The organism is Longicatena sp. 210702-DFI.1.196 (assembly GCF_020563125.1).
GTDB lineage: Bacteria > Bacillota_I > Bacilli_A > Erysipelotrichales > Erysipelotrichaceae > Longicatena > Longicatena caecimuris.
This window is the reverse complement of the sequence record NZ_JAJCPX010000023.1, coordinates 1-51,368: the sequence shown is the minus strand read 5'-3', so window position 1 is coordinate 51,368 and position 51,368 is coordinate 1. Positions and strand designations below refer to the sequence as shown.

51 protein-coding genes and 2 pseudogenes are annotated in these 51,368 nt (G+C 39.5%); 51 read left to right on the top strand and 2 right to left on the bottom strand.

All coding sequences use genetic code 11. The features are described from left to right. The 10 genes from LI241_RS10460 to LI241_RS10415 all read left to right on the top strand — a co-directional run. Positions 1-902: Ig-like domain-containing protein (locus LI241_RS10460; RefSeq protein WP_226897127.1), on the top strand; the 902-nt coding region annotated here is incomplete at its 5' end. 173 nt (positions 903-1,075) lie between these two features. Beyond that, complete coding sequence (locus LI241_RS10455) at positions 1,076-2,302, top strand: U32 family peptidase (RefSeq protein WP_008689294.1); 1,227 nt, start codon at positions 1,076-1,078, stop codon at positions 2,300-2,302. Between the two features lie 135 nt (positions 2,303-2,437). Beyond that, positions 2,438-7,549: a diguanylate cyclase domain-containing protein gene (locus tag LI241_RS10450; RefSeq protein ID WP_008689292.1), complete on the top strand. Its 5,112-nt coding sequence runs from the start codon at positions 2,438-2,440 to the stop codon at positions 7,547-7,549. Between the two features lie 167 nt (positions 7,550-7,716). Next, positions 7,717-9,408 carry a proline--tRNA ligase gene (locus LI241_RS10445; protein ID WP_008689291.1) on the top strand — a complete coding sequence of 564 codons (1,692 nt, stop codon included), beginning with the start codon at positions 7,717-7,719 and terminating at the stop codon, positions 9,406-9,408. Positions 9,409-9,575: 167 nt separating this feature from the next. After that, the gene (locus tag LI241_RS10440; protein ID WP_008689288.1) at positions 9,576-11,273 is read left to right on the top strand and encodes a hypothetical protein; all 1,698 of its coding nucleotides are present in this window, start codon (positions 9,576-9,578) and stop codon (positions 11,271-11,273) included. 246 nt (positions 11,274-11,519) lie between these two features. After that, complete coding sequence (ilvA, locus tag LI241_RS10435; protein ID WP_008689286.1) at positions 11,520-12,719, top strand: threonine ammonia-lyase; 1,200 nt, start codon at positions 11,520-11,522, stop codon at positions 12,717-12,719. Next, a complete protein-coding gene (locus LI241_RS10430; protein ID WP_017144606.1) occupies positions 12,712-13,155 on the top strand; it encodes a DUF188 domain-containing protein in 444 nt (147 codons plus the stop codon). Before ilvA ends, LI241_RS10430 begins: the two co-directional genes overlap by 8 nt. Before the next feature lie 4 nt (positions 13,156-13,159). Further along, positions 13,160-13,993, top strand: coding sequence for a hypothetical protein (locus tag LI241_RS10425; RefSeq protein WP_017144607.1), 834 nt, complete (start codon positions 13,160-13,162; stop codon positions 13,991-13,993). Further along, entirely contained in the window at positions 13,990-14,775 is a 786-nt protein-coding gene (locus LI241_RS10420) for an N-acetylmuramoyl-L-alanine amidase (protein WP_008689279.1), read from the top strand. The genes LI241_RS10425 and LI241_RS10420 overlap by 4 nt, the downstream gene beginning before the upstream one ends. 63 nt (positions 14,776-14,838) lie before the next feature. Continuing rightward, entirely contained in the window at positions 14,839-15,546 is a 708-nt protein-coding gene (locus LI241_RS10415) for a Bax inhibitor-1/YccA family protein (protein ID WP_008689277.1), read from the top strand. A 92-nt stretch (positions 15,547-15,638) separates the two neighbouring features. On the opposite strand, the gene LI241_RS10410 is transcribed toward LI241_RS10415, so the two are convergent. Beyond that, positions 15,639-15,833, bottom strand: a complete 195-nt coding sequence (locus LI241_RS10410) for a rubredoxin-like domain-containing protein (RefSeq protein WP_008689276.1) — start codon at positions 15,831-15,833, stop codon at positions 15,639-15,641. A 156-nt stretch (positions 15,834-15,989) separates the two neighbouring features. Here LI241_RS10410 and LI241_RS10405 point away from each other — a divergent pair, with 156 nt between their 5' ends. After that, positions 15,990-18,605, top strand: a complete 2,616-nt coding sequence (locus LI241_RS10405; protein WP_008689275.1) for a C1 family peptidase — start codon at positions 15,990-15,992, stop codon at positions 18,603-18,605. A 72-nt stretch (positions 18,606-18,677) separates the two neighbouring features. On the opposite strand, the gene LI241_RS10400 is transcribed toward LI241_RS10405, so the two are convergent. Further along, entirely contained in the window at positions 18,678-19,538 is an 861-nt protein-coding gene (locus tag LI241_RS10400) for a DUF4438 domain-containing protein (protein WP_008689274.1), read from the bottom strand. A 500-nt stretch (positions 19,539-20,038) separates the two neighbouring features. Here LI241_RS10400 and LI241_RS10395 point away from each other — a divergent pair, with 500 nt between their 5' ends. The 40 genes and pseudogenes from LI241_RS10395 to LI241_RS10195 all read left to right on the top strand — a co-directional run bounded on the left by LI241_RS10395 (position 20,039) and on the right by LI241_RS10195 (position 51,343). After that, on the top strand, positions 20,039-20,512 hold the full coding sequence (locus LI241_RS10395; RefSeq protein ID WP_227160438.1) for a hypothetical protein: 474 nt from the start codon (positions 20,039-20,041) through the stop codon (positions 20,510-20,512). A gap of 130 nt (positions 20,513-20,642) precedes the next feature. After that, positions 20,643-20,837, top strand: coding sequence for a hypothetical protein (locus LI241_RS10390; RefSeq protein WP_227160439.1), 195 nt, complete (start codon positions 20,643-20,645; stop codon positions 20,835-20,837). A gap of 116 nt (positions 20,838-20,953) precedes the next feature. Then, positions 20,954-23,998 carry an SrtB-anchored collagen-binding adhesin gene (locus LI241_RS10385; protein ID WP_227160440.1) on the top strand — a complete coding sequence of 1,015 codons (3,045 nt, stop codon included), beginning with the start codon at positions 20,954-20,956 and terminating at the stop codon, positions 23,996-23,998. Between the two features lie 12 nt (positions 23,999-24,010). Continuing rightward, positions 24,011-24,289: a hypothetical protein gene (locus LI241_RS10380; protein WP_227160441.1), complete on the top strand. Its 279-nt coding sequence runs from the start codon at positions 24,011-24,013 to the stop codon at positions 24,287-24,289. After that, positions 24,237-24,563: a YdcP family protein gene (locus LI241_RS10375; RefSeq protein WP_005339720.1), complete on the top strand. Its 327-nt coding sequence runs from the start codon at positions 24,237-24,239 to the stop codon at positions 24,561-24,563. Before LI241_RS10380 ends, LI241_RS10375 begins: the two co-directional genes overlap by 53 nt. 15 nt (positions 24,564-24,578) lie before the next feature. Next, positions 24,579-24,962, top strand: coding sequence for a YdcP family protein (locus tag LI241_RS10370; RefSeq protein ID WP_009290092.1), 384 nt, complete (start codon positions 24,579-24,581; stop codon positions 24,960-24,962). An 86-nt stretch (positions 24,963-25,048) separates the two neighbouring features. Next, positions 25,049-25,534 (top strand): DUF6560 family protein, encoded by a 486-nt coding sequence (locus LI241_RS10365; protein ID WP_004843350.1) that lies wholly within the window; start codon positions 25,049-25,051, stop codon positions 25,532-25,534. Between the two features lie 91 nt (positions 25,535-25,625). After that, complete coding sequence (locus LI241_RS10360; RefSeq protein ID WP_009290090.1) at positions 25,626-27,008, top strand: FtsK/SpoIIIE domain-containing protein; 1,383 nt, start codon at positions 25,626-25,628, stop codon at positions 27,006-27,008. 3 nt (positions 27,009-27,011) lie between these two features. Next, positions 27,012-27,428 carry a hypothetical protein gene (locus LI241_RS10355; RefSeq protein ID WP_009290089.1) on the top strand — a complete coding sequence of 139 codons (417 nt, stop codon included), beginning with the start codon at positions 27,012-27,014 and terminating at the stop codon, positions 27,426-27,428. 244 nt (positions 27,429-27,672) lie between these two features. Continuing rightward, entirely contained in the window at positions 27,673-28,869 is a 1,197-nt protein-coding gene (mobT, locus tag LI241_RS10350) for a MobT family relaxase (RefSeq protein WP_227161072.1), read from the top strand. Between the two features lie 33 nt (positions 28,870-28,902). Further along, positions 28,903-29,016: pseudogene (locus LI241_RS10340) on the top strand (DUF3789 domain-containing protein); the annotation flags it as partial. Beyond that, on the top strand, positions 29,017-29,238 hold the full coding sequence (locus LI241_RS10335) for a hypothetical protein (protein ID WP_002323342.1): 222 nt from the start codon (positions 29,017-29,019) through the stop codon (positions 29,236-29,238). 83 nt (positions 29,239-29,321) lie between these two features. Beyond that, entirely contained in the window at positions 29,322-29,897 is a 576-nt protein-coding gene (locus tag LI241_RS10330; RefSeq protein WP_009269100.1) for a YdeI family protein, read from the top strand. A gap of 122 nt (positions 29,898-30,019) precedes the next feature. Further along, positions 30,020-30,316: a hypothetical protein gene (locus LI241_RS10325; protein ID WP_009290087.1), complete on the top strand. Its 297-nt coding sequence runs from the start codon at positions 30,020-30,022 to the stop codon at positions 30,314-30,316. Beyond that, positions 30,235-30,738 (top strand): antirestriction protein ArdA, encoded by a 504-nt coding sequence (locus tag LI241_RS10320; protein WP_044911833.1) that lies wholly within the window; start codon positions 30,235-30,237, stop codon positions 30,736-30,738. Before LI241_RS10325 ends, LI241_RS10320 begins: the two co-directional genes overlap by 82 nt. 17 nt (positions 30,739-30,755) lie before the next feature. Next, on the top strand, positions 30,756-31,259 hold the full coding sequence (locus LI241_RS10315) for an antirestriction protein ArdA (protein WP_002323345.1): 504 nt from the start codon (positions 30,756-30,758) through the stop codon (positions 31,257-31,259). A 108-nt stretch (positions 31,260-31,367) separates the two neighbouring features. Continuing rightward, positions 31,368-31,766: a conjugal transfer protein gene (locus LI241_RS10310; RefSeq protein WP_227160442.1), complete on the top strand. Its 399-nt coding sequence runs from the start codon at positions 31,368-31,370 to the stop codon at positions 31,764-31,766. Next, positions 31,744-34,194 carry an ATP-binding protein gene (locus LI241_RS10305; RefSeq protein ID WP_227160443.1) on the top strand — a complete coding sequence of 817 codons (2,451 nt, stop codon included), beginning with the start codon at positions 31,744-31,746 and terminating at the stop codon, positions 34,192-34,194. Before LI241_RS10310 ends, LI241_RS10305 begins: the two co-directional genes overlap by 23 nt. Further along, on the top strand, positions 34,194-36,389 hold the full coding sequence (locus tag LI241_RS10300) for a CD3337/EF1877 family mobilome membrane protein (RefSeq protein ID WP_227160444.1): 2,196 nt from the start codon (positions 34,194-34,196) through the stop codon (positions 36,387-36,389). The genes LI241_RS10305 and LI241_RS10300 overlap by 1 nt, the downstream gene beginning before the upstream one ends. Beyond that, positions 36,386-37,393, top strand: a complete 1,008-nt coding sequence (locus LI241_RS10295; RefSeq protein ID WP_227160445.1) for a bifunctional lysozyme/C40 family peptidase — start codon at positions 36,386-36,388, stop codon at positions 37,391-37,393. The genes LI241_RS10300 and LI241_RS10295 overlap by 4 nt, the downstream gene beginning before the upstream one ends. 16 nt (positions 37,394-37,409) lie before the next feature. Then, positions 37,410-38,312, top strand: a complete 903-nt coding sequence (locus LI241_RS10290; protein ID WP_227160446.1) for a conjugal transfer protein — start codon at positions 37,410-37,412, stop codon at positions 38,310-38,312. Between the two features lie 111 nt (positions 38,313-38,423). Continuing rightward, positions 38,424-38,648: a helix-turn-helix transcriptional regulator gene (locus LI241_RS10285; RefSeq protein WP_227160447.1), complete on the top strand. Its 225-nt coding sequence runs from the start codon at positions 38,424-38,426 to the stop codon at positions 38,646-38,648. Further along, positions 38,645-38,962: a hypothetical protein gene (locus LI241_RS10280; protein ID WP_227160448.1), complete on the top strand. Its 318-nt coding sequence runs from the start codon at positions 38,645-38,647 to the stop codon at positions 38,960-38,962. Before LI241_RS10285 ends, LI241_RS10280 begins: the two co-directional genes overlap by 4 nt. A 138-nt stretch (positions 38,963-39,100) precedes the next feature. After that, positions 39,101-39,409 (top strand): hypothetical protein, encoded by a 309-nt coding sequence (locus LI241_RS10275; protein ID WP_227160449.1) that lies wholly within the window; start codon positions 39,101-39,103, stop codon positions 39,407-39,409. Positions 39,410-39,428: 19 nt separating this feature from the next. Further along, positions 39,429-39,653 carry a hypothetical protein gene (locus tag LI241_RS10270; protein WP_227160450.1) on the top strand — a complete coding sequence of 75 codons (225 nt, stop codon included), beginning with the start codon at positions 39,429-39,431 and terminating at the stop codon, positions 39,651-39,653. Between the two features lie 279 nt (positions 39,654-39,932). Further along, positions 39,933-40,361 carry an RNA polymerase sigma factor gene (locus LI241_RS10265; protein ID WP_008787630.1) on the top strand — a complete coding sequence of 143 codons (429 nt, stop codon included), beginning with the start codon at positions 39,933-39,935 and terminating at the stop codon, positions 40,359-40,361. Next, on the top strand, positions 40,351-40,593 hold the full coding sequence (locus LI241_RS10260; RefSeq protein WP_082426297.1) for a helix-turn-helix domain-containing protein: 243 nt from the start codon (positions 40,351-40,353) through the stop codon (positions 40,591-40,593). The genes LI241_RS10265 and LI241_RS10260 overlap by 11 nt, the downstream gene beginning before the upstream one ends. A gap of 374 nt (positions 40,594-40,967) precedes the next feature. Then, positions 40,968-41,171 (top strand): excisionase, encoded by a 204-nt coding sequence (locus tag LI241_RS10255; protein WP_004613735.1) that lies wholly within the window; start codon positions 40,968-40,970, stop codon positions 41,169-41,171. A 77-nt stretch (positions 41,172-41,248) separates the two neighbouring features. Next, a complete protein-coding gene (locus LI241_RS10250) occupies positions 41,249-42,439 on the top strand; it encodes a tyrosine-type recombinase/integrase (RefSeq protein ID WP_227160451.1) in 1,191 nt (396 codons plus the stop codon). A 260-nt stretch (positions 42,440-42,699) separates the two neighbouring features. Then, positions 42,700-43,665 carry an aspartyl protease family protein gene (locus LI241_RS10245; protein WP_008689273.1) on the top strand — a complete coding sequence of 322 codons (966 nt, stop codon included), beginning with the start codon at positions 42,700-42,702 and terminating at the stop codon, positions 43,663-43,665. 69 nt (positions 43,666-43,734) lie between these two features. Further along, positions 43,735-44,175, top strand: coding sequence for a peptidylprolyl isomerase (locus tag LI241_RS10240; RefSeq protein WP_008689272.1), 441 nt, complete (start codon positions 43,735-43,737; stop codon positions 44,173-44,175). Positions 44,176-44,178: 3 nt separating this feature from the next. After that, complete coding sequence (locus LI241_RS10235) at positions 44,179-44,529, top strand: amino acid permease (RefSeq protein WP_008689271.1); 351 nt, start codon at positions 44,179-44,181, stop codon at positions 44,527-44,529. 12 nt (positions 44,530-44,541) lie between these two features. Next, the gene (locus LI241_RS10230; protein ID WP_008689270.1) at positions 44,542-44,856 is read left to right on the top strand and encodes a rhodanese-like domain-containing protein; all 315 of its coding nucleotides are present in this window, start codon (positions 44,542-44,544) and stop codon (positions 44,854-44,856) included. 4 nt (positions 44,857-44,860) lie between these two features. Next, the gene (locus LI241_RS10225) at positions 44,861-45,244 is read left to right on the top strand and encodes a hypothetical protein (RefSeq protein WP_008689269.1); all 384 of its coding nucleotides are present in this window, start codon (positions 44,861-44,863) and stop codon (positions 45,242-45,244) included. Positions 45,245-45,461: 217 nt separating this feature from the next. Beyond that, complete coding sequence (locus LI241_RS10220; protein ID WP_008689267.1) at positions 45,462-45,920, top strand: hypothetical protein; 459 nt, start codon at positions 45,462-45,464, stop codon at positions 45,918-45,920. A gap of 15 nt (positions 45,921-45,935) precedes the next feature. After that, positions 45,936-46,166: pseudogene (locus tag LI241_RS10215) on the top strand (helix-turn-helix domain-containing protein); the annotation flags it as partial. Positions 46,167-46,752: 586 nt separating this feature from the next. After that, the gene (locus LI241_RS10210) at positions 46,753-48,333 is read left to right on the top strand and encodes a SpaH/EbpB family LPXTG-anchored major pilin (protein WP_008689265.1); all 1,581 of its coding nucleotides are present in this window, start codon (positions 46,753-46,755) and stop codon (positions 48,331-48,333) included. Further along, the gene (locus tag LI241_RS10205; protein WP_008689263.1) at positions 48,330-49,181 is read left to right on the top strand and encodes a class C sortase; all 852 of its coding nucleotides are present in this window, start codon (positions 48,330-48,332) and stop codon (positions 49,179-49,181) included. Before LI241_RS10210 ends, LI241_RS10205 begins: the two co-directional genes overlap by 4 nt. 10 nt (positions 49,182-49,191) lie before the next feature. Then, positions 49,192-50,028: a pilin N-terminal domain-containing protein gene (locus LI241_RS10200; RefSeq protein ID WP_008689261.1), complete on the top strand. Its 837-nt coding sequence runs from the start codon at positions 49,192-49,194 to the stop codon at positions 50,026-50,028. Next, positions 50,018-51,343 carry a leucine-rich repeat domain-containing protein gene (locus LI241_RS10195; RefSeq protein ID WP_008689260.1) on the top strand — a complete coding sequence of 442 codons (1,326 nt, stop codon included), beginning with the start codon at positions 50,018-50,020 and terminating at the stop codon, positions 51,341-51,343. The genes LI241_RS10200 and LI241_RS10195 overlap by 11 nt, the downstream gene beginning before the upstream one ends. The last annotated feature ends 25 nt before the right edge of the window (positions 51,344-51,368 follow it).

The window sequence follows — 51,368 nt, the reverse complement described above, 5'->3', positions numbered from 1 at the left end:
GTAATACTGATTTGTTATGGATATCCAATAATACGAAAGTAGCTACGGTGTCGGCGAGTGGAAGAGTAACGGCAAGAGGAAATGGCACGGCAATCATTACCGCAACCGCCAAAGATGGTTCCAAGAAAGCAGCAAAATGTACGATTACCGTAAAAACGCCGGTATCTTCACTGAAACTAAATGTTCGTAGTAAAACCCTTAACCGTGGAAATACGTATACCTTAAAAGCTTCCATCTATCCATCAACCGCCAGCAATAAAAGCATAACGTGGAGTTCTAGTAATACGAAAGTTGCGAAAGTGGATAGCAAAGGGAAAGTCACAGCAGTAAATGGTGGAAGTGCCATCATAACGGCCAAAGCAAGCAATGGCATGGTGTATAAATGTAACGTATATGTTCGATATAAGATTACGTATTATCTCAATGGTGGGAAAAATGATAGTAAAAATCCAAGTGTTTATTATAATCAGAACATAACGCTGAAAAATCCGACAAGAAAAGGTTATAGCTTTGTGGGCTGGTATAGTGATTCGGCTTGTCGTAAGAAATATCCGAAAGTCACTACAAAATCGAAAGGCGATATTAAACGTTATGCGAAATGGGCGAAAATAAGCGTTGGGAAAGCAAGCACACCAAGTTTAACCAATCTAAAAGGGAAAAAGATGCAGGTCAAACTGCGGAAAGTAGCTCAGGCAAGTGGCTATCAAATTACGTATACAACTGATAAACGCTTTAAATCCAATGTAAAAAGTACGTATACGAGTGCTTTAACGAAAACGCTGACAGCTTTAAAAACGAAAAAGACCTATTATGTAAAGGTCAGAGCTTATAAATATGATTCTACGAAAGCTAAAGTGTATGGCAGCTATAGCAGTGTTAAAGCAATCCGTATAAAAAAGTAAGGGCTATCGGCATAAGAAAACAGAATGGAAAGTGATGCATGTGGATTCATCACTTTCTTTTTTTTATGATGGTTATTATTAAACCGTAGAAAAAATGGGGAATCTACTTTCATGTACGTCATCTTTATATTATAATGGTAGAGCTTAAACGTAGTATGTAAGGAGGAATCCCTATGAAGAAAATAGAACTGCTCGCACCAGCTGGTGATTTAGAGCGTTTAAAAATAGCAGTCTTATATGGCGCAGATGCCGTTTACTTAGGTGGGAAGCAGTTTTCTTTGCGTTCGCGTGCCAGCAATTTTGACCTTGCGGATATTGCAGAGGGTGTAAAATTTGCCCAGGCTCATGGTGCCCATGTACATGTGACGGTGAATATGCTGCCCCATGAAGAGGATATGGAAGGTTTAAAGGAATACCTCATGGAATTAGAACGTATTGGTGTCACTGCGATCATCGCCGCATCACCTACCATCATGATGTGTGCCAAGCAATATGCACCAAAACTGGAAGTACATGTATCGACACAACATTCCTCCACCAATGCCAGTGCAGCCAATTACTGGAAACGTAAAGGTATGGATCGTGTGGTATTAGCACGTGAATTGACGTTAAAGGAAATTCAAGAAACAGCTAAACATGCACAAGTGCCATTAGAAGTGTTCATACATGGCGGTATGTGTATTTCTTACTCCGGTCGATGTGTGTTAAGCAACAATATGACAGGCAGGGATGCCAATCGCGGTGGCTGTGCCCAAAGCTGTCGCTGGAAATATCGCTTATATGAAAAAGAGCGCCCACTGCATGATGAACAGGATTTGTTTTCGATGTCCAGCAAGGATTTGATGGCAGCTCGTTTTATTCCGGATCTCATACAGGCAGGAATTGCTAGCTTGAAAATAGAAGGACGTATGAAGAGTGCCTATTATATTGCGACGTTGATTAAAACCTATCGTTTATTAATCGATGAAGTATATGAAAAGGGAAACTTAAGCGAAGAACGTCTGTTGTGGTATTATCAAGAATTAGCAAAAGCAGAAAACCGCCCAACTGCGATAGGGTTTTATGAAGGACAACCTTTACCGCAAGCACAACTCTATGGGGTCAATGGAGCCGGTGTCACACAGGAATTCATTGCGTATGTCTTGGCTTATGATGCCGATACACAAATTGCGACCCTGGAAGTAAGAAATAATTTTAAGCCTTTTATTGAAGCCGAAGTATTCGGTCCCCACATTACCACCACTCGCTTTACATTTGCAGAGCTGTATGATAAAGATGGAAAGGCAATGGAAGTGGCAAAAACACCCATGCAAATTATTACTGCAAAGGTGCCTTGCGTAATGGAAAAAGATGCGATGATACGAAAAGTGATGAAAAAGGATCGCAGTGCCATATATTAAGCAATTTAGATCAGTTTCTTACCTAAAGAAGCTGATTTTTTTAGTTATTTGATAGCTGAATAAAATAAACGCCTATTCCTAACATAAGAGTGGTATAATAAAAGTACTATGGAATCCATACGAGGAGATATGAGCATGAGAAAGGCGAAGCAAGTAGAGCAACCATTAACAGGCGGTGTCATTGACTGTTGCAGTGATGAATATTTTACGATACTTCATGCAGATGATGCCTGGTATCATTTTATTGGCTATACCAAGGAAGAATTTGCGGATAAATTTCATAATCGCTTATTCTCCATTCTACTTGCAGAAGATAAACAGCTCCATCGTGAAATACGCAAGCAACTGTCTTATGGTGATGTCTTTATGTGCGAAAGTCAGTTGACATGCAAAGATAAAACGATAAAATGGGTGAGTATAAGTGCACAACTTACACATTCCAATGATCATACGACATCCTTTCATTGTATCTTTCATGATATCAGTCGTGAGAAGAAAAATGAGCAAGCTTTACAGCTGAGTGATAAACGTTTAGCTTTTTTGTTATCTTTGACACAGGATATCGTATTTGAATACGATGTAACGGCAAAAGAAATTTATTATTCTGAAAACTTTGAACGCAAGTTTGGTTATCAGATACCGGTAACAGGGTTTCCGAATTCTTTATTTGAAGCCAAGATTATTTATCAAGAAGATGTTTCCACTATACGAGATGCTTTCCAATCTATGTTTCATGGTAAAGATGCCATGCGCTGCGAATATCGCCTGAAATATCAAGATAAAGGTTATCGTTGGGTAGTTGCGCAGGCCAGAGCATTGCGTGATCAAAGTGGTAAGGTAATGAAAATCTTAGGGGTGATCAAGGATATCCATGAACAAAAGAATGAAATTTTGAAATCACGCAAAGAGGCGGCTTTAGATCCTTTAACCGGTTTATATAATCGCCGAGAATGTGTACGAAGAATTGAAGAATATATAAGCAAGCATGAACAATTGATGGCCTTTATATTGATTGATGTGGACGATTTTAAACTTGTGAATGACAGGTATGGACATACGATTGGCGATGAAACCTTATTCTTTTTAGGAGAAGCTTTACAAAAGCTGATTCGTAAAAAAGATACGGCAGCTCGCATCGGCGGAGATGAATTCGTTGTATGTCTCAATGCTATTCCTCATGAAGATGTGGTAATTACGAAAATCAAAGCTATCCAGCAGATGTTTAGCCATCATATGATGCAAAAATTGCACCATGAGGTCAATTGCAGCATTGGTGTAAGCTATTATCCAAAACATGGGAAAAGCTTTCATCAGCTGTTAGAGGCAGCGGATAGGGCAATGTATCAAGCGAAAAAAGAGGGAAAGAATCGTTATAGTGTGTATCAGTCCAAAAAAGAGCAGCATTCTTATGCCATCTTAAACCAACCATCTATTACAAAAACGTTTTTAGATGATGCCATGGTGCAGTTTATGGCAGATTTTGTTTTGGACGGTATGATTGGATGGTATGTAAAAGAAGGGTTCCCTTTTTACTATATTAATGACAACATGCTGAAACTTTTGGGTTATGAGGATGAAAAAACATATCGTGAGGCAGTTAATGGCCATTTTTTAGAAACGATTTTCGCCAAAGATCGATTTAAAACTGAACAAAGCATTCGTGAACAGCTGCAGACAAAGCAGGAGTTTTTGGTATCTTTTCGTATTTGCGATCGCTTCAATCAGGTTATTTGGATCAGTGGTAAGGGCAAACGAATCCATCACAGTGAAGAACAAGATGCGGTTTTTATGCTTTGTGTGAACATACAGAAACAAAAAGCATGTGAGAATCAGCTGAACCTATATCAGAGTTTTCGAGGCAGTGCTGTTTTTATTATCACTTTGGATGCAGCCTTCACATTGTGTTATGCCAATGCATCATTTTATGAGTTGTTAGAAATAACGCCTCAGCAAATGCAGGACACGTATCATATGCAATGGATTCGCATATTGCAGCAAGATGATAGGAAGCGGATAAAAAAGTTGTTACAAACAGCAAAAAAACAGGAAGAATCAACTATAAAATGTGAGTTTTCGGTTACGACTGGAAAAGGCAATCAAAAATGGCTGTTTTTAAGTGGTGCTTTGGAACAAGATGAACATCAGCAATGGCAGATGAAGGGCGTCATGTTGGATCATACAAGAGAGCATACGCTAATGGAGGCGTTGACACACAAGGAACTGGTTTATCGTACGGCTTTAGAGGAAGCGCAAATCTGTGTATGGGAATATGATATTGATAAGAAAATTATGTATATGAGCGAGAATGGTAAGGATCGTCATGCAATGCAGCCGATCACATGCAATATGCCGGAAGAATTGCGAAAGCAAAACCTAATTCATCCGGAAAGCTGGCCGACGCTTAAAGATATGTATGTACAGCTTGAAAATGGGGTTCCTTATATCCAAAGAGATATCCTTACCGCTAATAAAAACCATGATGGCTGGTGGTGGGAAAGGGTGACTTACACAACCATTTACGATCAGCATAAAAAAGCACGATATGCGGTAGCCGTTGGCGAAGATGTAACGAAACAAAAAACGGCGCAGGCATATTATCAGCATCAAATGCAGCGCCATATCGTTATTTCCGATGCCATGCTGTTACGTTTTCGTATGAATCTGACACAAGAGTGCATGATGGAAATAGAAGGCAAAATGGTAGACTCCTATGATACAGTAGAAAGTTTTGAAGATTTATTACAGCTGCACACACAGCATGTGGCTTTTGAGGAAGACCGTCTACGCTTTTTACATTTACTGAATATGGAAGCATTACAAAATGCATATGCCCAAGGGAAATCACTTATCAATTGTGAATACCGCTGCAAAGATGAAGATGGTCATTTGTTCTGGGTCAACAGTGTAGGTCGATTATTCATGGATGCCAAAAGTGGTGATTTATATTTACATGGTATTCTTGTGAACATTGATGATCGCAAAAAAATTGAATTGGCATTGAAGAAGAAACCGGAAATGGATGTATTTCCCAATGTATATAAAGAAAACACCTTCAAAGAAGTGTTAAAGGAAGCCTTAAAACTACCAAATCAAGCTCATGAAAAAGAAGCTTTCTTACTATTTGAAATCGATCATGAATCAGAATTTTCACGTATCGATATGGCCGGAGTTGAGCGTATTCAGGAAGAATTGGCAGCCTTGTTACTAACTGGTTTCGCATGCCGAAAAATCGTAGGACGCATGGAAGATGGAACATTTGCGTTATGGTTATGCAGTGAGGCTACCAAACAGGATATCTGTGCTATCGTTGAATATATTCGTAAGACGATTGGCATTCCTTATATGTTTTCTGATATGAACTTTAAGGTTACCTTATCTTGTGGCATTATCCTGCTGCATCAGCCAAAAACAAGTGATGAACTCTTTCATATTGCTTTTGATACCATTCATCAAGCCAAAGAAAAAGGTGGAAATTGTTATGTGCTAAAAGAAGTCGAACAACCTTTACCACAGCCTTTGACTATGCAGGAGCTATTCACAGGAGATAAGGCAAGTGAGGATATGCTCTTAAAAACACTGTATTCAATGAATCTGGAAAAGTCTTTTACTAGAGCGTTGTATCGTGCCGTTGAGCAACTCATGCGTTATTATGGCGGAGATCGCGCATATTTGATTGATTATAGCGATACTATGCAATTATATGAAGTACGCAAAGATGGTATGGATTCTATCAAAGAATTGAATGAATATATGCTACAGCCGAATTCTATTAATAATGCGAATTTAAAAGAATTGCTGTTTGGTGTACAGGTATTAGAGGATGTAGAAAGCTTAAAAGACCAAGATCCTAAGATATATGCATATTTAAAAGAATTACGCATTCATAGCAGCATGTTGGCATGTATGCAGGATAATGGAGTGATTATTGGTTATCTTGGCATCGACAATTATACGTGCCATAAGGAACATCCCGGTTTCTTACGGATGTTAAGTTATTATTTAAGCAATGAATTGGCGAAGATGAAACTGCAAAAGAAACAATTGTATATGCATTATCATGATTATCTAAGTGGTGCTTTAAATCGCGCAAGCTATCAGCAATACCGTCAGGAACTCATGGAAGAACGATTAATTTCATTGGGTGTAGTTTCATTGGATATCAATGGATTGCGGGATATTAATCATCTATACGGAAACGCTTATGGTGATGATATCATCCGTCGCATTGCACATGTAATGGAAAAGATATTTGTGAATGGCAATGTCTATCGTTTTACCGGGGATGAGTTTTTGGTGATCGTAGAAGATATGAGCAATGAGATGTTTACCAATCATGTTGTGAAATTGCAAAAACGTATGCAAAAGATTTGTGATGTATCCATCGGCTTTGTATGGAGTGATACGAATAAGCAGTTGGATGAGCTGATTGCCCATGCGGATGAGCAAAGACTGATCAATAAGCAATTTAATTACAGTTGTTTGCAAGGCGAACACACCAAACATAATACACATGTCTTAAAAGGCATTTTAAAAGAAATTAAGGAAGGCCGTTTCCAGGTGTATTTGCAGAAGAAAGTAAATTCACAAACCAATGCCATCATTGGTGGCGAGGCTTTGATTCGCTATCAGGATGCGGATGGAACGATCGTAGCGCCAAATCGCTTTATTCCGATGCTGGAAAAGTTAGGCATCATTCATTATATTGACTTCTTTGTGTTCCGGCAGGTTCATGAAATCTTATGTAAATGGGAAAAGGAAGGCAAAGCATGTGTGCCGATTTCTTTGAATTTTTCACGTGTGACATTATTGGAAGACAATTTGGCACAGCGGATGAGCAACATCAGTAAAAGCTATGCCTGCAAACGTGCATGGATCGAAATTGAAATTACAGAGAGCGTCGGTGATATTGAAAGAACGACCATGGAGAAGAAATGTAAAGAAATAAAAGAAGCAGGCTATCGTCTGTCTTTAGATGATTTTGGATCTAAATATAGTAATATTGCTTTTTTATCCAGTGTTAAGTTTAATGTATTGAAACTGGATAAGGGTTTAATGGATGATATCATCAGTAACCATAAAGCCAGAGCCATCATTTCCAGTATGGTGGAACTGTGTGCGGCTTTACAGATTGAGGTTGTGGCTGAAGGAGTTGAATATGCAGAACAGGTGGAAATATTAAAAACATTGGGTTGCTATCTGATTCAGGGATATTATTATGGTAAGCCGATACCTTCACAGGAATGGTAAGTCACATGCGGCATTGTTTCAAAGCTGTTCTGATTGAAATAATGCCTTTTCTAGCCGATTTTAAAAATATCAACAAGAAAAAAAGCAGAAATTTACATTTATTCTAAAACATGCTAAAATACAGAAGATTATTGATGAATCATAAAGTTAGATGAGGAGAGTACAGTATGAAATTGAGTAACAGTTTCTTTTATACCATCCGTGAAAATGCGAAGGATGAAGACAGTGTCAGTGGAAACTTACTGGTAAGAGCAGGAATGATCAAGAAAAGCTCTTCCGGTATTTATATGATCATGCCTATGGGAAAGCGCGTATTACAGAAGATTGAAACGATTGTACGTGAGGAAATGGACGCAACCGGTGCACAGGAGTTGTTGATGCCAGTACTGATTCCTGAAGAAGTATACGAAAAAAGCGGACGTAGAGAAGCCTTTGGGGCAAATATGTTTGCTTTGAAAGACCGTTACCAGAAACGTTATGTCATGGGGCCAACGCATGAAGAACTTTTCACCATAGCGGCAACCATGAAAGGAAGCTCTTATAAGGATTTCCCTTATAATCTATATCAGATTCAGACCAAATTTCGTGATGAAACAAGACCTCGTTATGGCTTAATTCGAGTGCGTGAATTTATCATGAAGGATGCATATTCCTTTGATGTGGATGAGGAAAGTATGCATATATCCTATATGAAGATGTTTCATGCGTATAAAAAGATCATGGAGCGTTTAGGCTTAACATATAAGATCGTTAAGGCAGATACCGGGGCAATGGGGGGAAGTTTGTCGGAGGAATTCCAGGCCATTACTCCAATCGGAGAAGATGTGGTTGTTGGCTGTGAGCATTGCGATTTCTCCAGTAATTTGGAAATTACGGAAGTTGTGGATCAAGCATCGGATGACACGGCAGAACTTCGTCAAATGGAAGTTGTCAAAACACCGGATGCCAAGACGATCGAAGAGGTAGCAGCCTTCTTTCAGAAAGCAGCTGATGACTTTGTAAAGACATTGATTTATAAGGTTGATGGTAAGACCTATGCCTTTTTGTTAAAGGGCACAAGAGAATTAAATGAAACCAAAGTCTTGAAGTTGTTACAGGCAAATGAAATGGAATTGGCCGATTTTGATGAAGTAGAACGTGTTACACATGCGAAGGTTGGTTTTGCCGGTCCGATTGGAATTGCATGTCCGATCATCATGGATCGTGAAGTTACGCATATGAAAAATTTTATTGTCGGCGCAAATCAGACAGACCACCATATCGTAAATGTGAACGTTCAAGATTTTGAAGTCTCTATGATTGCGGATATTGCACAGGTAAAAGAAGGTGACATCTGTCCGGTATGTGGACATCGTTTAACCTTTGCGAAAGGAATTGAGGTAGGAAATACCTTTAAACTCGGTACGAAATATGCGGAAAGTCTTGGCTTAGAATATCAGGATGAAACAAATAAGCTGCATCCGGTACAGATGGGCTGCTATGGCTTTGGCTTAGGAAGAGCAATGGCGGCAATTGTAGAACAGCACAATGACGCATCCGGTATCATCTGGCCTGCCAGTGTAGCGCCTTATCAAGTGGCGATCGTCGTTGTAGCCATCAAGGATGAAGAACAGATGCGTGTAGCAACCGCCTTGTATGAAGAGCTAAGTGCTGCTGGTATTGATGTCGTATTGGATGATCGAAAAGAGCGTCCAGGCGTAAAATTTAAGGACATGGAGCTGATCGGCATCCCTTATCGGATAACGGTAGGAAGAGGAGCTGTGGATGGCAAGGTGGAATTCCGCGCGCGTACAGCATCAGAAAACGAAGAATGGCTGATCAGTGAAACGAAAGCAAAGCTGATGGAAATAGTAAAGTAAGAAGAAGGTAAGAAAGTGGTATTGTTATTTTCATGAAAGAATTTACATTTTATGAAAATATTACAAAAAAACACTTTCTTATTTTTTCGCTTTATTGTATAATAGAGAACGATAGGGTTGATAAAACTTTATTTTCACAAAAGATAAAAGGTTGAAAGGAGCAGATTATGAAAGAAACATTATATTTAAATAACGATTTGGCGATTGTCAATTTCAGCGCCGGATATGCTACCACTGGAGATCAGCTTTTAAATTCCAGTACCTTCAGTAACTATGTACACAATTTTATTGATTATCTGAAAGAGAACAATGAAGACTTATATTATTATGCCGTAGGCGGAAAGACAGCACGCGAGGCAACCGTTGATCTTTTGCGTCTGTTCCGTATGATGCGTATCTTTAAAATTGATGAAATTGAATCTTCCTATCTGAATGATAAAGGACGATTATTAGAATTTTTAGAAGAAATGTATAATTTCTGGAAGAAGCATCAGCGTTTTTCCGTTGTTACGGCGGGAACAGCAAGTGCTTTGCAGGATATCAGCTTTGTGACGGCGGACTCAAATTTCAATAATATGGTATTGACATTATATCGTAATTTAGAAGAATCTTTAATGGGGAGAAAAAACCGCGTATATCGGCAAATGCAGGCCGGAACCAATGCAGCGATTGCGGTAAGTGTAAAACAGCCGAAGTTATCAAATACGTATGATGCCTTAAAAGATATTCCATTCATTACTTCCATCATGCTGCGCACACCGATGATCTTACATCCAAAATCAAACAAGCGTACCGGTATGTTTACGGAAACAGACGTAAATCCAATTACGTATTTTACTGGCAGTGATGAAGAATGGTTCTGCTTCCCATGCAAGATCGGAACTTTATTAGCCTTTGTATACTTTCATCGTGATTTTATCTCCAGTGCTGTTTCATTAGGAAATTTATTTGAGTTGGCTACGGAAGATGAATGCCGTAAAAAACCAGATCTGATCTGTCTGTTTGGTAATCAAGATGATAAAAATGAAACAGTCTTCCATTATGATGCAACTGATGATATCTGGGTCGGAAGCTTAACTTATGATGAAAAGATTGAATATTTCGGCTATATGAAAAAAATGTGTCTGACGCTGCACAATTTAAGAAAGATGCAGCATGGCTGGCTGCCAATCCATGGTGCCTTCGTTAATATTACCTTACACAATGGCAAACGCAAGGGAATTATGCTGATGGGGGATTCTGGCGCAGGTAAGTCAGAATCAATTGAAGCCTTAAAGATTGCAGGTAAAGATGTTATCAAAGATATTGAAGTTGTCTTTGATGATATGGGAACCATTCATATCGAGGATGGCGTTCCATATGGACAAGGTACGGAAATCGGTGCCTTCATTCGCTTGGATGATCTAGATCCGGGTACACCATATCGTGATATGGATCGCTCAATCTTTATGAATCCGGAGTCTAGCAATAATGCGCGTGTCATTACACCGGCAGCACCATATGAAGTTGTCGCAATGAATCATAAGATTGATTTATTCGCCTATGCCAATAATTATGATAATGAATCCGGATTGCATCGCTTTGAGAATCTGGAAGATGCCAAAGCAACCTGTAAGGAAGGAAAGCGTATGGCGAAGGGAACGACACAGGAAGTCGGTATTTCTACCACATACTTTGCAAATCCATTTGGACCAATGCAACAACAGGATGTTTGTGATCCATTGATTGATGAGGTTTTTACGGCACTGCGTGATAATGGGGTGTTTGTTGGTGAAATTTATACTCATTTAGGTCTTGATAAAGAAAACCGTGATGGTATTAATTTGGCTGCAAAAGAGTTGTTAGATTTTATTGAAAAGGACTAATGCATAAAACAGGAAGAGGACATGATCTGAATTGATTGTGTCTTTTTTTGGGTCGGTATCTTCTGCTTTTGGTGGCTGTTGATTATCCTTGCATACGTGAATTGCTGTGTTCATTTAATTGATGAATGTGTTCGCGATATAAGTACAATTTTTAATAAATGTATCTATTTTGTAGAAAAGCATCTTTTCATGAAGAGAAAAACATAGTACAATAAAATTATCGATAACGGAGGTAAAGCGGGCGATATGAAAATTGCGAAAATTGAAGATGCGAAACGTGTCTTAGAACCAATCATCAGTAAAACACCATTGGTGCATGCGACAAAGATTCATGATAATTTATGGATCAAGGCCGAAAATTTACAGGGCACAGGAGCGTTTAAGCTGCGGGGTGCCTATTATAAGCTTTCGAATTTGAATGAGGAAGAAAAGGCGAAAGGGGTCATCGCGGCAAGTGCTGGTAATCATGCACAAGGGGTTGCGTATTCTTGTAAGAAAATGGGCATTCAGGGAACGATCGTAATGCCGAAAACAGCACCTCTTTCCAAGATAGAAGCTACAAAGGCATATGGCGTCAAGGTAGAATTGCAAGGAGATACCTTTAACGATGCCTATGCATATGCGAAGAATCTGCAGGAAATTACCGGAGCTGTTTTTATTGAACCATTTAATGATGAAGATGTGATTACCGGCCAGGGAACCATCGGTATGGAAATCATAGAAAAAATGCCGGATGTGGATACAGTCATCGTACCGATTGGCGGCGGCGGCTTGATTAGTGGCATTGCGTATGCTATCAAAACCTTGCGTCCACATTGCCGTATTGTCGGTGTACAATCAGAAAAAGCAGCGAGCATGAAAACATCCTTAAAGGAACAGAAGATCATGACCTTAAAAGAGGTCAGTACGATTGCGGATGGAATTGCCGTAAAAACACCGGGAACATTGACCTATGCATTGTGTAAAGAGTATGTAGATGAAGTAGTAACGGTAAGTGAAGAAGAAATTGCGGCAGCCATCCTTGTTTTATTGGAAAAAATGAAGATGGTAGCAGAAGGAGCTGGTGCCGTCAGTGTGGCAGCAGCCATGTTTGGAAAAGTTGATCTTATTCATCGTAAATGCGTTGCTGTGTTAAGCGGAGGAAATATTGATGTAAACTTGCTGTCCAAGATCATTGACCTTGGATTGATCAAAACAGGACGCAAGGCGGTGATCAATATGAATGTTACCGATAAACCGGGAAATTTATCACGCATGATCGAATTGATTTCACGTACCGGAGCCAATATTATTTCTGTAAACCATAATCGTATTCAGAATGGTATCTTATTTAATCAGTGTCGTGTTGGGGTGGTAATTGAGACAAACAATCAGGCACATATTGAAGAAGTGCTGGATATTTTGGAAGAAAATGGCTATCATCCACATATGGTGGAACATGTTTAAGATCCTAATTGATGGAGATGGATGCCCTGTGATTGAAGAAACGCTTATGATCGCAGAGCATTTTTCTATACCGGTCATATTGGTGTGTGACAGCTCACATAGCTTTATGCATGATGCTTGTGAAGTGGTGATTACCGATAAAGGAAAGGATCGCGCGGATTTCGTTATCTTGCAAAAAGTAAAAAAAGATGATATTGTAATAACTCAAGACTATGGCTTAGCCGCACTGGTCCTCAGCAGACAGGCACATGCCTTATCACAAAACGGTTTGCGCTTTCGTGATAACAACATGCTGTCTTTGCTGAATCAGCGAAGTGACGCAGCGAATATACGCCGTCAAAGAAAACGCTATGGTCATATGAAAAAGCGTACACCGCAAGATGATAAAGCCTTTTTAAAAGCTTTATATGCTGTTGTATGTGAGTTATTGGAGTGATAAATTGAATACACATAAAAAAATCCCCTATGACATTATGATGGTGCAATTGAAACAAATGTCAAAGGAAGAACTGCAACGTCATTTACAGTTATTAGGCTGCGACTGGAGTTATGAAGCAATTTATGAAAGCCTGAAAAAAACGTTCAATGATCTGCAAGTGGCGGATGCCATATTTGATAGCTGTATCATACAAGACGACAATAGCCCATATCCCAAAGATTTCATAGATGAGGCTGTGTTAGAAATTGCTCGACGCGAAACGTTTTCGTTCATTCATTATGGGATAGTATCCCGTGATTTTGTACAGGCTATGCAACTATCAGATGATCAGCAAAGAGTGGATGCACTGGAAATGAACTTTCGCAAGGTGCTGAAACTGGCCAAAACCTTTTCCTTGGATAGTCTTGAAGGTATCGTTTATCAGGTAAATGATGGTGTTGATATCATAAGCATGCTGGCGGAAATGCTAGATACCATGCAGCAATTGGCAAGACAAGAAAAACCATATGCCAAACGCATCGTCGCTTTTGTGGATAAATATTTACAAATTTTCACGAAAACGAATACCTTCACCAAAGTCATGCTACAATATGAACAGGCGCAAGCCTATCTTACATTTAACTCCGTGAAGGGAGAACAGCTGTTTTTAAAGTTATTAAAGACGCACAGTGATCCTACGGATGTCATCTTGCATTATGGCTTGGCTTATTTAGATGATGATGAAGAAAAAACGCGCAAGATCTTTTTACGCTATCAAAATAAGTTGGATAAAAAGAGTGAATCTTACGATATCATCATGGACATTTTGCAGGATTTAGAAAGGAGGTCTTCATGAAGCGCAATATCGTACAGCGTCATGCCATCTTTTTTACGCTGTTAGTGCTATGCTTTTTGATTGTTCCTGCGATACGTGAATCTTATGCACAGGATAGAATGAATAAAAAAGAAGCCCAGCGTCAGCAAAAATTGATGGAAGAGTATCAAAAACAGCAAAAACAAAAGCTTGCGAAAGAAAAACAGCAAAAACAAAAGGCGGCAAAGTTTAAAGTGATGCTAGATGCCGGTCATGGCGGATATGATGCGGGGAGCGAAAGTAAACAAGGGAAAAAAGAGAAAGATATCACCTTATCCATTACCTTAAAGACAGGAGAATTGTTAAAGCAGGAAGGGGTACAGGTGTTGTATACAAGAGAAAGTGATACAATCTCATGGAAAAGTAATAATGTAGATGATTTAAATACCCGCAGTCACATGGCGAATGCCAGTCAAGCGGATATATTTGTTTCCATACATACCAATTATAGTGATGAAGCAAAGGATAAGACAGCGGGCAGTGAGGTATGGTACAGTACCCGTCAATCAGGCAGTAAGAAAATCGCTGAGCATATGGAACTTGCTTTACGTACGGATGGCTATACCAAAAGCCGTGGATTGCGGGATGATAGGGAATCTTTTTTATCACTGTTGTATTATAATCAAATTCCTAGTATTCTGGTGGAAACCGGGTTTATCTCCAATCCCAAGGATGTTTCCATATTAAGTGATGCGAAAGGACAAGAGCGAATTGCACAGGCCATCAGTACAGGTGTTTTAAAAGCACTCGGATTAAAAAATTAAAGGATTTCAGTTTTCAAGTTTCATAAAAAAGTGTATACTATAACTTAAACAGGAGGTATATGTATGTTTCATAACAATGATGAATTAAATTTTGAAACCGAATATCATGTCACAACCATACAACAACATGCGATAAAAACATTTGCGTGGATGGGACTTGGCTTATTGATTACGGCTTTGGTAGCATTTGGCATGGTAACAACGAACATGACTTTGCGCTTATATGTATCTTATCCAATAGCGCCTATGTTGTTGTTATTTGCGCAGCTTGGTGTAGCCGTTGCTTTCGCGGCACGTTTGGCGAAAATGAAAGCAGCGACGGCACGCATTCTTTTTGTGGCATATTCCATCTTAATGGGAGTCACTTTTTCCACACTGGCTTTTGTCTATGACTTAGGTTCTATCGGTATTGCCTTTGGGATTACGGCTGTATATTTTGGCTGTTTGGTCATTATCGGCTATACGACAAAGATGAACCTATTGCGCTTTGGGCCAATCTTGATGGGTGGTTTATTAACGTTGATTATCGTAGAAGTTGTGATGACATTGTTGGGTATGGATATTACGACACGCGGCTTTACAGCAATTGGCTTATTATTATTCACCGGTATAACAGCATATGATACACAGAAAATGAAGGCGTTGTATCATAGCTATGAAGGTGATGAAAGTATGCTGAGCAAGTTGTCAATTTATTCAGCTTTTGATTTATATCTGGACTTCATTAACATCTTCTTATATATCTTACGCTTTGTAGGAAATAGAGATTAAGCACTTTAAGACATAGCTGTTTCAGGCTATGCCTTTTTTTTATCTTTTTTCATGATAAGAAAAAAAGGATGTACCAAAGCGGACATCCAACATTATTTCGTTTCTTCTTTTTTCACGCGGTGATATTCATCACTTGCTAAATTTACTTCATGGTCAAAGCTTCTTTCGTTGAAGGCATCTTTTCCATGATCACATAATGGACAACGATAATCATCAGCTTCTTTTAAGAAGTCGTCACCATCATATACATAGCCACAAATTCCACAAATATATGTTGTTACAGCCATCTGCCAACCTCCTTTTCTTTCCTTGGCTTTAAGTATAACATATTTGCTTAAATGTGTCATTTAACTTGCTTTTTAATAACGAAAATCACATAAATGTCACATTTAATTTCATATTTTATCATTCTTGTGTTATGATGAGTAAAAGAAGGTGAGGTTATGAAGAAGTTATGGTCTTTTGTTTTATTACTTTGTTTGTTTCTGGGAAATATACAGCTTTTAACAGCAAAGCAAATCGATAGTCCAAAACAGGGGGGGAATAATTATCATGCGATTGATTATGTAGTACAAAAGCCGAATAACAGCAGACAATTATATCGCTCTGCGCTGCCTACATCCTACGATAATCGAAAACAACACCATGTTACACCGATTAAGGATCAAAATCCATACGGAGATTGTTGGGCATTTACAACCATGGCAGCCGCTGAAACAAATCTGTTAAAAAGTGGAATTGTAAATAATCCAAATGCCGTTGATTTATCAGAACTGCAATTTGCGTATCGTTTTTATAACCGCTTAAATGATCCATTGGGCAATACCGCAGGGGATACCAATGATCCGACATCAACCGGTAAACTAGGTTTTTTAGATAATGGAGGTAATAACTGGACAAGTGCTTTTGCCTTATCACAGTGGATCAGTCCCACAGATGAAGATAATGCACCTTATACACATAATGAGACAACGATGTTAGCAGGTATTAAAAAAGCAAATGCCTATCAACCTTCCTATATCATGAAAGATGCTGTTTTCTTGCCCGATGATGATATTACCTCTATCAAACAGGCCATTCTTGATTATGGCAGTGTATCGGCTGGTATAGCCGTTCAAAAGATGTCGGTATATGCCAAATATTTCTATGATGGCAGCAAACGCTTTGATCATGCGGTGACTATTGTTGGCTATGATGATACAATTTCGAAAAACAAGTTTTCCATAAAACCGCAACATGATGGAGCATGGATCGTTAAGAACAGCTGGGGTACACATGCCAATGATGCAGGCTATTTCTATCTGTCATATGATCAGCCAGTCAATGCTGTAGTAGCTTATCAGTATATGGCGAAAGATACCTATGAAAATAATTATTTCTATGATGGTTCCGCAGCTCTTTCAGAATATACCGCCGGCGGTGAAGTGACAGTTGCCAATGTGTTTAAGGCACAGAAAGGTACGAGTACTTCACCTGAATATGTTGAGGCTGTTTCCATTGCTTTTTCAGGAGCAGATACAGATTATGAGGTAGAAGTATATACCAACCTGAAAGACAAACAAGATCCTTACAGTGGCAGCAAAGCTTTATCGATGCCGGTGAAAGGTTATCGCAAATATGCTGGTATTTACACGATACCGCTTACGCATCATGTCTGTGTAAAACCACATACTTATTATGCCGTTGTTGTGACATGTAAGAATCATTACGGGGATACGACTGGTTTGTATGTGGCTGAAAACAAAAATTATGGATGGATCAATTTCAAAGAACAGATTCAATCAGATCAAAGCTTTCTCTATGTCCATCATGACTGGTATGATATGGCAAATATCAACGCATGTTTTCGTGTGAAAGCATTTACGATGCAGCATCATGATGATATAGCAAAGGCAAAAGTCAAATTATCTGCAACCTCTTATATTTACGATGGGAAACCACATTCTCCATCACTTACTCTAACGTATGGAACAACCACCTTGCGAAATGGTAAAGATTATAAATTGACCTATCACAATAATGTGAAATCCGGTACGGCTTCTGTTCACATTGAGGGTTTAAATGCTTATGCTGGCAGTAAGGATGTCACTTATAAGATCTTACGGCGGGCAATCTATGCAAAAAGCATCCATGTGGATGCCATACCGTCTAAAACTTATACAGGCTGTGCGCAAAAACCATTACCACTTTTAAAATATGGAACGACGACATTAAAAAACGGTATTGATTTTACCTTATCGTATAAGAATAACAGCAATGCCGGTACGGCACAGTTGATTATCAAAGGGAAAGGGAATTATGGCGGCTGTCTTACAAAAAGTTTTATTATTCATAAACGCAATCTGACATCCGTAAGTAATAAGCCATTAGCAACACGGACTTATACAGGCTCTGCCCAAAAACCATTGCCTTTATTGAATTATGGCTCTGTGACTTTAAAAAACGGAAGAGATTATACCCTTTCTTATGCTCATAATGTTAATTCTGGAATAGCTAAAGTCATCGTAAAGGGAAAAGGCAATTATACAGGAAGTATGACAAAGACTTTTAAAATTAAAAAACGTGATATTGCGACAGTGAGCATGAACAAGCTAAGCAATCAAAGCTATAGTGGAAAAGCAATTCAGCCAAACGTGACATTAACGTATGGCAAAACAGTATTAAAGAAGAATAGGGATTATACGATTCAATATGGAACAAATAAAAAATGTGGAAAAGCTACCTTAAAGATTATTGGAAAAGGCGGTTATGGTGGCAGTATGTGTAAAACCTTTACCATTGTTCCCAAACAGCCGCTTAAACTGCATCTCACCACGAGCAAACACAAAGCTATCAATGTATCTTATAAAAAGGCTGTTGGAGCCAGTGGTGTTCAGATTGCTTATTGTGCAAAAGGCAGTAATCATTGGAACTATAACCAAACAAGCAGGAATTGTTATCAACTGCATACACTTAGCAGTGGTAAACAATATCAGATTAAGGTGCGCAGTTATGTAACAATAGCAAACGTGCGTCATTATGGCAGCTGGGGCAAAGTACAGCTAGTCAAGATCAAATAATCAAATACGAGAAAAAAGAAATCCATGAGGTATAGGAGTCTATCTGAATACCTGTCAGGATTTCTTTTTCTTTTATTCAATGCCAAGATAATTTGCGATATTGGCATCTTTATCAATAAATGGTTTGATTGTTTTTGTCTTGCTGGAAAGAATCACCGTTAAGCCCGGGCCATGTCCACTGGTAAAGGAATCGGAATGAACAACAACACCAATGGTGATGGCACCTTCCAGATAATGAGGTCCGTGATGATTATCATGATCTAAAACAGCAACGATATCGCCAAAACGCAAGTCATTGATGTGATAGGTTTCGTTGGCTTTTTTATCCTGTGTCATGATGTCATAATCCCCTAACATGGTTGTCGCACTGCCTAAGCCACTTCCCATCAAATGCGCAGGAACAATGGTTGTAACACCGATTTCTATGCTATCTTCATGTTCTTTGATGTTTAACTTTTCCAATAAAGAAGGATCAATATTCATCACATGAATTTCCTCATGATCTAACAGCTTTAACCCCTGTCCGCATGCTTTGATATGCACCTTATCCTCACAGGTCATTAAATCTAATGTTTCTTCATCAAAATAGACCATGACATGATCGATACCGCCATGCTTACCTGTAACATAGCCGATTCTACCTTTGGCATCTCCGCTGATGATACGAGCTTGATTACCGATACAGGCAAATGCCTGCAAAGCATTATTTTCTCTTTCCACCGGATTTTTTAAGCTTACACCTGGTTCTACATGATCGCCGGCAATACCCATACAGGAATCTTTGATTTTATAATTGTAAACGATGCCGCCGGTCGCCATCGGTATACGTCCAAAACCATCATAGCCGACACGGTAAGCATTTCCCGCCATGCTTGGATGGTCAACACTGCCTTGTACGCTCATAACGACAAGACGATCTTTATTCATTTTCATACTTCATACCTCCGCTGTACATCATTATAGCATTTTTAAACAAAATTTGAAAGTAAAATCTTTACAATTTGGTATAGCGTGTTTTATAAACAAAAACACAATAAAAATCTGATTATCCGCTAAAACGCAGTATCTATCAGCATTTTCAAGGAAACAAACACATCAATTTACTACTTATTTACTACTAACGAATGAGCCTTGATACGCAAGTTTTCCTAGATATGCAAAGATATGGTATAGTACATCAGTATTGAAACAAGAAAAAATTGAATATTTCATAGACTATGGAACGCCTAACATGACGTTCCTTTTCTATTTTCAGCCGTTCTTATTGGACGACTATTTTATTACTTCAAAAGAAAGGAGCATTAGATTTAATATTAAAACAAATTTTCGTTGAATAATCAAAAAAGAATGACTACTTATTTTTCTAGTGATATAATTGCTATATAGAAAAATGAAAGAATATCAACAGATTAAAAGAGTATGGAGGCAAAAATATGTATAAATTTGAAAATGCTAATGCTACAATAGAGTATTATATGCCGTCGTCAAATATTTGCTCTATTTATGAACTCGATGAAAATTTTGAAAAAAATTGCGTTATGGTATTAGGACAACTAAAATATTTATTCGGACAGCCTAGATATATTACTAATAATTTAGAAAATCAGTTTAGTTATATCATAAAGGCAATCGACGAAAATGGAGATTGTTTACTTTTAGAGGTGTATTGTGGTTCAAGTGGACCAGCAATCGGTGGATTACACGATAGTATCTCTCATTTAGCGGCTCAAGAATTAGCTATGTATATACGTCAATCTCCAACTGAAGATTATGATTACGAAGGATATTATTTAGATACTATGTCAAAAGTACATTATAGTGTGCAAAAGGGTGTACCTTCTTGGGAAGAAACTGAAATATCAACAAAGGAATTTGAAGATTTTACTGAAGAAATTATTTCTCTCTAAAAAAAGTTTATTTCTATTATTTATTATCTACCTCAAAAAATATTCAATCTGATAGCAGAAATAGAATGACGTAAGATAATGTAACTGATATAATTAGGAGGAAATAAAAATTACAAGAGGAGAATAATTTATGAATATTGCAATGATTTTAATAGGTAGTTTTCTTTTCCTTTCGTTTCCGTTTATAGTTTCTTCTAAAAGTAAAAAGTTAAAGCAAGAAAATACGGAAGAAGCAAAGAAAAAATTTAATCTATTCCTCATTTGTACAATACCAGTACCAATAATCGCTATTGTACTTATTTTACTTGGATTCAAGACTTTATAATCAAAATTGAATATTTCATAGACTATGGAACGCCTAACATGACGTTCCTTTTCTATTTCCAGCCGTTCTTATTGGACGGCTATTTTATTACCCAAAATGAAAGGAGCATTAGATTTATGAAAAAGATGTTAAAACGATTGTGTACGGGCTTCTTAGCTCTTGCAACTGTCGTTACTGCTTTACCGACTACACCCGTCCATGCAGAAAGCAAGCAATACTGGACGGAAAGTGCGGAGCGTGTCGGTATCATTGAAAAAGTAATGAATGACGGTTCTATTGGTTCGACATTCAATGAGGGCTATATGAAAGTCGAGGGCGAAACTGCCTATTGTATTGACATCAATACAGATTTTAAGAATGGATACAAGACCAGAGCTGACGCAAGCTCACGTATGAGTGCCGACCAGATTTCAGATGTGGCGTTATCCTTAGAGTATGTCAAACAGTATGGCGAAGCTCACAAGGAACTAAACTACAAGCAAGTCTATCTGTTGGAACAATGTGTAGTCTGGCAGAGATTGAGCGTACATCTTGGCTGGCAATGTGATAACGTGCGAGCTTCTTATGATGAAATTCCAAAGGCAACACAGGACGAAGTTTTCTCTGGTGCGAAAGCCTTTGTCAAAGAAAATAAAGGACGCTATGAATGTGGCGGTTATATCTACTCTGGCGAGGGGCAGGAATTGGGACAATTCTGGGCGAAGCTGAATGTCGGAAATGCGAAACTGCAAAAGGTTTCCAGTAATACCAGCATTACAGACGGTAACGGGAATTACTCAATCGCTGGTGCAACTTACGGTGTCTTTGCTGATAAAGACTGCACAAAACAGCTTGCCACCCTTACGACTGATGAAAACGGAAATACAGATATTGTAGAGGTAAAGGCTGGCACAGTTTATATCAAGGAATTATCCGCACCAGCAGGATATAAAGTAGATAAAACTGTATATTCCTTAAAGGTTGAAGCTGGAAAAACAGCGACTTTGAACGTATCAGATACGCCGAAAGTAACGGACACTTTGATTGAGCTTTTCAAGATTGATATGGAAACACAGAAAGACAATCCGCAAGGGAACGCTTCTCTAGCAGGTGCAGAATTTACATGGAAGTATTATGCTGGCTTCTATAATAAAGACAATCTCCCTGCCGAAGCTACTCGTACATGGGTTACAAAGACAATCGCTGAAACAGACAGCAATGGGACAACCCACTACATCACAAAATTAGCGGACGCATACAAGGTATCTGGCGACAGCTTCTATATGCAGGACGGCAAGGCGGTTCTTCCACTTGGAACGCTAACCGTAGAAGAAACAAAAGCTCCAAACGGCTACTTGTTAAAGGGTGCATATATGCAGGCTGGCGATAAGTCCGAACAGATAAAAGGCTTATACCTTACACAGATTACCGAGGACGGCGACCTTGCCGTATTATCTGGAAGTAACCAGTTTTCCGTATCTGACAAGGTTATCCGTGGCGGTGTCAAAATTCAGAAACGAGATTTAGAAACGAGCGATACAAAGCCACAAGGAAGTGCCACTTTGAAAGATACAGCCTTTGACATCATCTCCTTAAATGATAATTCTGTTTTGGTTGAGGGCAAGTTATACAAGAAAAATGAAGTGGTAAAGACAATTCGTACAGATATTGAGGGTGTCGCTTCTACTTCTTCTGACCTCTTACCTTATGGAAAATTCCGTATCGTTGAGAGTGAAGCTCCCGACGGTTACTTAACTGACGGTGCAAAGCCGATTGATTTTGCAATCACAGAAAACGGAAAAATCGTGGACTTAACCGACGAAGCACATTCTATCTACAATCAGATTAAGCGTGGAGATATTGAGGGCGTAAAAATCGGAGCAGGCACACACAAGCGTCTTGCTGATGTTCCCTTTAGGATCACAAGCAAGACGACGGGCGAAAATCATGTAGTGGTAACTGATGATAACGGGCAATTCTCCACTTCTTCTGACTGGGCGTCACATAAGCACAATACCAACGCAGGCAAGACCAGCGAGGACGGTGTATGGTTTGGAACTTCTGAACCAGACGACAGCAAGGGTGCGTTGCCTTATGATACCTACATCATTGAAGAAATGCGTTGTGATAGTAACAAAGGCTTTGAACTTATCCCACCTTTTGAAATTGTGGTATCAAGAAATAACCTTGTGATTGATTTAGGAACGCTGACTGATGAATACGAAAAAGAAATTTCTATCCATACCACAGCGACCAGCAAAGACGGCGAAAAGACAATCCTTGCAGGAAAAGAGGTTACAATCGTTGATACTGTCAAATTGGACGGACTTACAAAAGGCACAAAGTATCAGCTCAAAGGCTGGCAGATGTTAAAAGAAGAAAATGCCGAGCTTATCATTGACGGAAAACGTGTAGAAAACGATTATACCTTTTTCGCTGATGAGGAAGAAATGAAAGTGGAAATTTCCTATACGTTCAATGCGTCTGCTTTAGGTGGCAAGAACCTTGTTACCTTTGAAGAATTGTATGATTTCAGCAATCCAGACGAACCCGTGAAAGTTGCGGAGCATAAAGACATTGAGGACGACGGGCAAACGGTACTTATTACAGAACGTATCATCAAAATTCATACGACTGCTACGGATAAGGACGGCAACAAAGAGCTTGAAGCTGGAAAAGAGGTAACAATCATTGATACCGTAACCTTAGAGGGCTTAGAAGTCGGTACACAGTACAAACTTGTGGGCTGGCAGATGTTGAAAGAAGAAAATGCAGAACTTCTTATCAATGGAAAGCGTGTGGAAAGTGATTATACCTTTACCGCTGACAGCGAAACTATGAAAGCGGAAGTTGCCTTTACCTTTGACGCTACTTCTCTTGACGGCAAACAGCTTGTAACTTTTGAAGAATTGTACGATTTGAGCAATCCAGACGAACCGAAGAAAGTTACCGAGCATAAAGACATTGAGGATAAGGGACAGACGATTACCTTTAAGGAAAAGCCAGAAGAACCAGAAAAACCCGAAACACCACCGACACCGGAAAAGCCTAGCAGACCTAGCGACAGTCCCAAAACGGGCGACAGTACAAATGTAATGGCATTTGTCGTGATGTTGCTTGCGTCTGCTGGTGGACTGGCTGGAACATATCTTTACAAACGCCGTAAAATGAAGAAATCATAAGGCGGTAACGGTATGATGAAAGAAAAATCACGTTCTCCGCCGAAGCTGTCAAACGGCAGACTTCCGCTTATTCTGGCTTGTCTGCCTACAACCTGCAAGAACACGGATAGTCAAGGGTGCGTAAGCATTGATTTTACCCTTTACTATCTGGGGGATTGCTGGTACTTCCAAAACCGCCAGAATAAGAAATCACAATCAAAAAACTTATCAAATATAGAAAGAAACGAGGTAAAACAATATGGAAATGAAATATGTCGTGCCAGATATGGCACAGTCTTTTGGAACTCTTGAATTTGCAGGCGAAAGCGAGCCAGTCTTTGAAAGAGATAAAAATAACCGCAGGGTCTTAGCCAGACGAAGCTATAACCTTTATTCTGACGTACAGAAAGGCGAAAATGTTGTGGTGGAAATTCCCGTGCAGGCTGGCGAAAAGAAGTTCAAGTATGAGCAGAAAGTAAAACTTGTCAATCCGAAGTTATACGGCAGAGGTTACGCAATCGGAGATATGGGACATACCGATTATGTGTTAGTTGCTGATGATATTGTAGCAGTTGAAGAAAAGTAAAGGAGTGAAGAATTTATGAGATTATCAAACGGGTTTGTTATTGACAGAGAGAAAACATTTGGAGAATTAAAATTTACAGCGGTGCGTGATGTGTTCTTACAGAATGAGGACGGGACACCGAGTACCCAGCTTAAAAAACGTATCTATGATTTGAAGTGCAGTCTGCATGGTGGAATTATCCCCGTGTCTGTACCGCCAGAAGTACCGTTAAGGGAATTTCCGTACAATGCAGTCGTGGAACTTGTCAATCCCGTAGCCGATACTGTATCAAGAAAGACCTATACGGGTGCAGATGTGGACTGGTATGTAAAGGCAGAGGATATTGTGTTGAAGAATAAAGGTAATCAGAACGCAGGCAATCCACAGAACCCTACACCACAGGGACAGCCGAAGAAATAGGATTGTTGGATAGATTTTCGTTGTAGCGGATATATAAAACTGTTATAATATGGGTATGAAAAATTTAATTATAAGGAGTGCTGTTTATGATAAGAGCTATTATATTTGCTGTATTCGTTGTCCCTATTATATCTCTCGTATTAGATAAGACACAAAAAGCAACTAAAAAAGAAAAATTCACAAATACTGTTTTTGTATCACACGCCTATCAAACAGTATGTCATATTTGTTCATTGATAATGGTAGGAATTGCAATAGCTTTAGGATTGTTCATGGGATTTGATAATACGGTGGGACACTCTGTTGTTTTTGCTATTTTTGTTCTATTGATTGAATTTTGTGCGTGGGCATTAAAAAGACATAAGGTAGTAATTGACGGAAATAATTTGCGTATTACTCCTGCTGTTGGAAGAACAAGAGAAATTTCATTTAATGATATTTCCCGTTGCACAGAAAAAGAGCAAATAGGATTGAAAATATTTGTAGGAAACAAAAAAATTTGTACAGTTTCTTGCGACTGTGTTGGATATAAAGAATTTCTTGAAATGTTAAAAGAGAAAAATTTACTCTAATACGTTTCGCTCAAATAAACAGTTATATTATTTTAGCAGTTAGTCTTAGGATTGACTGCTTTTTTCATACCCAGAAAGGAGTGAACGATTTATGCGTAAGATTTGGAACAAAGGACACCGTATCAGAGCCAGCGACAAGCACCTTGTTTACCACTTTTCCATAGGGACGCTTCTGTTTGTATTTGTGGCGGTTCTTTTGCTACTGAATATCAAACAGCTCATGCGTACCGATTGGGAGCATTTCAGCTTGTTAGAAAACGGCTTGATACTCTCCCCTTACAACTTCATAACCATACTGATAGCGACTGGTGTTTGTGCATTGGTCGCTTTTCTGTATTACCGCTTCTGTTACGACAGTTTCAAGAAGCTCCTGCACCGTCAAAAGCTGGCAAGAATGATACTGGAAAATAAGTGGTATGAAGCCGATACCGTACAAGACAGCGGTTTTTTTACTGACCTGCAAAGCAGATCAAGGGAAAAAATTGTCTGGTTTCCAAAGATTTATTATCAAATGGAAAAGGGATTGCTTCATATCCGCTGTGAAATCACATTAGGAAAATATCAAGACCAGCTTTTACGGTTAGAGGATAAATTAGAAAGTGGCTTATATTGTGAGCTGACCGACAAGACCTTACATGACGGTTATATCGAATATACCCTGCTTTATGATATGATAGCGAACCGCATTACCATTGATGAAGTACGGGCAGAAAACGGCAGTCTGAAACTGATGAACAATCTTGTCTGGGAATATGACGCACTCCCTCACGCTCTGATTGCTGGTGGAACTGGTGGCGGTAAAACGTATTTTCTTCTGACGCTCATTGAAGCCTTACTGCATACCAACGCTGTCCTTTATATCTTAGACCCGAAGAACGCTGACCTTGCAGACTTAGGGACTGTTATGGGAAATGTGTATCACACCAAAGAAGAAATGATAGATTGCGTCAATGCCTTTTATGAGGGCATGGTACAGCGAAGTGAGGAAATGAAGCGACACCCAAACTATAAGACGGGCGAAAACTACGCCTATCTGGGACTGCCACCCTGCTTTCTTATCTTTGATGAATATGTAGCATTTTTTGAAATGCTTGGGACGAAAGAAAGCGTGGGCTTACTTAGCCAGTTAAAGAAAATCGTTATGTTGGGACGACAAGCAGGATATTTCCTTATCGTTGCCTGCCAGCGTCCAGACGCAAAGTATTTCTCGGACGGTATCAGAGATAATTTCAATTTCCGTGTGGGATTGGGGCGTATCAGCGAATTAGGTTATGGTATGCTGTTCGGTTCAGATGTGAAAAAGCAGTTTTTCCAGAAGCGTATCAAGGGGCGTGGCTATTGTGATGTGGGAACAAGCGTTATCAGTGAGTTTTACACGCCTTTAGTCCCGAAAGGACATGACTTTTTACAAACAATCGGCAGGCTTGCACAAGAAAGACAAGTCATGCCAGAACAACAAGGAAAGGAGAACTAACTCATGGAAATAAAAGAAATCAATAAAATAATACAATCAGATGATAAAGACGAGAAAGCTAAGAGCGTAAAATGTATCTGTATCAATTATGGAGATTTTCTAGCCGATTGCGAGGGATTTGTGCAGAAACGTTATCACGATTTTAAATGTAATCCAAAACATCAGTTTGAGAAAAAAGCTGATACTATTCTTGAAAATGCAATTCACGAAAAAAACTTCATGCCCGATTTGTTCTTGATACGCTTAAATAGAAAACAGTCGGCTTGCAACAGCCAGATTGATTTTGTTTTTGAATTGCTTGATAAGTCTTTTCTGGAAACAGACCCTATCCGTAAAAGTGAAATATCAGAAGAAACATTAAATTTATGTTTATCCGCTGATGTTTCATTCATCATGGTTTACATTGGTATGAACAGGTAGGATAAGTTCTGCCTGCACAACGGCAGGAACGGTCGGCGGAGCAAATACGACCGTGGAAGCCGTTTTGCAGAGCAGGGCTTGTCCCTGCTCTGCTGATGAACCCCTCGGTATCTAACAGAGGGGTACGTTTGCAAATAGACAATAGACAAAAAACATAGGAAACATAAGGCTTCTGGCATGATTTCCTAGTAAAATTCAGTTGTGAAGTCGCCTTAAAAAACTTCACACTTTACAGATTGGGGGTATGGTTCTGAATGAAGAACAATGGATAAAAGAATTACGGGAGAAACGGATTGCTTACGGTATCTCACAAAGCAGGCTGGCGGTGGCTTCTGGTATTACAAGAGAATATCTCAACAAGATAGAAAGCGGAAAAATGAAGCCGTCAAAGGAACTTCTGGAAACTCTGCATAAGGAACTGGCAAGGTTCAATCCAGAAGCACCGCTTACCATGCTGTTTGATTATGTGAAAATTCGTTTTCCCACGCTGGATATACAGCACATCATCAAAGATATATTAAAACTGAATATCCATTATATGCTCCATGAAGATTACGGACATTACAGTTATACGGAGCATTATTCTTTAGGGGACATCTTTATCTATACGTCGGCTGACGAAGAAAAAGGTGTCCTTTTAGAGTTAAAGGGGCGTGGTTGCAGGCAGTTTGAAAGTTACCTGCTGGCACAGCAAAGAAGCTGGTATGACTTTCTTATGGACGCACTTATAGACGGTGGCGTGATGAAGCGTATCGACCTTGCTATCAACGACCATACGGGCATTTTGGATACTCCAGAGCTTGCGGAAAAATGCAGGAAACGGGAATATATCGGAAAGTCCAGAAGTTATAAGTTTTACCAGTCGGGCGAGCTTATCAAGCATAGAGAGGACGACAGAGAATATATGGGACGCACCCTTTATCTTGGTTCGCTGAAATCAGATGTGTATTTTTGTATCTATGAAAAGGACTATGAGCAGTACGTCAAGTTAGGGACACCGCTTGAAGAAGCCGACATTATCAACCGTTTTGAGATACGGCTTAGAAATGAACGTGCCTATTATGCAGTACGAGATTTGCTGACCTATTATGACGCAGAGCAGACCGCCTTTTCTATCATCAACCAGTATGTACGGTTTGTTGATGAAGAACCCGACAAGCGAAAAAATGAATGGAAACTCAATGACCGCTGGGCTTGGTTTATTGGCGATAACAGACAGAGCTTGAAGCTGACGACAAAGCCAGAGCCTTACACCTTAGACCGCACATTGCGTTGGGTACAAAGGCAGGTAGCACCAACCTTGAAAATGCTGAAAAAGATTGATAAAGGAAACGGTACAGACTACATGGAAACAATCGAACAGCAGGCAAAGCTCACAGAAAAGCATGAAATGATAATCAAACAGCAGACGACCCCTGCAAAAGATTTAGTAGAAAGTTAGGAGTGATAAAAAATGTGGGTATTATTAAAAGACTTCCTGCTGGTATCTATGGGAATGGGTATCGGCATAGTCTTGATGTGTATTTTGAATGTCGGCAAAGAAGCTGACTATAAAATGAAACAATTAGAAGAAAGCGAGGACAATTAAATGAATTTCGGACAAAATTTATATCAATGGTTTTTATCAAACGCACAGAGCTTAGTGCTTATGGCGATTGTGGTTATCGGTATCTACTTAGGGTTCAAGCGTGAGTTTTCCAAACTTATCGGCTTTTTGGTAGTTGCCTTGATTGCTGTCGGCTTGGTATTCAACGCTGGCGGTGTGAAAGATGTACTGTTAGAGCTGTTCAATAAGATTATCGGAGCATAAAATTTTATTGTGGTGCTGATATGAGAATGGTATAATATGGATATGAAGAAACGGACAAATAAGAAGTTGTGGAGATAAAGCGAATGGAATTTAGAAATTTATTGAATGTACAAAATCGTGATGAGTTACGGCAATGGCTTTTGGAAAATTATAATAAAGAACCTGAATGTTGGGTAGTTGTAAAGCGTGGGCGTCCTGTTGATGATGAAACATTTTGGTATATAGACGCAGTTGAAGAAGCAATGTGCTTTGGTTGGATTGACAGCACAACAAAGAAAATGGATAACGGAGTTACAGCACAAAGATTAGCTCCTCGAAGAAAGGGAAGTTTATGGTCTGAATTGAACAAAGAACGCTGTCGCAGAATGGAACGATTAGGACGAATGACAGACGCCGGTCGTGCTGTATTGCCGGATATGAGTGAGAAGGGATTTGTGATTGATAAAGATATTTTGAATGCACTTCAAGCGGACGCAGAGGTTTGGGCGAATTTTCAAAGTTTTCCGCCACTTTATCAGCGTGTGAGAATTGATACAATTCAAATTAAGAAAAAGCAGCCGGAATTGTTCCAGAGTCGCTTACAGAAGCTTTTAGATAACACAAAAGCGGGAGTTATGTATGGCGAATGGAATGATAATGGGCGACTGCTTACAGAATGACAGCTCTCAGTTTGTGTAACAGGAAAATTACAGTTTGACAATTTCATATCCATACACACAAAGCAGTTAGTCTTAGGATTGACTGCTTTTTTCTTACCAAAATTTCAGATTGGAGTGATGACATGAACGATATTTTTAAGGATATGCAGGCAAAAGTCGGCTGTGAATACATTTCCGACCTGCCCTCTTACAAGCGTAAGGTATGGCAGGAAATGAAACGACTGAACCCTGCCGACTATGAAGAAAGACAGTTAGAAGATTTTTCAAAGTATGTGTTTGGTATGTCGTACCAGACCATAAAAGATGTGATGAAACAACAGAAAGGACGTGAGGAACAATGCAGGAAACAAGGGTGCTGGTGGAAACGAGAGGAACAACTGGCGAAGAAACAATATCATACTGGTTTGACCTGCCGATAGATGTTGCAGAGTTTGAAGAAAAGTTAGGTGTCGGTGCAGAAAGTGGGGATTACCGCATTATCGAAAAGGTGTTGCCTTTTGCTGATGAAGTCCACGAACATACAAGCGTGTATCAGCTCAACGAATTAGATTTTATGTACCGCCAGCTTTCAAGTGATATGCAGGAAGAATATGTATCACTACTTACGGTGTATGAAAATTTAGAAGCACTTTATATTTGCAGAAATGTGATTACGGTTTATCCCGACTGCAAAAGCATGATAGATGTTGCAAGGCAAAAGCTGATGAACGACCCGACGTTCAAACATCTGTCCGAGGACTGTCAAGAATATTACTTTGATTTTGAAGCCTACGCTTCTCACTTGCAGGAACACGGGAAATTTTTAGTAACAGAACACGGTATCTTTGAACTGCCAGAGTAGGAAATGAGGTGGTGCTTATGATTGATGATATGGCGGTTTATATTGCTAATCTTGGTAAATACAATGAGGGTTATTTAGTCGGTGCTTGGTTCACGTTCCCCATTGACGAAGAAGATGTGAAAGAAAAAATCGGCTTGAATGAACAGTATGAGGAATACGCAATCCATGATACCGACAACTTCCCGATTGCGATTGGCGAGTATGTTTCCATTGAAGAACTCAATGAGATGTATGAAATGATAGAGGAACTTCCCGACTATATCGTAGAGTGTCTGGACGAATTTATCAGCCACTACGGGACGCTGGAAGAAGTCGTGGAACACAAGGACGATATTTATTATTATCCCGACTGTGAAACCATGACAGACGTTGCCTACTACTACATAGACGAATTGCAGGCACTTGGGGATATTCCACCCAGCTTACAGAACTACATTGACTATGAAGCCTACGGGCGAGATTTGGATATGGGCGGTTGCTTTATTGAAACAAGCCGAGGTATGTGCGAGATACCATACTAACGCTGGAAGATCAGCAACAAGCATTGTTGCTACTGACAGCGTATTTCTCTTTTAAGGGACAGTCTGAAAATGGCTGTCCTTTTCTATTTTGAAAGGAGCTGAAAGAACTTGAAAAAGATTAAATCTTATACAGGTATCTGGAACGTGGAAAAAGTCTTGTATGCAATCAATGACTTTAACTTACCCTTTCCCGTTACTTTTACACAGATTACATGGTTTGTGATTACGGAATTTATCATCATTCTGTTTGGGGATATTCCTCCACTTTCCATGATTGAGGGAGCATTTCTCAAATACTTCGGTATTCCTGTTGCTCTCACTTGGTTTATGTTGCAGAAAACCTTTGACGGAAAGAAGCCGTACAGCTTTTTGAAATCACAGATAACCTATGCCCTGCGACCTAAAATCACTTATGCAGGAAAAGCCGTAAAACTGCATAAGCAGACCTTGAATGAAACAATCACGGCAGTAAGGAGTGTGAACTATGTTCCCGATAAAATATATTGACAATAACCTTGTCTGGAACAAGGACAATGAGGTATTCGCCTACTATGAGCTGATACCGTATAACTATTCTTTCTTATCCGCAGAGCAGAAATTTATCGTGCATGACAGCTTTCGACAGCTAATCGCACAGTCCCGTGAGGGTAAAATTCATGCGTTGCAGATTGCCACAGAAAGCTCAATCCGCAGTATGCAGGAGCAGTCAAAGAAGCTGGTAACTGGAAAATTAAAGGAAGTTGCCTATCAGAAGATAGACGAACAGACCGAAGCGTTAGTATCTATGATTGGGGACAATCAAGTGGACTACCGCTTTTTTCTTGGCTTTAAGCTCATGGTTACGGAAGAACAGCTCAATCTGAAGAACATCAAAAAATCGGCGTGGCTGACGTTCACGGAATTTCTCCATGAAGTGAACCACACGCTGATGAATGACTTTGTTTCCATGCCGAATGATGAAATCAACCGTTACATGAAAATGGAAAAGTTACTGGAAAATAAAATCTCCCGTCGTTTTAAGGTGCGTCGCTTGGAAATCAACGATTTTGGGTATCTCATGGAACATCTTTACGGCAGGGACGGTATCGCCTATGAAGATTATGAATACCAGCTACCGAAGAAGAAATTACAGAAAGAAACGCTGATAAAATACTACGACCTTATCCGTCCGACAAGGTGTGTGATTGAGGAAAGTCAGCGGTATTTAAGATTGGAACATGAGGACAAGGAAAGTTATGTGTCCTATTTTACTGTCAATGCGATTGTCGGGGAGCTTGATTTTCCGTCAAGTGAAATCTTCTATTTCCAGCAACAGCAATTCACATTCCCCGTTGATACTTCTATGAATGTAGAAATCGTGGAGAACCGAAAAGCATTAACAACCGTCCGCAATAAGAAAAAGGAATTGAAAGACCTTGACAATCACGCTTATCAAGCAGGAAGTGAAACCAGCTCAAATGTGGTGGACGCATTAGACAGCGTGGACGAGCTGGAAACCGATTTAGACCAGAGCAAAGAAAGTATGTATAAGTTAAGCTACGTGATACGGGTGTCTGCACCCGATCTTGACGAGCTGAAACGCCGTTGTGATGAAGTCAAGGACTTTTACGATGACCTCAATGTAAAGCTGGTGCGTCCTGCTGGGGATATGCTGGGGCTTCATTCTGAATTTCTTCCTGCCAGCAAGCGATATATCAATGATTATGTGCAGTATGTAAAATCAGACTTCTTGGCAGGGCTTGGTTTTGGTGCGACACAGCAGTTAGGGGAAACTACGGGTATCTATATGGGCTATTCCGTTGATACGGGAAGAAATGTGTACCTGCAACCGTCCCTTGCCAGTCAAGGTGTGAAAGGTACAGTTACCAACGCCCTTGCTTCTGCTTTTGTCGGTTCGCTTGGCGGTGGAAAGTCGTTCTGCAACAATCTTCTTGTGTACTACTCTGTTCTCTTTGGCGGTCAAGCGGTTATCTTAGACCCAAAATCAGAGCGTGGCAACTGGAAAGAAACGCTCTCAGAGATAGCCCATGAAATCAATATCGTAAATCTTACCAGCGACAAAGACAATGCAGGACTTCTTGACCCATTCGTGATTATGAAGAATGTAAAAGACGCTGAAAGTCTGGCAATCGACATCTTGACATTTTTAACGGGTATTTCCTCTAGGGACGGCGAAAAATTCCCCGTGTTACGAAAAGCGGTTCGCTCCGTTACCCAGAGTGACAGTCGGGGCTTGCTCCATGTGATAGACGAGCTACGCCGTGAAGATACGCCCATATCAAGAAATATCGCAGACCATATCGACAGCTTCACGGACTACGACTTTGCACACCTGCTGTTTTCAGACGGTACGGTAGAAAATGCTATCAGTCTGGATAACCAGCTCAATATCATTCAAGTAGCTGACCTTGTACTGCCAGATAAGGACACGACCTTTGAGGAATACACGACCATTGAATTATTGTCGGTGTCTATGCTGATTGTGATTAGTACCTTTGCCCTTGATTTTATCCATTCGGACAGAAGTATTTTTAAGATTGTAGACCTTGACGAAGCGTGGGCGTTCTTAAACGTGGCACAAGGAGAAACCTTATCAAATAAGCTGGTGCGTGCTGGACGGGCTATGCAGGCAGGCGTTTATTTCGTTACGCAATCCTCTGGGGACGTGTCAAAAGAAAGTCTGAAAAACAATATCGGCTTGAAATTCGCATTTAGAAGTACGGACATCAACGAGATAAAACAGACCTTAGAATTTTTCGGTATCGACAAGGACGACGAAAACAACCAGAAACGGCTTCGTGATTTGGAGAACGGACAATGCTTATTGCAGGACTTATACGGGCGTGTCGGTGTGGTACAGATACACCCAGTCTTTGAAGAACTGCTACACGCCTTTGATACCAGACCGCCCGTACAAAGAAATGAGGTGGAGTGATGAAAGAAAGGATAAAAGGTGCGTTCACAAAAAAGAAGATTTTCCACGTTCTCAAAATGGCTCTGTTCGTGGTGGCACTCTCCCTTATCCTGCTTTCACTTCTGGGAACGGTGGCTCATGCGACGGGGCTTGTGGACGATACTATAAACGCAGAAAATCTTTATTCCAAATATCCCCTTTCCAACTACCAGCTTGATTTTTATGTGGATAATAGCTGGTCGTGGTTGCCGTGGAACTGGCTGGACGGGATTGGAAAATCGGTACAGTACGGGCTTTACTGCATTACCAATTTTGTCTGGACGATAAGCCTTTATTTAAGCAATGCAACGGGTTATGTGGTGCAGGAAGCCTATAAACTGGACTTCATCAACGATATGGCAGACAGTATCGGAAAGAGCATACAGACCCTTGCAGGTGTAACCGAGAACGGCTTTTCTTCCACGGGCTTTTATGTCGGTTTCCTGCTTCTCATTATCTTAGTGGTGGGAATGTATGTTGCTTATACGGGACTGATAAAACGGGAAACCAGCAAGTCACTTCACGCTGTTATCAATTTTCTTGTGGTGTTCGTGCTGTCAGCTTCTTTTATTGCCTATGCTCCCGACTACATCAAGAAGATAAATGAGTTTTCATCAGACATCAGTACCGCTTCACTTGACTTGGGAACAAAAATCATGCTCCCTAACTCTGACAGCGAGGGCAAGGACAGCGTAGACTTGATACGGGACAGCTTATTTTCTATTCAAGTGGAACAGCCGTGGCTACTTCTGCAATTCGGTAACAGCAACGCAGAAGAAATCGGGGCAGACCGTGTGGAAGCTCTTGTATCGGCAAGCCCAGAGGACGAGGACGGGAAAACCAGAGAGGAAGTCGTGAAAACAGAAATCGAGGACAATGACAACAACAATCTAACGATACCGCAAGTCGTGAACCGTTTAGGTATGGTGTTCTTCCTACTGTTCTTCAACTTAGGGATAACGATATTTGTATTTTTGCTTACGGGCATGATGTTATTTAGCCAGATACTTTTTATTATCTTTGCAATGTTTTTACCTATCAGCTTTCTACTTTCCATGATACCGAGTTATGAAAGCATGGCAAAGCAGGCAATCGTGAGGGTGTTTAATACCATAATGACACGGGCAGGAATAACGCTCATTGTAACGGTGGCGTTCAGCATTTCCAGTATGTTTTATAACATCTCCACGGACTATCCGTTTTTTATGGTAGCATTCTTGCAGATAGTATGTTTCGCTGGTATTTATATGAAGCTGGGCGATTTAATGAGTATGTTCTCTTTGAACGCTAACGACAGTCAAAGCATGGGACGCAGGATATTCCGCAGACCATATCTATACTTGGCACATAGGGCTAGGCGTATGGAAAGACGGCTTGCTGGTGCGGTTACTGCTGGCGGTGTCGCTGGTGCGGTGGCAGGTAGCACGATTTCAAACAGAAAACCGACAAGGAACACAGCTACAAAAGACAGTCGGGGTAATACATCTTCCAGCATGGGACAACGTGCAGGCTCAAAGGTGGGTGCTGTCTTAGATACAAAAAATAAAGTGAAAGACAAGGCAAATGCTGTCAAAGAAAATATCAAGGATATGCCGACACAGACCGCTTATGCGGTGTATTCCGCAAAGGAAAAGGCAAAGTCCAGCGTGTCCGACTTTAAGCGTGGCATGGTGCAGGAACAGCAGTCCAGACAGTCGGGACGCTTAGAAAAGCAGGAACAGCATAGACAGAATATCGCTGACAAGCGTATGGAGCTTCAAAAGGCACAAGAAGCAAGGCAGGCACAGCGAAAGACGGACGGATCAGCGACAATGGGAGCTACCCGTCCCCATGAGCGACCAGCCACAGCTTCAACCATTCCAAAGCCGAGCATGGAAAAAATGCAGGAAGTCAAACGTCCTGCCACAGCGACCACTTCAAAGATAAGTGAGCCAGTCAAGACAACTGTTATCAAAGAGCGTCCGTTATCTTCTGGTGCTTCTGATAAGAAAGCGACCCAGCCTACACAGCAAGTACATAGGCAGAATGTAGAAAAAGTGGTATCACAGGAAACACGACAGAATTACACGAAAGACCGCAGGACAAAGGTTCAACAGACGCAGAGTGTCCAGAAGAACCAGCAGACCACAGAGAAAACCCGTAACCTTGTAACGAAGAAAGGACAGAAGAAAAAATGAAACTGAAACATATCGCTATCATTGGCAGTCTGTTTCCTATCCTCTTTTCTCTGGTGCTTTTCTTTGGTGTCCTCATTAGTGCGGACAGCGACGACGAAAACAGCAACTTTTCTTCTGGCATTACGGGTATGAATTTATCCGCAGAGGTTTTGAAACATCAACCTATGGTAGAAAAATACGCCAGAGAAAACGGTATCTCCGAGTATGTCCATGTGCTACTGGCTATCATTCAAGTAGAAAGTGGCGGTACGGCAGAAGATGTTATGCAGAGTTCAGAAAGTCTTGGTTTACCGCCTAATTCCTTAGATACAGAAAGCTCAATCAAGCAGGGGTGTAAGTATTTTGCGTCCCTGCTTTCTTCCTGCAAAAATCAAGGTATCGACGATTTGAATGTAGCGATACAGTCCTATAACTATGGCGGTGGCTATGTAGGATATGTGGCAGGAAAAGGAAAGAAACATACCTACAATCTTGCAGAGAGCTTCGCCCGTGAGAAATCGGGTGGAAAGAAAGTAACCTACACCAACCCGATAGCCGTTGCGAAGAACGGGGGTTGGCGGTATCAGTATGGCAATCAATTTTACGTCGAATTAGTCAATCAGTATTTAACTGTTCCGCAGGTATCGGGAGAACTGGCACAAAAGGTAATGAATGAAGCATTGAAGTATCAAGGCTGGAAATATGTGTATGGCGGTTCTTCTCCTACGACTTCCTTTGACTGTTCGGGACTGACGCAATGGTGCTATGAAAAAGCTGGTATCTCCTTGCCGAGAACGGCACAAGCACAGTATGACGCTACCCAACATCTGCCACTCTCGCAGGCAAAGGCTGGGGACTTGGTGTTTTTCCATTCCACCTATAACGCTGGTACTTATGTAACGCACGTTGCAATTTATGTAGGAAATAACCAGATGTACCATGCAGGCGACCCGATAGGATATGCAGACCTAAGCAGTAGTTACTGGCAACAGCACTTAATCGGTGCAGGACGAGTAAAACAATAGAAAGGACTTGAAAAATATGTTTAAGAAGAATGAGAAACAGACAGAAAATGTCAAAGAAAAAAAGGTGCGTACTGTCAAGGTAGGCACACATAAGAAAACCGTGATTGCGTTGTGGGTGGTGCTTGTCGCAAGCGTGAGCTTTGGGGTGTATAAGAATTTTACGGCTATCGACCAGCACACCACCCATGAAAAAGAAATCATTGAGTTTCGCTTGCAGGACACCAACGGGATAGAAAATTTCGTGAAGAACTTTGCGAAGTCCTACTACACATGGAATAATAGCAAAGAAGCGATTGAAGCAAGGACGCAGGCAATCAACGGTTATCTGACAAAGGAATTGCAGGACTTGAATGTAGATACCATTAGAACCGATATACCGACCAGCTCCACAGTTACAAATGTGATTGTGTGGCATATCGAGCAATCGGGAACGGACACTTTTTCTGCTACCTACGAAGTAGATCAGCAGATAAAAGAGGGCGAACAGACAAGAAATGTCAAGGCAACCTATACCGTAAAAGTCCATGTAGACGCTGACGGGGATATGGTAATCGTTCAGAACCCTACCCTTGCACCAGCAATCGAAAAATCAGACTATGAGCCTAAGACACCAGAAGCAGACGCAAGCGTAGACGCTGATACCGTTAATGACGCTACCACATTTCTGGAAACATTCTTTAAGCTCTATCCAACAGCCACAGAAAAAGAACTTGCTTATTATGTAACTGGAAATGTGATTGAACCTATCGGCAGGGACTACCTTTATTCTGAATTGGTAAACCCTATCTTTACAAAGGACGGGGACAATGTGAAAGTCAAAGTAGCCGTGAAATTCCTTGATAATCAGACAAAGGCAACGCAAGTATCGCAGTATGAGCTTGTGCTACATAAAGATAGCAACTGGAAGATTGTAGGCTAAATTATGGTAAGATGTATATTTCGGTACTGATTTACACGTTTTTCAGAAATTCCGCACAAAAAGTAAGAAATATGTTATAATAAGCTGAATTTGAAATAAGGCGGTGACTAAATGGCGAAACAAAAATATTCTTTTGATAGCAAGATACACGTTTATAGGGCTACAAAGCGAATGAGCCAGCAAGAACTTGCTGACCTTGTAGGAGTGTCACGACAGACCATTATACAGCTCGAAAGAAATAGGTACAATCCGTCCATGTTGCTGGCATATAGCATTGCAAAAGTATTTGATGTAGCGATTGAAGATTTATTTGATTTTGAGGAGGCAGAAAAATGATTGAACTATTAAAATCGATTTTAAGTAATATGACAGTATTTAAGATAGGTATGTGGTATTGCCTACCTCTTACAATTGCTGTAATTGTTTTGTTCTTTGTGAAAAGTTCACGAGATGAAAGAGGACGAGCAATCGTTGGAAAAGCAAGTGTTATCTCAACAATTTTATTTATCATTTTAATCAATGTCTATGCACAGCTATCAATGTATATAATAGTTGATTTCATAACAATGGCTTGTGCTATTCAATGGATATACGACATTGTGTTGACAGTACAGGTTGTCGCAATCTTAATCTATAAGAAAATTGAATAGTAAAAAAATTTCATGCTTGTTACAATGTAAGCATGATTTTTTGATAACAAATAGTAAAAAATACTTTACATTCTGATTGAAAAAAATTATAATGAAAGAGGAAGATAACTTCCAACAATTTTGAAAGGAGTTGCGATTATGGCAGACAAACATTTAGCAAAAAATTATTTTTCAAGCGAAAGAAAAGACATGAAGTTTCTAAAAGGCTTTACTTTAGTTGCGTTACTTCCTTTTTGGGCTGGATATGCTTTTGCCCTTTATAATGGTAATAGTAACAATTTATCAAATTACTCTTTATTGATTTTAGCATTTTCATTGATGAATTTTAATGCTATATGCGGAGTAGAAAAAATAGAAAACAAAGTCTTGAATTTGGTTGCTAAGCTGGACGGTGTTCTGTTTTTCATTTGGGTATTTGTAACCATTATTCAATTACTTATAAAATAAAAGGGAACGGTGTTGTATTATGGCTATCTTAAAAAAGCGAGATATAAAAAAAGCATTGAAAGCTGGTGCAAAAGCTGGCGGTGTATCATTGGCTGATGTTTGGGCTGATATAGAAGCGACGATTGATGAAGCTATGAACAGCACCGACTCAGAAGTGCAGGCGAATTTCAGAAAGTATTTTGGAAATAAACGCCCTACACCAGAAGAATATATTTACAAGATTACCAAAAAGACAAAAGTGTAATACAAAACAAGTGCTGTAAGGGGGATTGTATTATGGAACATTTTAAGCGAAATTCTATACAATCATACACTACCTAACAGCATTTTATCAACAACTGAATATCTCACAGCTTTAATAGCTCGTACAGACTATATGTTTTGTGCGGGCTTTTTTTGTACCCGAAAAAATTTTTTCACTTTTTTTCAAAATCATGCAACAAATCACACCTTGCTGTACAGATATGGTGCGGAAAGAGGGATAAACACTTTTCACGTCATAACGGAAAGGGGGTGTGATGATATGAAACCGTCGGACTTCCAAAAGACAATACAATGTCAATTTGACTGCAAGCTCAAACGTGTAGTAAAAGGCATTGTCCGTAATTATCGCAAAGAATTAAAGCGACGAAGAAATAAGGAAATTTCCTATTGTGAACTTCCAGAAATCGTCGTGGAAAAGCTGGCAGTCTGGGACGAATACGAAAGCGATTATACCGCCTTTGATGTATGTGGTATTGAGGTTCGTGTCCTTGATGATGATTTAGCAGAAGCGATTAAGTATCTGTCTGAAAAAGATAGAGAAATCTTGTTGATGTATTTCTTCTTAGGCATGAGCGATACAGAAATCGGCGACAGATTAAAGATTAACCGTTCAACGTCGTTCCGCAGTAGGAAGAACTCACTTGAAGAAATCAAGAAAAAGTTAAAGGAGAACATGAATGATGAATAACACACGCCCGTCATTTTACCTTATCTCGTCGGCTGTGGACGGCAACGTAAATTCGATTGAAAAGATACTGGCATTTTATGACCCGTACATATCAAAATGTTGTTTGCGTCCATTCTATGACAGATATGGTAATGTCTGCATAGTCGTAGACATGGAATTAAAGGGACGTATCAGAGAAGCACTTATCAAAATGATTTTGGACTTTGATATTTCTTTAGAAACCGAAGAATAACAAGCAGTAACCGCAGAGCATGATTTGTTCAATCCCCTCTTTCCTGCTCTGCCCCTGCTTTTACATGAAAGCAACACGCTTTCGCCACAGCTCTTTGACAACTGAATAAAGCAGACAGATACGTTTGTGAGATAGCGAGCCACGGGGACTGTACGCCACGACCTTTTCAAAAGAAAGCGAGCGACCCACGCAGTGATCCGAGAGCGACTGTTGGAAAAGTCGTTTTGCCACGACCTATCCTCACAGGATAATGATACGTCCGCATGGTGCGGTTCTGCCCACAAGAATGGGAATAGTTGAGATACTAATGGAGCTTTCCAAAGCCGTCTGTCTGCTTGTAAAAAATGACACACAGTAAAGGGGGTGCATAGATTATGAACAATACTGATGTGCCTATCTGGGAAAAATATACGTTGACGATTGAAGAAGCGTCTAAATACTTCCGCATTGGCGAAAAGAAATTGCGTAAATTAGCCGAAGAAAATATTGACGCTGGCTGGGTTATCGTGAACGGTAATCGTATTCAGATTAAGCGAAAACAATTTGAAAAAATCATAGATACATTGGACGAAATCTAATGTCATTGAGCCGTAGATATGGTATAATAAATGTAGCGTATCACGGCTCATTCCATGACGGAAAGGAGCTTTACACTATGTCTAATGTAAAACGAAAAGACAGTAAAAATCGCAATTTGCGTAATGGAGAGAGCCAGCGAAAAGACGGAAGATACGTTTATAAATATACCGATATATACGGAAAGCCACAATTTATCTATTCTTGGAAACTTGTACCTACAGACAAGACACCTGCTGGAAAGCGTGATGATATATCGTTGAGGGAAAAAGAAGCACAGATTAAAAAAGACCTTAACGACGGTATCGACACAGCAGGCGGTAAAATGACAGTCTGCCAGCTCTACGACAAGAAGAACAGCCAAAGAAAGAACATCAAAAGGGCTACTGAAAAGGGACGACAGTATCTTATGAACGCTCTAAAAAATGACCCGTTGGGTATGAGGGCGATTGATACCGTCAAACAGTCGGACGCTAAAGAATGGGCTATCAGAATGAGTGAAAAAGGATATGCCTATAAAACGATTGATAACTATAAGCGTTCCTTGAAAGCGTCATTTTACATGGCAATACAAGACGACTGTATCAGAAAGAACCCGTTTGAATTTAAGCTAAGTGATGTTCTGGAAGATGATACGGAGCAGAAAGTTATCCTTACACCAGAGCAGGAAGAACGCCTGCTTGCCTTTATGGAAACAGATAAAATTTACAGTAAGTATTATGATGAGGTTGTGCTTCTGCTGGAAACGGGACTTCGTATTTCTGAATTTTGCGGACTGACGACACATATTGATATGCAGAACAGAATACTCAATATAGACCACCAGCTATTGAAAGACAGCGAAATAGGCTACTATATTGAAACACCAAAGACCAAAAACGGAAAACGGGAACTTCCATTGACAGAACGGGCTTATCAAGCAATCCAAAGAATACTAAAGAACAGAGGAAAAGCACAACCGTTGATTGTAGGTGGTTACAGCAATTTCCTATTCTTAAACCGTGAGGGCTTGCCTAAAGTTGCAGGAAACTATGAGGGCATGGTGCGAGGACTGATTAAGAAGTATAACAAGTATCACACAGATAAGTTACCGAACATCACACCACATTCATTCAGACATACTTATTGTACGAATATGGCAAACAGAGGAATGAACCCAAACACTCTGCAATATCTCATGGGACACGCTAACATAACCATGACACTCGGCTATTATGCACACGGTACATTTCAATCTGCAAAAGCAGAACTGGAAAGGCTGGCTTGTTAATATCGGAGCTTATATTTACTACTCATTTACTACTTTTGGTTGCATTTTCATGCTGGTAAATGCCAGCTTATGCAAGGTATCTTCCAAAAAGAAAATACCGATAAAGCCTTAAAATACGGGATATATCGGCATTTACCAACTTATGAAAAGATAATCAGAAATTTAGTAAGTTTTTAAATGTAAAAAGTAAGGGAAAAGCCTTCATAAAACAAAGTGTTTTACGTAAGATATGTTATAATCATACATACAGGAGTGATGACATGCATAGATGCAAAACAAGAACCTGCCCACCGGTTTTCATAGACAAAGCAACCTATGACAACCTACAAAATAAAATTTTAACACCCACATTTTTAAATGGTTGTAGACAAGCGCAGGAAGCCATTTTACAAAAGTCGTATATGGTCGATCGGCGACTGTTTCAAGAATCTTTTTCAATACCGATGAAACGTAATTTATTTGGCCTTTTGGCAATACCGGTTGAGGTGAATCAGATTTCATGTACCTTTTTAATAGATACGGGGGCACAAATCAGTGGGCTGAGATCGACTTGCGTAAAAAAAGTTGAAGCCATACCTGCCACCGGACGAATCGGAATCGGCAGTATTGGCGGAAAAGAGAAAGCTTTAAGTGGCTGCATCGTGAAACAACTGCGTATGGGCGCTTTGCAATATCATCATATGCCGATGGTCATACTGGATGAGAAAGACTTTGCCATGCGTTTTGGAAACATCGATCTGATGGGATTTGATGGTATTATCGGCTGGGATGTTTTATCACAGCTTGATTTTGAAATGGATGATATTGCGAAACAGTTTAAAGTCGTTAAAAATAAGTTCCGTTTTCCTTGTCGTAATATGATCATGGGGAGTTTTCCGGTTTTTTTATGTCAGAAGAAGAATCAAGAAATTGCCCTTTTCGGCTTTGATAGTGGTTCTAAAGTGAGCTGGCTTTCTGATCAGTTCATCGAAAAGGAACAGCTGCAAATCATCTGTGAAGGCCATGCTATGGGCTTTGGGGTGCATGGATTTGAAAAACTCCCAATGAAAATTGTGGAACAGCTACAGGTGACCTTAGATCGTGGTGCTATCACTTTAAAGGATACGATGAGTGGGCGCTGTGATTTATTTAACGGCTTTACTTTTGATGGGGTATTTGGCAATGAAATCTTTAAAGGCAGAAGGATTCGCCTAATCAATAGTAAACAGGTTGTTCTGCTTGTATAGGCAGTTGTAATTTATCATTATTTATTGTATAGTAGGTAAGAAAAATGAGTAAGAAAGGACGAATTGATTATGTTATTACATGGTAAAATTGTGATGGAAAATGGTGCGGAGATTCCTTTTGAATTATATCCGGATGATGCACCTATCACTGTCGAAAACTTTGTGAAATTGATGAAAGAAGGTTATTATGATGGGAAGACATTCCATCGTGTCATTAAAAACTTCGTATCACAGGGAGGCTGCCCTTATGGAAATGGTACAGGGGATTTAGGATATACGATTCCTTGTGAAACAGCAAATAATCCTCACCGTCATGAAGAAGGAAGCTTGTCCATGGCACATCGTGGTAAAGATACCGGTTGTTGTCAGTTCTTCATCTGTCATTGCCCACAGCCACATTTAGATGGTGTGCATACCGTATTTGGTAAAGTGACAGATAATATGGGCGCAGTACGTCAAATGCGCAATGGCGATGTCATGAAGCAGGTTGTTTTATTGGAGGAAAACTAAACGATGGAAGATGTGAAACGTCTTGGGTTTCCACTGTTGATCATCGTTTTATCCGCATTTCTTTCCCGCTTGTTGGAAACCTATCTGCATGGAAGCTTTGTGCATACCTTAATGGTTATCCTCATTGTCAGTGCCTTATTCCTCTTTGGTGTTTCCTTAAATAAGAGCCGTAAGAAACGCAGCAATGCCGTGTTTAAAAAAGTTGTGGCAATCCTTGTGGTGATTTTGATGCTTTTTATGCAATTGGGGTATTTTACTTTGCCAATTATGCAAAATGTATTCACTTTGATTGGAATTGATGCCTTTTATATGAACATGCTATATATTTTCTGCGGCTATCTATTCGTGGATTAAAGGAGGAGCAAGATGTTTTTCTTAAAATTCGATAAAACGATGGAAGAGGTTAAACAGGCATTGGATGAGCATCAGGATATAGTCTTAGTCGACGTCAGAGAAGCGGATGAATATGCATCGGGTCATCTTCCTCAGGCAATCAACATGCCATTGAGCCGATTTCATGAAAGCTATACAATGCTGCCTAAAGAGAAGCCATTGTATGTATATTGCCGCAGCGGACAGCGCTCACGTACGGCAGTGAAAAGACTAAAGGATGCAGGCTATGCCAATGCTTATAATATCGGCGGAATCATCCACTGGCCTTATGATACAGAAAGCAGGTAATGATATGTTTCATACAAACGTAAGATGTCCGCATTGCGGGCATGAATTCACCTATTCTATCTTTCGCTTTAATTCCACCGTATGTTGTGAAAAGTGTCAGAAGAAAATTTATATTGAAACCAAAACAAGCATGTACATGATTTTGTTTGTCGTGTTTCTTTTAGCAAGTGATTATATAAAAGCTTTTTTACATACGATATTACCAAATCAGGCAGCATTTCTCTATTTTGGTTTGATGTTTTTCATCATACTGATCAGCTTGTTGTTGGTCATGTTTGTACTGATTAAACTATTCGGCTTTACAAGCGTTTATCGCATCCGTGATGATGTGTACTATCGTGAGGCTGTTCAGCGTGCAAATGATCGAAAAAAAGGGAAAAAGAAATAAGCAAAAAAAGTGTTAAGCCTTGATGATGCAAGGCTTTTCTTATGGCTGTTAGAATATATAAGTCCTTTTTTATGAGAAATCTCATGGTATACTTAATATGTATAATGATATAAGAAAATACAGCACGATAAACAAAAAAATCCATATGATTCTTTTTATATGAAATATTTACCTGTTATCTTAATATTTTATATATTTTTTATTGCATACTATAGCTATGAGATGGGAGCAAGATGATGTCCAGCATGCCTTGACAGATAAGCAAGAAGATACCACCTTAAATGATATGGCAGATGCTCTTTTGCACGCAATACGTTATAATCAGGCAAAAGTGTTTCCGGATGTTGTGTGTCGTATTCAAAAAGAGGCGGAAACAAATGAAATTCTGGCGATACGTAAAATATTGGTGAAGCTTTTTCATATTCTGCAGAATAAAATGAACCAGTGTGAGGATATGAAGGATTATGTGACATTGCTAAGTGAGAAAATCGATGGTATCTCTTATGATAATCCCACGCAGGATGAGGCAACCTACATTCGTTATGAAGTTAAGCATGTAATCCATGCCATTATCAAATCACACAGTAAATCAATGAACAAGATTGTTTTGGATGCGTATACTTATATCGGTAAGAATTACCACCGTTCTATCGGGTTAAATGATTTAGCGAACTAATTAGATTTAACTCCTCAATATATCAGCTCTCTTTTATCGCAACATACAAAAAATAGTTTTACCAATATCTTAGCAGAGTATCGCGTTGAAAAGGCAAAGCAATTATTATTAAACAATCGCAAGATCAAAGAGGTTTCCAGTTTGGTAGGTTTTCAGAATCAAAATTATTTTGCGAAAACCTTTAAAAAAGTAACAGGCTATACACCTAAAGAATACAAACAGATGCATGTGATGAAAGATATATAAATGGCTGTTTTCATTTTGTATTTATGTTGTAAGAAGTATGGGGGTTAGCATATGCATGAAGGATTGTATGGATAAATAAGAAAATTTAAAAAGCGTTTAGAAGCAAGGAAAGAAGCCATCTGTATACGGGTCGGCTTTTTTTAATTGCAAAAAAAGATAACCAAAGAATTGTTATATTTTATCGGTGATTTACCGGAATTTTATTTACGTTTTCTTTTTTATGGTTAGTGAAAAAGTGCTTTTTTATTTATATTGCTCTGTTTTTTAGAATTTATTGTCAATTTATTGACACTGGTTATCTTTTTCTATATTCTGTAAGTAGGAATTAAATAAGGTGTTTTATTCATAATAAAAATAACCTATATATCTACATAAATATTTGTATCCGGATAATGAAAGGTATTTATGAATAAAATGCGAGGTTATAAAATGTGATTATCGCTGTTTAATTAGCAATATTTACAAGGTTGTATTTGTACTTCATAATAAAACCCATACATGGGCTTTATCATATAGGTGTTTATGACATAAGGGCACATCACATCAAATAGTTTTAATAACAGAGAATAATGATTAGGAGGAAAACATGAAAAGGAAAAGTAGGAAGGTATTGGTCGCAACAGTTGCGACTGTTTCTATGCTGGGAGGAGAAATCGCATCCGGCATCTCTTTAAGAGCGTTTGAAAATGTAGCGGTTTTCGATATGAATACGATTGAAAACAGAACCGGAAGTATCACGGTCAACAAGCAGACAAAGGATAAGCAACCTTTAGCAGGGGCAACCTTTGCCATCTATAAGGTTATGAGCTTCACTCCTTCAACGGCAGATGCTTCTGCTAAATATGAACCAACCACGGATTTTGCGCAAGCATTACAGGGGATTAAGGCGGATGAACTAGGGACATATTCCGCTACAGAAATGGAAAAGCTTATTACGACCTTGACGGCAACAGCCAATACCGCAGATGTAAAAGCTACTGCAAGCATGACAACCCCTGCATCCGGTACGGTCACCTTTGAAAATCTTGACCTGGGATATTATCTGGTAGTAGAGACTTCTGCACCGGATGGATATGTGGCAGGAAAGCCATTTTTGATTGCCGTGCCTTCCAGTGATAACTATACGGATGAGAATGCAGCAGGTACAAAATGGGTCTATGATGTAACTGCGACACCTAAAAATGAGAAAGTGACGATACATAAGGAACTCACAGCAGAAAGTGATGGTTCGGTAGCAATTGGAGATTTTGTACAATATCAGATAACGACGCTGATGCCAAGCTATACCGATGACTATTTTGAAGGTGAGAATAAAGTAGTTTTCGAAATTCAGGATACGATGGATGATGGCTTAGCAATACAAAATGATAGCGAACATGCAATTACGGTAAAGGTGAATGATGCTGTCATAGAAGCATCCGATACGACCTATGCCATAACAGCAGCAAATGTAAGCAAAGAGACAGCAGATTTTAAGATCGTGTTCACAAAGGCCTTCCTAAAGGCGCATAAAGGAGAAAAGGTAGCAGTAACCTATTATGCGAAAGTAACGGAGAAAGCCATACAGGGAAATGCCGGAAATGAAAATGCGGCAGTGATCGTATATAATCATAAGCCAAATGCCACCACAACAAGTGAAAAAGAAACAGCTTATGTATATAGCTTTGGGATCAATGTGAAGAAATTTACGAAAGAAGGTACACCACAAGTTTTGCAAGGTGCTAAATTCGTCTTATTAGAGAAAGATGGCAAAACACAGATCGGGGAAGAAAAGAGCACAAATGCAGATGGTGAGATAGCTTTCGGCAAATTGGATGAAGGGACCTATTATCTAAAGGAAACGGCATCACCTACAGGATATACCTTGTTGGCAGAAGCAATCAAGGTAGAGATCATAGCAGAAAAAGATGAAACGACGAAGAAAGCAAATGGAAGATTTACAGTGAAGGTAAACGATCAGGAAGTAAATGCGACAACAGGAGAATATAGCAGCTATATCGATGAGGAAGCAGGAACAGCCAATATAGCAGTAGAGAACCATAAAGGATTTACGTTGCCATCCACAGGAGGAATGGGAATCACGGTATTCTTAGCAATTGGTGGCATAGGAATCTTAGGCATAAGTATTGTAATGTTGAAGAAGAGCAGGAAACAGGCAGAATTATGAAGATGACGAAGCGGATGGTATCAGTCTGTTTCGTTTTCGTATTTTTGTTCTTTTTAGGTATCATGGATTATCCCTTTGTGTCACGATTAATTAATCAACGAAACTACGATGGAGTCATTATTGAATATGATGATACAAGCGCAAAGCTGGATGCAAACAGAAAAGAACAATTTTTTAAAGAAGCGAAACAATATAATGAAGAACTAAGTAATGGTAGTGGTATCTCAATCATAGATGCTTTTGCTCAAGATCATAGCATGGAGAAAAAGTATACACAGCTTTTAAATGTTGCCAATAATGGAGTGATGGGAGTTGTTGATATTCCTAAACTACATGTCTCTTTACCTATTTATCATGGAACATCAGAAGAAGTTTTGCAAAAAGGGGCAGGACATTTGGAAGGCACTTCCTTACCGATTGGTGGGATCTCGACACATGCATGTCTTTCAGCACATCGTGGATTGCCAAACAAAAAGATGTTTACAAGCTTAGATGAATTAAAAAAAGGAGATATTTTTCTGATTACGGTCCTGGGAAGAAAAATGGCCTATAAAGTGAATAATATACAGATAGTCTTACCAAGTGACATTAAAGCCTTACACATTCAAAAAGGAAAAGACTTGGTAACATTAATTACATGTACACCATATGGAGTGAATTCACATCGTTTGTATGTAACAGGAGAAAGAACAGAATATAAAGAAGAAATGAAAACAGACAATAGCATTGGGCTGCCCTGGTATTATGATTGGTGGTGGGTACCAGTGAATATCGTCTTGTTAAGTGTATTGGGAATCTTATTATATCAATATAATAGAAAACCGAAAGTGAAAGAGAAAGTAGAATGAGGAAGGGCATATGAAAAAGAAATTGCAGTTGTTGATGAGTGTGGTAATGGTCTTAGCAATCATGCTTACACCGATACAGGCAAACAGCGGAAGGATAAACATCCAATTGAAAGATCTGCCCGGCGATTGGGATGAGAAAGCAGGAGTGGTCTTTACGCTATATCAGGTAGGAAAGATGAGCAATGATGGAAAGGCAGAACTGGATGCCAAGTATGACATGAGCCTGCCAAGCGATGCACAAGGATTGCAGAAGATCGCCAAAAAGCTTACCGCAAAAGAAGGGAAAGAGCTCATTGAAAAGAAGACGACCGATAAGAATGGCTGTCTGTCTTTTGAGAATGTCAAAAATGGCATCTATCTACTTGTACCCTCTCATATGGAAGCCTATGGAAGTATCGATCCTTTTATCGTGACGCTGCCAATGTATGAGGAAGTAAACAATGCTATTCAAGGACCTACTTATATGCTGCAGATAGAACCCAAAGCATCACCTAATGAAGAACCTATAAAACCAGTTCCTCCAGTGGATCCGGATGATCCTGAGACTCCGGATGTCAAAGAACCAGAGAAACCTGTTGAACCAGATAAACCGGTAGGTCCGGATCAATCCGATAAAGAACCTAATGTACCGGAAACCAATGAACCGCAGAAAGAACCCAATAAACCAGAGACACCACAAAAGGAACCATCAAAATCAGAAGAACCAGAGAAAGAAACAGAGGAAACAAAAACAGGAGATACGACAAGAAGAGGTCTGTATGTCTTGTTGATCATGTTATCCGGTTTTGGTATGTATATCATCTATAATAAGCATAGGAGAGGGAGAGAATTAGGTGATGAAAAATAAAAAAAGATTCACTGCTTTTCTATTAGCAGCTTCCATGCTGTTCATAAATACGAATTCCTCGTTGTTTGCCAAAGAAGAAGCAAAAGGGGAAGAAATTAGTGAGCAGTCAGATAAAACAAGACAACCATCCAGCATAAGCTATGCCCCAACGCAGCAGGCACTCTCAGGAAGCATACCGCCTGAAGAAACGAAAGAGGAGCCAAAAGAAGAAGCAGAAACACCAAAAACAAAGGAAGCTGTTCAGACGGTAGAAGTCAAAACAACGATCTATTTGGATGCCAATAAGAATGAAAAGAAAGATAAGGAAGAAAAAGGTGTATCCCATATCGAAGTACGCTTGTATAAGATGCTGGAAGGAACAGTGGAAAAAGAGGCAAGCTATCAGGCAATCATCAACATCAAGGGAGAAGTGTATCCTAAGGATGTAGAAGCAGGAAGCTATCGCATCGAATATGAGAGCATGGATAGCGAGAAGGATTTGAAGGATTATACGGGGGTATCTGGAAATGACGAGAATACCAAAAAATTATCTGAAAATGCCATGATCATCCAAGGGAAAGCATCATTAGTATTAAGCACAGTTGTTATAGATACAGATAAACAATATTTTAGAGCAGGAACCGATATTCAAAAATCAGACTTCAAAGTTTATAAAGTATATTCAGATGAATCATTGGTATTGATACCGGAAGATCAATTTCATATCGATTTAAAGACTGTTCCAAATAATGATAAAGAGGTCTTCAATTTAAAATTCACTTTGATCCAAGATGAAATCGGTAAAACGATAAGCAAAACTGAGGCATTTGTCATACAAAGAGAAATAGCATTAGATCAGCTTATGGTAAAGAATGGCGTAACAGACTTAATAAGTGGAAAGCATGTCATCTTAAATGAAGGAGATGTCATCATACCGGAAGAGATACTGTATAATGAGAAACCATACTTTATTACAAGTATAGGATCATCAGCATTTTATATGAATAAAGCAATTACAAGTATTAAAATACCAGAATCTATAAAGAGCATTGAATATGAGGCATTCTATTATTGTGAAAATTTGAAAGGTGAGTTAATCTTACCCAAAACACTAAATTACATAGGAAGATTTGCATTTTATTATGGTAGTGGATTAACAGGTAACTTAGTTATTCCAGATTCTGTAACAAGCATAGGAAATTATGCATTCTTAAGTTGTGACAGTCTTGAAAAAATCATCATTCAAGGTAAATCTGAAGGAGAAATTACAGGCTCTCCTTGGGGTGCACCAGACACAGTAACTATTGAATGGCAACCATCACAGGAAGGGGCATGATATTATGAAATATATAAAACGAATC

What these genes read in the sequence shown, in the direction of transcription:
- LI241_RS10455 (WP_008689294.1), top strand. Translation starts at nt 1,076, where the DNA reads ATGAAGAAAATAGAACTGCTCGCACCAGCTGGTGATTTAGAGCGTTTA.
- LI241_RS10450 (WP_008689292.1), top strand. Translation starts at nt 2,438, where the DNA reads ATGAGAAAGGCGAAGCAAGTAGAGCAACCATTAACAGGCGGTGTCATT.
- LI241_RS10445 (WP_008689291.1), top strand. Translation starts at nt 7,717, where the DNA reads ATGAAATTGAGTAACAGTTTCTTTTATACCATCCGTGAAAATGCGAAG.
- LI241_RS10440 (WP_008689288.1), top strand. Translation starts at nt 9,576, where the DNA reads ATGAAAGAAACATTATATTTAAATAACGATTTGGCGATTGTCAATTTC.
- ilvA (WP_008689286.1), top strand. Translation starts at nt 11,520, where the DNA reads ATGAAAATTGCGAAAATTGAAGATGCGAAACGTGTCTTAGAACCAATC.
- LI241_RS10430 (WP_017144606.1), top strand. Translation starts at nt 12,712, where the DNA reads ATGTTTAAGATCCTAATTGATGGAGATGGATGCCCTGTGATTGAAGAA.
- LI241_RS10420 (WP_008689279.1), top strand. Translation starts at nt 13,990, where the DNA reads ATGAAGCGCAATATCGTACAGCGTCATGCCATCTTTTTTACGCTGTTA.
- LI241_RS10415 (WP_008689277.1), top strand. Translation starts at nt 14,839, where the DNA reads ATGTTTCATAACAATGATGAATTAAATTTTGAAACCGAATATCATGTC.
- LI241_RS10410 (WP_008689276.1), bottom strand. Translation starts at nt 15,833, where the DNA reads ATGGCTGTAACAACATATATTTGTGGAATTTGTGGCTATGTATATGAT.
- LI241_RS10405 (WP_008689275.1), top strand. Translation starts at nt 15,990, where the DNA reads ATGAAGAAGTTATGGTCTTTTGTTTTATTACTTTGTTTGTTTCTGGGA.
- LI241_RS10400 (WP_008689274.1), bottom strand. Translation starts at nt 19,538, where the DNA reads ATGAAAATGAATAAAGATCGTCTTGTCGTTATGAGCGTACAAGGCAGT.
- LI241_RS10395 (WP_227160438.1), top strand. Translation starts at nt 20,039, where the DNA reads ATGTATAAATTTGAAAATGCTAATGCTACAATAGAGTATTATATGCCG.
- LI241_RS10390 (WP_227160439.1), top strand. Translation starts at nt 20,643, where the DNA reads ATGAATATTGCAATGATTTTAATAGGTAGTTTTCTTTTCCTTTCGTTT.
- LI241_RS10385 (WP_227160440.1), top strand. Translation starts at nt 20,954, where the DNA reads ATGAAAAAGATGTTAAAACGATTGTGTACGGGCTTCTTAGCTCTTGCA.
- LI241_RS10380 (WP_227160441.1), top strand. Translation starts at nt 24,011, where the DNA reads ATGATGAAAGAAAAATCACGTTCTCCGCCGAAGCTGTCAAACGGCAGA.
- LI241_RS10375 (WP_005339720.1), top strand. Translation starts at nt 24,237, where the DNA reads ATGGAAATGAAATATGTCGTGCCAGATATGGCACAGTCTTTTGGAACT.
- LI241_RS10370 (WP_009290092.1), top strand. Translation starts at nt 24,579, where the DNA reads ATGAGATTATCAAACGGGTTTGTTATTGACAGAGAGAAAACATTTGGA.
- LI241_RS10365 (WP_004843350.1), top strand. Translation starts at nt 25,049, where the DNA reads ATGATAAGAGCTATTATATTTGCTGTATTCGTTGTCCCTATTATATCT.
- LI241_RS10360 (WP_009290090.1), top strand. Translation starts at nt 25,626, where the DNA reads ATGCGTAAGATTTGGAACAAAGGACACCGTATCAGAGCCAGCGACAAG.
- LI241_RS10355 (WP_009290089.1), top strand. Translation starts at nt 27,012, where the DNA reads ATGGAAATAAAAGAAATCAATAAAATAATACAATCAGATGATAAAGAC.
- mobT (WP_227161072.1), top strand. Translation starts at nt 27,673, where the DNA reads ATGGTTCTGAATGAAGAACAATGGATAAAAGAATTACGGGAGAAACGG.
- LI241_RS10335 (WP_002323342.1), top strand. Translation starts at nt 29,017, where the DNA reads ATGAATTTCGGACAAAATTTATATCAATGGTTTTTATCAAACGCACAG.
- LI241_RS10330 (WP_009269100.1), top strand. Translation starts at nt 29,322, where the DNA reads ATGGAATTTAGAAATTTATTGAATGTACAAAATCGTGATGAGTTACGG.
- LI241_RS10325 (WP_009290087.1), top strand. Translation starts at nt 30,020, where the DNA reads ATGAACGATATTTTTAAGGATATGCAGGCAAAAGTCGGCTGTGAATAC.
- LI241_RS10320 (WP_044911833.1), top strand. Translation starts at nt 30,235, where the DNA reads ATGCAGGAAACAAGGGTGCTGGTGGAAACGAGAGGAACAACTGGCGAA.
- LI241_RS10315 (WP_002323345.1), top strand. Translation starts at nt 30,756, where the DNA reads ATGATTGATGATATGGCGGTTTATATTGCTAATCTTGGTAAATACAAT.
- LI241_RS10305 (WP_227160443.1), top strand. Translation starts at nt 31,744, where the DNA reads ATGTTCCCGATAAAATATATTGACAATAACCTTGTCTGGAACAAGGAC.
- LI241_RS10300 (WP_227160444.1), top strand. Translation starts at nt 34,194, where the DNA reads ATGAAAGAAAGGATAAAAGGTGCGTTCACAAAAAAGAAGATTTTCCAC.
- LI241_RS10295 (WP_227160445.1), top strand. Translation starts at nt 36,386, where the DNA reads ATGAAACTGAAACATATCGCTATCATTGGCAGTCTGTTTCCTATCCTC.
- LI241_RS10290 (WP_227160446.1), top strand. Translation starts at nt 37,410, where the DNA reads ATGTTTAAGAAGAATGAGAAACAGACAGAAAATGTCAAAGAAAAAAAG.
- LI241_RS10285 (WP_227160447.1), top strand. Translation starts at nt 38,424, where the DNA reads ATGGCGAAACAAAAATATTCTTTTGATAGCAAGATACACGTTTATAGG.
- LI241_RS10280 (WP_227160448.1), top strand. Translation starts at nt 38,645, where the DNA reads ATGATTGAACTATTAAAATCGATTTTAAGTAATATGACAGTATTTAAG.
- LI241_RS10275 (WP_227160449.1), top strand. Translation starts at nt 39,101, where the DNA reads ATGGCAGACAAACATTTAGCAAAAAATTATTTTTCAAGCGAAAGAAAA.
- LI241_RS10270 (WP_227160450.1), top strand. Translation starts at nt 39,429, where the DNA reads ATGGCTATCTTAAAAAAGCGAGATATAAAAAAAGCATTGAAAGCTGGT.
- LI241_RS10265 (WP_008787630.1), top strand. Translation starts at nt 39,933, where the DNA reads ATGAAACCGTCGGACTTCCAAAAGACAATACAATGTCAATTTGACTGC.
- LI241_RS10260 (WP_082426297.1), top strand. Translation starts at nt 40,351, where the DNA reads ATGATGAATAACACACGCCCGTCATTTTACCTTATCTCGTCGGCTGTG.
- LI241_RS10255 (WP_004613735.1), top strand. Translation starts at nt 40,968, where the DNA reads ATGAACAATACTGATGTGCCTATCTGGGAAAAATATACGTTGACGATT.
- LI241_RS10250 (WP_227160451.1), top strand. Translation starts at nt 41,249, where the DNA reads ATGTCTAATGTAAAACGAAAAGACAGTAAAAATCGCAATTTGCGTAAT.
- LI241_RS10245 (WP_008689273.1), top strand. Translation starts at nt 42,700, where the DNA reads ATGCATAGATGCAAAACAAGAACCTGCCCACCGGTTTTCATAGACAAA.
- LI241_RS10240 (WP_008689272.1), top strand. Translation starts at nt 43,735, where the DNA reads ATGTTATTACATGGTAAAATTGTGATGGAAAATGGTGCGGAGATTCCT.
- LI241_RS10235 (WP_008689271.1), top strand. Translation starts at nt 44,179, where the DNA reads ATGGAAGATGTGAAACGTCTTGGGTTTCCACTGTTGATCATCGTTTTA.
- LI241_RS10230 (WP_008689270.1), top strand. Translation starts at nt 44,542, where the DNA reads ATGTTTTTCTTAAAATTCGATAAAACGATGGAAGAGGTTAAACAGGCA.
- LI241_RS10225 (WP_008689269.1), top strand. Translation starts at nt 44,861, where the DNA reads ATGTTTCATACAAACGTAAGATGTCCGCATTGCGGGCATGAATTCACC.
- LI241_RS10220 (WP_008689267.1), top strand. Translation starts at nt 45,462, where the DNA reads ATGAGATGGGAGCAAGATGATGTCCAGCATGCCTTGACAGATAAGCAA.
- LI241_RS10210 (WP_008689265.1), top strand. Translation starts at nt 46,753, where the DNA reads ATGAAAAGGAAAAGTAGGAAGGTATTGGTCGCAACAGTTGCGACTGTT.
- LI241_RS10205 (WP_008689263.1), top strand. Translation starts at nt 48,330, where the DNA reads ATGAAGATGACGAAGCGGATGGTATCAGTCTGTTTCGTTTTCGTATTT.
- LI241_RS10200 (WP_008689261.1), top strand. Translation starts at nt 49,192, where the DNA reads ATGAAAAAGAAATTGCAGTTGTTGATGAGTGTGGTAATGGTCTTAGCA.
- LI241_RS10195 (WP_008689260.1), top strand. Translation starts at nt 50,018, where the DNA reads ATGAAAAATAAAAAAAGATTCACTGCTTTTCTATTAGCAGCTTCCATG.